This window comes from Pseudomonas sp. B15(2017), from assembly GCF_002113215.1.
In the GTDB taxonomy this organism is placed as follows: Bacteria; Pseudomonadota; Gammaproteobacteria; order Pseudomonadales; family Pseudomonadaceae; genus Aquipseudomonas.
In genome coordinates this window covers 1-57671 of the sequence record NZ_NEJZ01000011.1, presented here as the reverse complement: position 1 = coordinate 57671, position 57671 = coordinate 1, and the positions used below count along the sequence as shown (strand labels likewise).

The following is a 57671-nucleotide window of genomic DNA, read 5'->3' as shown; positions in this document are numbered from 1 at the left end:
AGTCGCGCAGTACGACTTCACGTAGTTGATCCCCCATGCGGTAACTGGCATCCGGATCGGCCAGGTGCATACGGATCGCTTGCAGCCACTCCTCGGTGGAATTGGTCTTGACCCGGGTGCACGGCAGGTAACCCTGATAGGCCTCGGTATCGGTGCAGACCACCGGGTAGCCGCATGCGCCGTACTCCAGCAGACGCAGGTTGCTCTTGCAGTCGTTGAAGATGTGGAACTCCAGCGGTGCCAGGGCCAGGTCAAGGTTGAGGCTGGCCAGTTTCGCCGGATACACATCCAGCGGGATCACGCCGTGGAACTCGTGCATGTACGGACGCAAGTCGTCCGGACACATGCCGAAAAACACCCAGTCGACCTCGTTCGCCAGTTCGCGAACCACATCGGCAATGACCGCCAGATCACCGTGGTGACTGGTGCCGCCACCCCAGCCAACGCGCGGCTTTTTCGAGGTGCGACGCTGGCTGCGCAGGTCGGTCCACAAATGCTGCGACAACATGTTCGGTACGACCCGGATGTCGTGGTGCATGTTCGACAGGACATTGGCCAGCGGCTGGGTAGACACCACCACACGATCGCAAAGACCGATTGCCCGCCGCACCAACCGCTCCATTTCGTGCTTGTTCGGCATGTTGCGGATATGCGCGTTGCGATGAGGGACATCGATGACATAGTCATCGAGCTCGTAGATCCGCCGGGCGTTGAAAAAGTTTTTCAACGGTGGAATTTCCTCGATGGCACCTTCCGAGTAGCGCCCTTGCAATACGATCACGTCGGGCGACTGGCGCTCGATATCGATGATCGAAGGCAAGCCGTAGCAGATCCGTCCTTCGGCACGATTGGCCGCCTCAAGCTCGATCATCGGCTGACTGATGCGGTAGTGACCGATGGCGGAAGCGTTGATCGGTACCGCCAGTACGTTTGGCAACTGCGTGCGCAAAAACGGGCTCCAACCGGTACGCAGGCCCGGCTCCAGACTGAAGCTGGAAGCGCCAACACCTTGCACCGCCAGATTGACGTTGAACGCAGGATCGCGCGCGATGAGCGGCAACCAGCGCTTGTAGAACGTCTCGTGCTCCTGAAACTGCTGTTGCTGCTCTTCTGCCGTAGCCTCGATCGTTGGCCGCGCACCCAGCGCCAGCTTGGCGTAAGGCGTCCAGACCACCAGATAACCTTCCCGCCCCACACGCAGACAAAGATCCGCCACATTGAGGGCCTGCGCCAGGTCCTGCTCGTCGAGCCCGTCGGCAGCCTCGAAAACGGCCTTGCGAATCATCAGGCAATCACCGCCGACAGCACTCAGGTCATGCACCGCCTGCAAGCGGAACATGTACCCGTCTGCCTGCAACGCTTGACCATAAAAGGGCAATCCCACGGCACCCTGCATGCCCAGAATCAGGCCGGCATGCAGCACGCAACCGTCCGGATTGTAGATCTTGGCGCCGACCACTCCGACTTCCGGGCGCTGCGCATGATTGAGCAGTTCGTCCAGCCAGTCGGACTGGGTGATGACTGCAAAGGAATTGAGCATCAGCACGTACTCACCGCGTGCCTGACCTACCGCAAAGTTGAGCGTGGCGGCTGCGTTGCCCTGCTGCGCAAAATTCAGCACGCGAACCCGATCGCTGCCCAACTGCGCCATGCCGTCCAGCCAGGCCAGCGCTTCGGCACTGGTGCTGCCGTTATCGACCAGCAACAGCTCGTATTCGGTGTAGGCGGTTTTTTCCAGCAGCGTCTCGACGCAGCGCTGCAAGGCGGCAGTCTGATCCTTGGTCACGATAATGACCGAGACCAGCGGACGCCGTGCGTGATGATAGTCGACGCGATTGAGCAGCTCGGAGCTGCCACTGCGAATGTCATGGGCCAGCCCGAGCCGTTGCAGATGCGCTTCGAGCACGCGCGGATTCTGTTCGATGACGCCTGGGTCCATGAGCCATTTGGACAGGTCGAAAGGCGACTCCAGCATGACCTCGGCGATGTGGCCGATAACCTGGGTGCCATCTTTCTCGACCAGTCGCCACAGCACATCGTGCGGCGCCAGCTGAGCGAATTCAGGAGCAAAACCACCGAGTGCCAGAAAACGCTCGCGCTCGAATGCCAGTGCCCGCCCGACATAGGGGTAGCTGCGCATCAGGTCGAGGTTGAAATCCGGTTTGAACGCAGGCTCTGCCGACTCCCCGTTACGCAAACTGCCCTCGTCGCTGTACAGGCACTTGAGCGACGGGAAATGTACGATGCGCTCGGCCATGATCAGCAACGCCGGGGCCACCGGACGATCGCCGGCCTGCAGCAGGTAGAACCAGTCGGCTCCCTCCAGTTGCGGCAGCAGCGTATTGATCTGCTCCATGCCGTCGTCTTGCAGGGGCATGCGAAACACTCGCCCGTCGAGTTCGGTATCGGTACACGAGGCAGACAGGACCAGAATCAGCTCTGGTGGATAATCCTGAGCGGCAAGCGACGCCAGCGTGCGTTCGACACCGTCACGGCTGCCCTGCCGGTCGATGACGATCGGCACGATCCGTGGCTGATGCGACCAGCCGGCGAGGGTTTCCGGCAGCAATGTGCGCTGACCTTCGGTCAGCACCCGGCAGCCGAGCCACTGCGCATAGAGCTCGGCAAAACTCCAGCTGTCGATGCCGACGCTCCACTCCTGACGGCTCTGCTTGGTGCCAAGGGTGCGACTCAGCGGCAACTCTTCCCACACCCGAGGCTGTTCGTCGGCCTTGGCCAGTGGAATGTAACGAACCCAGCCCGGTGCAGGTGCCGACTCGCCGCTGCGGGCCTTGAGCATCTGCGTCATCCACTCACGCTCGACTTCGAGGGCATCCTTCATCGGCTGTTGCGCACTCAGGCGCTCCGGGTATAACCGCTCGGCGCTGAGTACGTTGTTGGACACGGCAAGGTTGCCGCGCCGCAGCAGGCAGACATACAGGGCAAAATCCAGCGACGCGACAAAGCAGTGCCCGTCCTGAGTCAGGGCCGGCAACAGCTCTTCAACGTCGGAACGCCGGAACAACGCGTTGGTGAAGCCACCGAGGACGTTGACCGGGAACTTCTCGAAGATGCCCAGCAGATCGTCGCCCTTGAACAGCCCGCTATGTGGCGACAACGAGGTGTTTTCCAGGCGCGCGGGCAGGATGATGTCCTGCGCATCCCAGAACAGTCTCTGGGCCAGCACCAGGCTCACCTCCTCACGCATCATCTCCTGGGCCTGCTGCCGGATGCAGTCGGCATACAAGTGATCATCGTCGCACAGGAACTTGATGAACTCGCCCCGCGCCTGACTCAGGCATGCCTTGAGGTTGCCGATCATTCCCAGGGTGCGCGGATTGCGCACGTAGCGCACCTCGACGCCGGACTCCTTGATGACCGACGCAACGATACGTTCGATCTCGGACCCCCGGCTGTCATCGCAGACGATGATCTCCAGAGGGCTGTAAGTCTGGCTGACGGCACTGTTCAATGTCCGCTCGAAAAAGCGCGGGTTGAAGGAAGGAATGACCAGACTGACAAGGGGGAGTGAATTCACGGCGGACTCGCAAGCGGCGGGAACCCGCCCGGAACAGCGAGCCCTTTGAAACCGCAAAAAAAGACGATTGATACAGAGCGATCAGAGCAAGCGGGCGCTTGCGCGCCCGCTCTGGCTTCAGATCTTGTTGAACAGGCCCAACTGAGAGATTTTGCTGAACGCCAGTTGCGAGGCCTGCAGCATGGTCTGCTGCAAGGTCAGGCGGGTCATCACTTCGGCCGGATCCGAATCACGGATCGTGCCCTGAGTGGTGGAGTTTGCCAGCTGCAGGCTCTGGTTGGTGGTGCTCTGGTCATCCAGCGACTGCCCGCGGGCACCGATGGAGGTTACCGCGCTGCCGATCTGGTTGGCGGCGCTGTCGATGTTGCCGAGGCCGGCTTCCATGGCACCCTGGAATTTCTGCTTGGCCACCGGATCACCGTCGATCGGGGTGTTCAGTGCCGTGACCATCTGGCCCAAGGTGTCGAGCACGTTCTGGGTCTGGTGGTTGTTGGACTGGATCGAGAACTGGTCACCGGCCGCCGGCGTGCCACCGAGGGCGAAGGTCACACCCGCTGCCGTGGCGTTGCCGCCCGCTACGGTACCCGACGAAATCGGCTTGCTGTCGGCAGTGACAGGCGCCGCGTACAGGTCGAACGCGGTGGCGCTGGTGAACTTCAGGACTGCGCCGCCGCCCGACGGGAAGGCGGCGTCGTAGGCTGCCTGGTTGGTGACGCTGGAACCGGTGATGACCGCGGTCGACGGGTTGCCCGGGCTGCGCGAAGCGGTGAACGAGTCCGGCGAAGCCGACAGCTGGAAGCTGTGACCGGCAATGACCGCGTCCGGGTTGGTATCGCCGGCCTTGAGGTTGATGTTCAGCTTCATGTCGACGCCACGGAAGCTGACCGTCTGGTTGGCGCCGTTGCTGTTGCTGATCAGACCGTTCTGGCTGGCCTCGGAAGTCACGTCATTGCCCAGGGCATCGGTGATCTTGATTTGAGTGCTGCTGATGAAATCCACGGTGTACGGCTGGCCGGCGGTGAATTTCGCGTTGTAAGTCGCAGCGGTGCCGACGATCCCGTTGGTCAGCACCACACGACCGTCATCGACCGCCGGAGCCGTCATGGTGGTCTGGGTCCGGGCGGTATTGATCGTCTGCTGGAAAGCATCCCAACCGGTGGTGTTGGTGGCCACCGACAGGCCGTCGCCAATGCCCAGGTTGATCTGGGTCTGGTCACCGTTGTAGGCGTAGGTGCCATCGGCGTTCTGCGAGTACGGCGCGGTATCGGTCTTCGAACCGGAGAACAGGTAATTGCCGTTGGCATCCTTGGAGTTCATCAGGCCCAGCACTTGTTGCTGGATCTGGCTCAGTTCGGCGGCGTAAGCCTGGCGGTCCTTGTCGGTGGCAATGCCGTTGTTGGCTGCCAGTCCGATTTCCTTGGCGCGCTGCAAGGCATCGGTGATAGCCGTCAGCGTGGATTCCTGAACGGTCAGCGCGCTCTTGGTGGTATCGATGTTGCCTTTGTACTGATCGAGCATCGCGGCCTGCTGGCCGAGCTTCAGCAAGCGACCGGCACCGATCGGGTCGTCGGCGGCGGTGTTGATGCGCTGCAGGCTGCTGGCTTCGTTCGCGGTCGCGACAGCCTTGCTGTAGTTGCGCTGATATTGAGCAGCTTGCGTCGCGTAATACTGAGCGGTGGAAATGCGCATGAATTACGACTCCTTAAAGACTGTTGATCAGCGTGGCGAAGGTTTCCTGCGCAGCCTTGATGATCTGCGAAGACGCTGTGTAGTACTGCTGATACTTGACCAGGTTGCCGGTCTCTTCGTCCAGGTTGACCTGAGACAGCGAATCACGCGCGCCCTGCGCCTGATCCAGAATGGCTGTGGTGGCTTCGATGTCGGACTTGCTTTGCGCGGCCTTGGTACCGACGTTGGTCACCAGTTTGTTGTAGGCGTCGGTCAGGCTGATGCCCTTGCTGCCCGAACCGGTATCCACGGTCTGCTTGGTCTGCAGGCCGACCAGCGCCTGGGCGTTGCGGTTGTCCGAAGACGCCGCGCCGGTCAGGCTCATGGTGAAGGTTTCGCCGGCCTTCGGGGTTGCGCCCACGGTGGTCTGCACGGTGAAGGTTTTCTGCACGTTCGGCGTGACGCTGGTGTCCATCACCGGCGCGCCGGTGGAGTCGACCATGCCGATCTTCAGGTTCAGGGTGTTGGCCTGCCCCGGCACGATGGTCCCGGTGCCGATGGTGTTGCCCTTGGCGTCGACCATGTTGTACGACTGGCTGCCGCTGGCGACCGCGCCGAACACCAGCTTGACCGGGGTCGAATATTTGAGCGCGTTCTGCAACTCGGCCTGGGAGGTCGGGTTGTAGATGTCGATGGTGTCGGTGAGCGTCGGCTGGGTGTAGGTGCCGGAGTTATTGGCACTGGCCACGCCGGTCAACGGTGCCGCCGCCGCGATTTTTTTCGGGTCGGTGAGCACGGTCTGGATGCTCGAGGCCGCGCCACGGGTCGGGGTCACCTTGAAGGTGTCGCCGGCGCTCAGGGCACCGCCATTGAGGGCCAGGGTGAAGCCGTCGATGACCGGAGGCGGCGTGGTCGTGGTGCTGAACGAACCCATGTCGGTACCGTCCGAGCGCTTGACCGTGTAGTTGGTCGCGCTGGTGAAAGTGACCTGGTAATCGTTGGTGGTCAGCTTGCCGGTGTCGCTGATGGTGACGTCAAGGTTGCCCGAACCTGCGCTGTTGCTCGCCTGGGCAATGCTGCGTTGACTGATCAGCGCGGCACTGTTGATGTTGTTGAAAATCGCGGCGCCGAAGTCACCGTTCTTGTCGATGCCCTGGGCTTGCTGACGGTTGACCTGATCGGCGATCACCAGCGCCACGCGGCCCAGCTCGTTGAGCGACGGGTCGAGCACTTCCTTGCGATAGCTCAGCAGACCGCCGATTTCGCCACCGCTGATCACTGAAGTGATGTCGATGGTGCTCGAACCGCGGTCCATCTGGATGCCCATGCGCGACGGGTCATCCTTGCTCGGCACGGTGCTCAGGGTGTTGGTGGTGTTACCGACAACCAGCGGCTGACCGCTGCCGACGTAAACGTCGAAGCTGGTGCCGCGCTCGACGACCTGCGCGCCGACCAACTGTGAGAGCTGACGCACGGCTTCGTTGCGGGTGTCGAGCAGATCGTTCGGCTGGCCGCCGCTGGTGGAAATCTCGCCGATCTTCTGGTTGAGATTGGCAATCGAGGTGGCCAGTTTGTTGACCTGGGCCGCCATGTCGCCAAGGTTGCCGTTGATCGTGGTGTTCTGGTCGTTGAGCTGCTTGGCCAGTGCGTTGAAGCGGCTGGTCAGGGCTTGCGCGCCGGTCAACACCGATTGACGCGAAGTGTCGTCGGTGGCCGAGGTCGATACGCCCTGCATCGAGGTAAAGAACTTCTGCAGCACGCCGGTCAGGCCGGTGTTGGTGTCGGACAGCGAGCCGTCCAGTGCTGTCGCCTGCGCGCCATAGGCGTCGGCTTCGCTGCTCAGCGAGGTGGCGGTGTGCAGCTGCGATTCGAGGTAGGAGTTGTACACCCGGCGCACGTCGGCGAGGGTCGTACCGGTACCGATGAACACGTTGCCGTACTGAATCGAGGACTTGGTGCCCTGCACGGTTTGCTGACGCGAATAACCGGCGGTGTCGACGTTGGCAATGTTGTTACCTGTCACAGCCAGAGAAGACGAACTCGCGGCCAGCCCCGACATCCCGATATTGAGCAAACTCATGATTCAAACCTTACCTTGTGTTTATAAGGGCGTTGTTGAAACGCCGGCCGCAGCGTAGTTCTGATTGACCGTCATCTGCCTGGCAATCTGCGAAATCTTCGTCGCGTAGTTCGGGTCGGTCGCATAACCGGCCTTCTGCAATTCGCGTACAAACTGTTCTGGGTTATCGGCCGCCTTGAGCACATCTTGATAGCGATTATTGCTCTGCAGCAAAGTCACCAGATCGTGGAAGCTGTCCTTGTACGAGGCGTAGGAACGGAACTCGGCCGTCTCCTTGACCATCTGCCCATTGCGGAATTCGCTGGTGATCGCCCGGGCCGAATCGCCCTTCCAGTTGCTGCTGGCCTTGATGCCGAACAGGTTGTGACTGCTGCTGCCGTCCTGGGCGCGCATGACCGACTTGCCCCAACCGGTTTCCAGCGCAGCCTGAGCCACCAGATAACGCGGATCGACGCCAATGCGTGCGGCGGCTTCCTGCGCCATCGGCAGCATGGTGTTGACGAATTGGTCAGCGTTGCTGAACGCGCGTTTGGCCGGCGCCAGCGGAATCTGCGCCATGGCGCGACCGTAAATCTGCATCTGTCCGCCGGAGGCCTTGTCCGCCTCGGCGCGGGCCAGCCAGTCGCCGTTGTACAGCGGGCCGGAACCGGTGACAGCGGCAGTCGTGGTGCGTTGCGGCAATTGAGTGGCCGCTGCCGGCGTGGCCGACGGCACCAGGCCTGCGAGCAAGCGATCCGCCAGTTTCGGCGGCAACGCCAGACGACGCTGGTTGATCATTTCCATGTCGTTGCGATGGGTCAGTTCGGTGTTCGGCGCATGCACCGAACGCGACGCCCACAACGGACGCTCGCCATTGAGTCGCGACAACGGGCCATGGGTGGCCACGGTGCCAGCGGCAATCGGCGTTTCCACCGCAGCGGCCCTGGCCAGCGCTTCCTGCTGCTTGGCAGCGGACGCGGCCGCAGCCTCGCCCGGCGCCATCGGTTTGTTCTTCGACATCTGCTTTATCAGCACGTCGGCCAGGCCAATGCCACCGCCCTCGCGGGACATGGAGACCGCCAGTTGCTGGTCATACATTTCCTGGTATTGCTTGGCGGCCGGCGTGTTGAGCGGGTTGTCCTGGCCCAGCGCCTCGGTGGCCGAACGCATCGACTTGAGCATTTCACCGAGGAACAGCGATTCGAATTCCTGCGCGACCTTGCGCATGTTCGCATCGCTGTTCTTGTCGCCGACCTTCAGTTGATTCAAGCGATTGAGGTCGGAGTACGAGCCCGAATCGCTGCTGCTGACCAGACCGCTTTTGCGCATATCCATGGTCGCGGTCCTCAGATCACGATCAGGTCGGCTTGCAACGCGCCGGCCTGCTTCAGTGCTTCGAGGATCGCCATCAGGTCACCCGGCGCTGCGCCGACCTGGTTCACCGCCCGCACGATCTCGTCGAGGGTGGTGCCCGGGCCGAACTTGAACATCGGCTTGGCTTCCTGTTCGGCATTCACCCGCGAGCGCGGCACCACGGCGGTCTGGCCGTTGGACAGCGGACCCGGCTGGCTGACGATCGGGTCTTCGGTGATGGTCACGGTCAGGCTGCCGTGGGTCACGGCGGCTGGCGATACCTTCACGTTCTGGCCGATGACGATGGTGCCGGTACGCGAGTTGATGATGACTTTCGCCACCGCCTGACCCGGATCGACTTCGAGGTTTTCCAGGATCGACAGGTAGTCGACACGCTGGCTCGGATCGAGCGGCGCGGTCACACGAATGGAACCACCGTCGATGGCCTGGGCGACACCAGGGCCGAGCATGTCGTTGATCTTGTCGACGATGCGCTTGGCGGTGGTGAAGTCGGAACGGTTGAGGTTCAGCGTCAGGCTGTTGCCCTGGTTGAACCCGCTCGGCACCGAACGCTCGACCGACGCACCGCCAGGGATGCGACCGGCCGACGGAACATTGACGGTGATCTTCGAACCGTCACGACCTTCGGCATCGAAACCGCCGACCACCAGGTTGCCCTGGGCGATGGCGTAGACGTTGCCGTCGATACCCTTGAGCGGAGTCAGCAACAGAGTGCCGCCGCGCAGGCTCTTGGAGTTACCGATAGACGACACGGTGATGTCGACCTGTTGACCCGGTTTGGCGAACGCCGGCAGATCGGCACTGACCGACACCGCCGCGACGTTTTTCAGCTGCACGTTGCCCGATCCCGGCGGCACTTTGATACCGAACTGCGAGAGCATGTTGTTGAAGGTCTGCAGGGTGAACGGGGTCTGCGTGGTCTGGTCGCCGGTGCCGTTGAGGCCGACCACCAGGCCATAGCCGATCAACTGGTTGGAACGCACGCCGGAGATGCTGGCGATATCTTTCAGCCGCTCGGCGTGGGCACCAAAGGCTGCGGACATCAACGCCGCAGCGAGCATGAGGCTCTTGAAATTCAACGTAGCCACCTAGAAAGGGAACAGCGGGCTGAGGAAGAAACGGTCGAACCAGCCTGGCTGACTCGCATCGGCGAACGAACCGGTGCCCGAGTAGGTGATGCGCGCATCGGCAACCCGGGTCGACGACACGGTGTTGTCAGTGGCGATGTCATCGGCGCGCACGAGGCCGGCGATCCGCACCAGCTCGTCGCCGGTGTTGAGGGTCATCCACTTCTCGCCACGCACGGCGATGATGCCGTTGGGCAAGACATCGGCGACGGTCACGGTGATCGAGCCGGTCAGGGTGTTGCCCTGTGCGGCCTTGCTGTCGCCCTTGGTTGCGCGGTCGCCGCTGTAGCCGACGTCCAGGCTCAGATCGTTACCGCCCAACGGGTTGTTGGTGGTGCCACTGCCGCCGAACAGCGACGTCAGGCCGATGCCGGTCTTGCTGTTCTTGGCCACCTGCGAGTTGGCGTTTTTGCTGGCCTGGGTCTTCTCGTTCAGGGTGATGGTGATGATGTCACCGACCCGGAACGCCTTGCGGTCGCTGTACAGGTTCTGCTCGAAACCGGCCTGATAGATCGAGCCGTTGTTGGCGGCCGAAGGCAACGGTGTGCGCGGCAACACCGGGGCGTAGTAAGGATCATTGGGCTTGGGCGTCGGGGCGACGCAGCCCGCGAGCGAGACGACCCCACTCAATGCCACAACAGATACAAAGCGCTTCATGACCCTTACCTCACGGTGTTGCAGGCGACCTCATGGCCGCCTCATAGACTTGATTACAGATTCTGCGTTACGAACGAGAGCATCTGGTCGGCGGTGGAGATCACCTTGGAGTTCATCTCGTACGCACGCTGAGTGGTGATCATGTTGACCATCTCTTCCACGGTGCTGACGTTGGAGGTTTCCAGGGTGTTCTGCAGGGTCGTACCGAAACCGTTCAGGCCCGGAGTACCGACTTGCGGTGCACCGGAAGCGGCGGTTTCCAGGAACAGGTTGTTGCCCACCGCTTGCAGACCGGCCGGGTTGATGAAGTCGGCGGTTTGCAGGTTGCCGATCACTTGCGAAGCGGCGTTGCCGGCAACGGTGATCGACACAGTGCCGTCACGGCCCACAGTGAAGGTCTGGGCGTTGTTCGGGATGACAATCGCCGGCTCCAGGGCGAAACCACTGGCGTTGACGATCTGACCGTTGGAGTCGAGGTGGAAAGTACCGTCACGGGTATAGGAAGTGGTGCCGTCCGGCTGCAGGATCTGGAAGAAACCGCGACCGTCGATGGCCATGTCCAGCGGCTGCTCGGTGGTCTGCAGGCTACCGGCGGTGAAGTTTTTCTGGGTGCCGACGATGCGCACACCGGTACCCACCTGCAGACCCGACGGCAGTTCGCTGTCCTGGGTCGACTGGGCGCCTGGCTGACGCTTGATCTGGTACAGCAGGTCCTGGAATTCGGCGCGGTCACGTTTGAAACCCGTGGTCGACACGTTGGCCAGGTTGTTGGAAATGGTGGTCAGGTTGGTGTCCTGGGCGGACAGACCGGTTTTGGCAACCCATAGAGCCGGAAGCATTCGATTCTCCTCGTGCGCCTGTTTTACGGCGCGACGTTCTGATAATTAGCTGATCTGCAAGACCCGAGCCATGGCCTGGTCATCGTCTTTGGCGGTGTTCATCATCTTGACGTGCAATTCGAACTGCTTGGCCAGGGCCAGCACCGACGTCATTTCTTCCACGGCGTTGACGTTGCTCGACTCCAGGAAACCCGACACCAGTTTGACGTTGGCATCGGCCGGCGCAGGCTGGCCGTCCTTGGTGTAAATCGAACCGTCCAGGCCCTTGTTCATGTTCTTGATGTCCGGGTTGACCAGCTTGATCCGGTCGACTTCGGCCATGACGCGCGGACCTTCGCCCATCGCACGGATACTGATGGTGCCGTCTTCACCGACTTCCACCTGCTGTTCCGGCGGCACGGCGATCGGCCCGCCATTGCCCATGACCGGCATGCCGTTGCCGGCACGCAACACGCCGAGGGCATCGATATTGAGGCTGCCGGTGCGCACGTAGCTTTCCCCGCCATTAGGGTTCTGCACGGCGATCCAGCCGTTGCCCGACACGGCGACGTCGAGGTCGCGTCCGGTCTGCACCAGCGAGCCCGGCGTGAAGTCGGTGGCGGGCCGTTCGCTCATGGCAAACGCACGCGCCGGAAAGCTGTCACCAAACACCGGCATCGAACGCGCCTGCTCCAGGTCGCGCTGAAAACCATTGGTGGAGATGTTCGCCAGGTTGTTGGCATGAGCCTTTTGCGCCAGTGCGTTCTGGCTGGCGCCGGTCATTGCCACATAAAGGTACTTGTCCACACTCTTTCCTCTGCATGCCGGACGTTTGCCGCCCACCGCTGTACTGCTGAGCCATAAGCAATTTGCAGACCAACTTTTTTCTGGCGGCCAAGGGCCCGGTAAACAAAGGACTTGAGGGATTTTGCGGGAAGGAGGGAAATGTATCGAAGACGAAAAACCGGCGGTGTCATGCCGCCATGTGGCAAGGCATTACCTTTTCACTGCCTATAGCGCCGCCTTCGCGAGCAAGCTCGCTCCCACAAGGTCTGCCGCCAAATGAAGCTTTACTGTGGGAGCGAGCTTGCTCGCGAAGAGGCCATAACAGACATACATCTGCAGGCTATGACTCCGCCTTGCCGACTTCGTATTCACGCAGCTTGTTGGCAATCGTGGTGTGCGAAACCCCGAGCCGCTTACCCAGTTGCCGGCTGCTCGGGTGTTCGGAATACAGTCGCTCCAGCACCGCTTTCTCGAAGCGCCCGACAATCTCGTCCAGCCCGCCTTCGAGGGAGAAATCGCCAAGCGGCTGACGCACACCATAATCCGGCAGGCGAATATGCTCAGCCTTGACCGTGCCGCCGTCGCACAGCGAAACCGCCTGGAACAGCACGTTCTCCAGTTGCCGCACGTTGCCCGGCCAATGGTAGTGACTGAGCCGGTCCATCGCCGCCGGCGCCAGTTTCGGCAGCGGGCAACCGATCTGCCGGCTGGCCTGATCGAGAAAGTGCTCCACCAGCGGCGTCAAACCGTCGAGACATTCGCGCAGTGGCGGAATGTGCAGCGACAGCACGTTCAAGCGGTGATACAGATCCTGGCGAAACTCGCCGCGTGCGCACAGCTCCGACAAGTCGACCTGGGTTGCACAGATCACCCGCACATCCAGGTAAACCTCTTCATCACTTCCCACGCGACGGAAGCAGCCGTCCTGCAGGAAGCGCAGCAATTTCACCTGCAAGCGCGGGCTCATTTCGCCAACGCCATCGAGGAACAGCGTGCCGCCCGCCGTCAGTTCCAGTAGCCCGAGCTTGCCTTCGGCCCGCGCCCCTTCAAAGGCACCGGGGCCGTAGCCGAACAGCTCGGTCTCGGCCATCGACTCCGGCAGGCCCGCGCAGTTGAGCGCCATCAACGGCGACTGACCACGCGGACTCGCCAGGTGACAGGCCCGCGCCAGCAATTCCTTGCCGGTGCCGGTTTCACCTTCAATCAGCAGTGGCGCATCCAGCGGCGCCATGCGTCGTGCTTCGCGCACCACCGCCGCCATCACTTTCGAGCTCTGGAAGATGCTGTCGAAGCCACGCAACTCCTGCTTGCGCACGTTGTAGATGCGCTCGCCGACACGATCCGCCCGGTGCAAGGTCAGCACGGCACCGGCCATGGCCTCGCTGTCGTCGTGCTCCGACTGCAGCGGCGCAATGTCGGCCAGAAAGATGTCGCCCTTGACCTTGACCCGCATGCCATTGATTCGCGATTTATTGGCGCGCACCAGCTCCGGCAGGTCGAAATCTTCGGCGTAACGCGACAGTGCAATTCCCGGCACCTCGTCCACTCGCACCCCGAGCAACTGCGCCGCCGCCCGGTTGGCCGCGACGATGGAACCGCCCATGTCGATCGACAGCACCGGAAACTCGAGCGCGCCGAGCAGCGCATTCAACTCCATATGCCGCCGTTCGCTGGGCATCAGCCCTACCCGCTTGACGCCGAACACACCGGCGATGGCCTCGAACTTGGGTCGTAGCGCCTGGAACTGAATGTTGATCAGGTTCGGGCAATGCAGATAGATCGCGTTGCCGTGCTCACCGCCGACCTCGCCCCGGGCGACGTTGATCCCGTACTCCACCAGCAAGTTGAGGATGTCGCGCAGGATGCCGATGCGGTTCTGGCAGTGGACTTTGATACGCATATAAAGGCCCGACAAAGAAAGGATTGACACAATCCCTGCGAGAGCGAGCTTGCTCCAACAGGTTTTTGCCGCGCACCTTGGGCTCTTTTTCTGCCTGGGCGCGCAAATAGTCGTCAAGATTATGTGACAGCCATCGACCTTTTCAAACCCGGCAGTCGGCACAAACACGACGCATCGCCCGAAGCGTAACGAAAATTTTACGAATTATAGAGACTTTTCCTACTCGCCCGATCTTCAACCTGCTGCAACAACGAACGTTCCGGGGTATTTCTCAGTCCATCGAAGGACATAACAAGAACGAAATTCCCCTCGCAGGAGAGCAGTATGAAGCAGACGCAATACGTGGCCCGCGAGCCCGATGCGCAAGGTTTTATCGACTACCCCGCCGAAGAGCACGCGGTGTGGAACACGCTGATCACCCGCCAGATGAAAGTGATCGAGGGGCGTGCGTGCCAGGAATACCTGGACGGTATCGAAAAACTCGGTCTGCCCCACGACCGCATTCCGCAACTGGGCGAGATCAACAAGGTGCTCGGCGAGACCACCGGTTGGCAGGTCGCCCGCGTCCCCGCGCTGATCCCCTTCCAGACCTTCTTCGAATTGCTCGCCAGCAAGCAGTTTCCGGTGGCCACGTTTATTCGCACCCGTGAAGAACTGGACTACCTGCAAGAGCCGGACATTTTCCACGAGATCTTTGGCCACTGCCCGTTGCTGACCAACCCGTGGTTCGCCGAATTCACCCACACCTACGGCAAACTCGGCCTGCAGGCGACCAAGGAAGAACGCGTTTATCTGGCGCGCCTGTACTGGATGACCATCGAGTTCGGCCTTGTGGACACCCCGCAAGGCAAACGCATCTACGGCGGCGGAATCCTGTCCTCGCCAAAAGAAACTGTTTATTCGCTGTCGGACGAGCCCGAGCATCAGGCTTTCGATCCGCTGGAAGCCATGCGCACCCCATACCGCATCGACATCCTGCAGCCGCTGTATTTTGTCCTGCCGAACCTCAAGCGCCTGTTCGACCTGGCCCACGAAGACATCATGGCCATGGTCAAGCAAGGCATGCAGCTGGGTCTGCACGCACCTAAGTTTCCGCCAAAACCAAAAGCCGCGTGACCCGCGACTTTTGCTTACAAGTGAGTCTGTCAGTCGTCGCCACTTTGGTTTAGCGTGGCGACATTGACCGCCAATATAAAAAACACCTTCAGATTTCAGGAAGTCCACCATGTCCACTTTGAACCAAGCCCACTGCGAAGCCTGCCGTGCCGATGCCCCACAAGTCAGCGATGAAGAATTGCCGATCCTGATCAAGCAGATCCCTGACTGGAATATCGAAGTACGCGACAGCATCATGCAGCTGGAAAAAGTCTTCCTGTTCAAGAACTTCAAGCACGCCCTGGCGTTCACCAACGCCGTCGGCGAGATCTCCGAGGCCGAAGGTCATCACCCGGGCCTGCTGACCGAGTGGGGCAAAGTCACCGTGACCTGGTGGAGCCACTCGATCAAGGGCCTGCACCGCAACGACTTCATCATGGCCGCACGCACTGACGAAGTGGCCAAGACCGCAGAAGGACGCAAGTAATGCACTTCGACGCCATCGGCCGGGTGCCCGGCGACCCGATCCTCGGCCTGATGGAGGCCTACGCGCAGGATTCCAACCCGCGCAAGTTCGACCTCGGCGTGGGCGTCTACAAGGATGCCCAGGGCCTGACGCCGATCCCCGAGGCGGTGAAAATCGCCGAAGCGCGGCTGGTCGAAAGCCAGGACACCAAGACCTACATCGGTGGCCACGGCAATCCACTGTTCGGCAAAGTCATCAACGAGCTGGTGCTCGGTGCCGATTCGGCACTGATCGCCGAGCAACGTGCCGGCGCCACCCAGACCCCGGGCGGCACGGGCGCCCTGCGTCTGGCAGCGGACTTCATCGCGCAATGCCTGCCGGGCAAGGGCGTATGGCTGAGTAACCCGACCTGGCCGATCCACGAAACGATTTTCGCGGCCGCCGGCGTCAAGATCAGCCATTACCCGTACGTCGGCAGCGACAACCGCCTCGACGTCGAGGCAATGCTCGCCGTGCTCAACGAAGTGCCGAAGGGCGATGTGGTGCTGCTGCACGCGTGCTGTCACAACCCGACCGGCTTCGATCTGAATCACGAAGACTGGCAGCGGGTGCTGGAGGTGGTGCGCCGCCGCGATTTGCTGCCGCTGATCGACTTTGCCTACCAGGGCTTTGGCGACGGTCTGGAGCAGGATGCGTGGTCGACCCGACTGTTTGCGGCCGAGCTGCCCGAGCTGCTGATCACCAGTTCCTGCTCGAAGAACTTCGGCCTGTACCGCGACCGCACCGGTGCGTTGATCGTCAGTGCGAAAACCGCTGACAAGCTGATCGACATCCGCAGCCAGCTGGCGCACATTGCCCGCAACCTGTGGTCGACGCCACCGGATCACGGCGCAGCTGTCGTCGCCACGATCCTCGCCGACCCGGAGCTGAAACGCCGCTGGGCCGACGAAGTGGAAGCCATGCGCTTGCGCATCGCCCAGTTGCGCAGCGGCCTGGTGGAAGCGCTCGAGCCGCACGGTCTGCGCGAGCGCTTTGCGCACATTGGCGTGCAGCGCGGGATGTTCTCCTACACCGGCCTGTCGCCGGAACAGGTGAAAAACCTGCGCGAGCATCACAGCGTGTACATGGTCAGCTCGGGCCGGGCCAACGTCGCCGGGATTGATGCAACGCGTCTTGACCTGCTGGCCGAAGCGATCGCCAACGTCTGCAAATAACCCGCCCGCTGATCCTGCTCACTCCCACGTTGATCGTTCCCACGCTCAGCGTGGGAATGCCTCAATGGACGCTCCGCGTACGCTTTGGCAGGGGCGCGGAGTGTCCCGGCTGCATTCCCACGCTCTGCGTGGGAATGATCTGGCGCACTCATCGCGAGCAGGTTCGCCCCCACACTTGCCCTGCGTCACCCTGTCGCACTTGTCTAGACAATCCCGCCCGTCGAAACAGATGGATTTAAAAATCTGTTTGTCACTTTTCCTGCTGTATCCTGCGCAGGCTTTCTGAAAGCGCGGATCTACCAGATCTATCAACAGACTTAGCGAGGAGCGCAACCATGCACGAGATTCCGAATCTCCCCTTCCCAAGCCTGCACGTACCTGAGCAGACGACCACGCAACAAGCCGGTGCCCAACAGCCCGAGCCGAAAGAAGCCGCCGAGAGCCGTCCGGCCGACAGCGAAGAGTAAGCAACACCCGCCGTACAGACCGTGTGGAAAGCGCTAACATGCGCTTTCCACACTGCCTGAAACCTGAGCCTGCCATGACCGACGAAACCTTTAACGAACAACAGGCTGAAATCCTAATCGGCGCCACCGAGAAGATGATCGAGATCTGGAGCCGTCTCTCGCCCGAGAAACAGGCTGCACTGCTCGCCCGTTTCGGCAGCGAAGAAAACGCACTGGCCGCACTGGTCACCACGCAATTGGTCGCCCCGGCCAAATAGTTTTACTTTTCCCCGCCCCAGACGCGTCCGCATCGGTATCATGAGCAGCCTATCTATTCTGCTCTTCCCGTGGATCGTAATTCATGTCGTCCTCTATGCCAGAACCCCAGCGCCCGCTGGCAGTCACGTTGCAAGTCGTTTCCATCGTCCTGTTCACCTTCATCGGCTACCTGAACATCGGCATTCCGCTGGCGGTGCTGCCAGGTTATGTCCACAGTGACCTGGGCTTCGGCGCGGTCATCGCCGGGCTGGTGATCAGCGTGCAATACCTCGCCACCCTGCTCAGCCGTCCGTATGCCGGCAAGATCATCGACAACCAGGGCAGCAAACGGGCGGTGATGATTGGTCTGGCCGGTTGTGGCTTGAGCGGTGTGTTCATGCTGATTTCGGCATGGACGCCCAACCTGCCGTTGCTGAGCCTGATCAGCCTGTTTGCCGGCCGTCTGGTGCTGGGCAGTGCGGAAAGTCTTGTTGGCTCAGGCTCGATCGGTTGGGGCATCGGCCGCGTTGGTGCCGCCAACACCGCCAAGGTCATCTCGTGGAACGGCATTGCCAGTTACGGCGCACTGGCGGTCGGTGCGCCGCTGGGGGTATGGCTGGTCAGCCGTTTTGGTCTGTGGAGCATGGGCGTGAGCATTCTGCTGCTGGCCACGCTGGGGCTGTTGCTGGCCTGGCCGAAAACCGCCGCGCCGATCGTGGCCGGCGAGCGCCTGCCATTCATGCATGTGCTTGGGCGGGTATTCCCCCACGGCTGCGGACTGGCGCTGGGCTCGATCGGCTTCGGCACCATTGCCACCTTCATCACCCTGTATTACGCCACGCAGCACTGGGACAACGCCGTGCTGTGCCTGAGCCTGTTCGGCGCCAGCTTCATCGGTGCGCGACTGCTGTTCGGCAACCTGATCAACCGCCTCGGCGGCTTTCGCGTGGCGATTGCCTGCCTGTCGGTGGAAACCCTGGGCCTGTTGTTGCTGTGGCTGGCGCCGGACGCGCATTGGGCATTGGCCGGTGCGGCATTGAGCGGTTTCGGTTTCTCACTGGTGTTCCCGGCGCTGGGCGTGGAAGCGGTGAACCTGGTACCGGCCTCCAGCCGAGGCGCAGCGGTCGGGGCCTATTCGTTGTTCATCGACTTGTCGCTGGGTATCACCGGACCACTGGCGGGAGCGATTGCGGCGGGCTTCGGTTTTGCCTCGATCTTCCTGTTCGCCGCCCTCGCGGCGCTGAGCGGTCTGGCGCTGAGCGTCTATCTCTACCGCCACACGGCGAAATACCGCGAAGACTAGAAATCCACCTTGCCGCGCCCGGCCTTGATGCTGGCGCGCTTGGTCTTTGATTCAAGCCGACGTTTCTTTGAGCCCAGCGTCGGCTTGGTCGGCCGGCGCTTCTTCTCGACCTTGGTGGCGCTGAGAATCAGCTCGGTCAGACGCTCCAGCGCATCGGCGCGATTCTGTTCCTGCGTGCGGTACTGCTGGGCCTTGATGATCAGCACCCCGTCACTGGTAATGCGACTGTCGCGCAGCGCCAGCAGCCGTTCCTTGTAGAACTCGGGCAAGGACGAGGCGCGAATGTCGAAGCGCAGATGCACGGCGCTGGAGACCTTGTTGACGTTCTGCCCGCCCGCCCCTTGGGCACGGATGTACGTCAGTTCGATCTCGGCATCCGGCAGATGCACGTTGTTGGAAATCACCAGCATGGAAAAGCGTCCGTATTCAGAACCCGCAGGATACCGCGAAAGCACAAAAAACCCGGCACTTGGCCGGGTTTGTTGTTTTTGCAACGACGCTTACTTGGCAGCGTTCGTGGCGTGCAGCACCTGTTGTGCACCGCGCTTGTTCTTGATCACATAGCAGACCCACATGAACACCACCCACACCGGAATCGCGTACACCGAGACCTGAATGCCCGGGATCAGCAGCATCACGCCGAGGATGAACAGAACGAACGCCAGGCAGATGTAGTTGCCGTACGGGTACCACAGCGCCTTGAACAGCGGCTTCTGGTTGGTCTTGTTCATGTGCTGGCGGAACTTGAAGTGCGAGAAACTGATCATCGCCCAGTTGATCACCAGCGTCGCAACCACCAGCGACATCAGCAGTTCCAGCGCGTGCTGCGGGATCAGGTAGTTGAGCAGCACGGCCACCAGGGTCACGGCTGCCGACGCCAGGATCGAACGCACCGGCACGCCGCGCTTGTCGATCTTCGCCAGCGCTTTCGGCGCATCACCCTGCTCGGCCATGCCCAGCAGCATGCGGCTGTTGCAGTAGGTGCCGCTGTTGTAAACCGACAATGCGGCGGTCAGCACCACGAAGTTGAGGATATGCGCGGCCGTGTTGCTGCCGAGCATCGAGAACACCTGCACGAACGGGCTGCCGCTGTAGGAATCGCCCGAAGCGTTGAGGGTTTCCAGCAGGCTGTCCCATGGGGTCAACGACAGCAGGATCACCAGTGCGCCGATGTAGAAAATCAGGATCCGGTAGATCACCTGGTTGATCGCTTTCGGGATCACGGTTTTCGGTTTGTCGGCTTCGGCTGCGGTGAAACCAAGCATTTCCAGGCCGCCGAAGGAGAACATGATGATCGCCATGGCCATCACCAGACCGCTGACGCCGTTCGGGAAGAAGCCGCCGTGGGACCACAGGTTGCTCACCGCCGCCTGCTCGCCGCCATGGCCGCTGACCAGCAGGTAGCTGCCCAGGGCGATCATGCCGACGATCGCCACGACTTTGATGATCGCGAACCAGAATTCGGCTTCACCGAAGACTTTGACGTTGGCCAGGTTGATCGCGTTGATCAGCAGGAAGAATGCAGCCGCGGTGACCCAACTCGGGATCTCCGGCGCCCAGTAGTGGATGTATTTGCCGACCGCAGTCAGCTCCGACATGCCGACCAGGATGTACAGGATCCAGCAGTTCCAGCCCGACAGGAAGCCGGCGAAACCGCCCCAGTATTTGTGCGCAAAGTGGCTGAAGGAACCGGCCACCGGCTCTTCGACGATCATTTCACCGAGCTGGCGCATGATCATGAAGGCGATGAAGCCGCAGATGGCATAGCCGAGGATCATCGACGGACCGGCGGATTTCAGCACCCCGGCCGAGCCGAGGAACAATCCGGTACCGATCGCGCCACCGAGGGCGATCAGTTGAATATGGCGATTTTTCAGGCCGCGTTTCAGCTCGCCTGATTGCGAGTTTTGTCCACTCATGAAAAAGGTCTCACGCAAGGTTTGATGATGTTCAGTAGACGTTGCTGCAAGGTGGCGATTTCAGCCAACCTTGATCAAACCCCAGCGCAGGCACCAGGAATTCAGCTTTTTTACAACGGTCATGCGTCACCTGTTTGTTTTTATCTGTGACGAAATCGAACCCGACACGCTTGTGACGCGGCGGAGTGAACAAGGCGGATAAACCTTGAGGTTTGCGCGATTACGCAGAGGGTCACAGTTAAAACGCGGCGCATTGTACACCGCTAACCCCCTGCTGCCAGACCTCGCCGGATCAGCGTGTCGGTTGCCGGGATTGCATGTGTCCACCCCGGGAAGCCCGGGCGGCTGCAAAAATTGAGTCAGGCCTTTGCAGGCCATCGGCGTGGACGATGGAAAATCCGCCCCACGTGGAGAAGTGAAAATGGATAACGGCGTTCATTGCGCCTCCTTCTTGTTATGCACCTGCACGACAGGCATGCAGCGCATCTCACCCTCCAAACGACACTGAAACAAGCGCGCAAGAGCACCGCGCAACACCCGGCGGGGCTGGTTCCGGCAGATTTTCCTTACAGCTGGACACAAGCTCCCGAGTCACGGGGCGGCGACGGCTTTTTCGTAAATATTCTCTGACAGCGCGTAACGTAAAGTTTCCAATCCAGACCCATCCAAGCCGTGCCCGGCGACTGACGTTAGCTGGCTAACTATTTGAAAGGCGTCAGGTTTTTTTTGTTTTAAAACAAGAAAAAACACCTCAAAAAAAGAAATAAAAAAATCAAAAAAAACGCCAACTCCAAGAGTTGGCGTTTTCTGTTTCAGCTTGAAGCTTGCCGCTCGAAACTTGCAGCTGCCTTATTCCGGCTTCTTGCGACCGAAACCCGGACGCTGGCCGGAACCGGCCGGTGCACCACGGCGCTTGCCCGATGGCTTGTCATCGTCTGCCAGCTTGATGCCTGGACGTTTCGGCGCCGGCTTGGCCGGGCGCTTGGTGTCGGCTGGACGATCCGCCACCGGCGTACCGCGACCTTCGCCACGCTCGGTTCGGCCATTGGCCGGACGTGGAGTGCGTGGGCCGCGCTCGCCATCCGGACGTGCTGCCGGTTTGCGACCTGGACGCTCGCCTTCGATCTGCGGCTCCCGGGCCGGACGCGGACCGGCGCCAACCGGCGCACCGTTGGCCGGACGCAGCGTGCGTACGCGCTCGGTACGGGCCATCGGACGCGACGACTTGCGCTGCATGCGGTCGAGCTTGTCTTTGCTCTTGGCGTTCAGTTGCGGCATGGCCACCGGGGTCAGGCCGACTTCAGCGCTCAGCACGTCGACTTCGTACTGGCTCATTTCGCGCCAACGGCCCATCGGCAGGTCGGAGTTGAGGAACACCGGGCCGAAACGCACACGCTTCAGGCGGCTGACCACCAGGCCCTGGGATTCCCACAGGCGACGTACTTCACGGTTACGACCTTCCATCACCACGCAGTGATACCAGTGGTTGAAGCCTTCGCCGCCCGGCGCCTGTTGAATGTCGGTGAAACGCGCCGGGCCGTCTTCCAGTACCACGCCGGCCTTCAGGCGCTCGATCATCTCGTCGTCGACTTCGCCTCGTACACGTACCGCGTACTCACGATCCATCTCGTAGGACGGGTGCATCAGGCGGTTGGCCAATTCACCGTCGGTGGTGAACATCAGCAGACCGGTGGTGTTGATGTCGAGACGACCGATGTTGATCCAGCGACCTTCTTTCGGACGCGGCAGCTTGTCAAACACGGTCGGACGGCCTTCCGGGTCGTCACGGGTGCAGATCTCGCCATCGGGCTTGTTGTACATGATCACGCGGCGAACCGACTCGGCGGCTTCTTCGCGCTTGATGACCTTGCCATCGATGGTGATGGCGTCGTGCATGTCGACACGCAGGCCCAGGGTGGCGTCTTTGCCATTGACCTTGATCCGGCCCTGGCTGATCCAGGATTCAACATCGCGGCGCGAGCCAACGCCGATACGGGCGAGGACTTTCTGCAGCTTTTCGCCTGCTGGGCCGATTTCCTGGTCGTCTTTCTGCTTGATGTCACTCATCTGGGCACCTCCCGGTGTGGTCTGTTCAGCGGCGCTGAGAATTGAGCTGCTGAAGCGTTGAAATCTGGGTTTTCGGGCGAAGGGATCGCCGAAGGGTCGCGAATCATACGCGGATGTGGCCGCGCGCGCATCAGAGACTAGTCGATCAGGGCAAGGTTATTTCTTTTTCCGCCGACCGGTGGCCCCGAGCTTGATCAGACGCAGCGCGGCTTCGGCCAGTACGGTGCGCTTGTCGTCCTTGTCGAGTTTCTTCCAGGCCCGGATCTCGCGCTTGCTGCGGCCGCAACCGACGCAGATGTCGTCGCTGAACTTGCAGACGTTGATGCACGGGTCTTTGGTCAAGCTCATGCTCAATCCTCGAACTCGCGACGTTCGGCTTCGATGGCTTCGGCCAGGGCGCGGGCTTCGGCTTCCTCTTCGCTCAGTTCTGCCTCGGCGGCAGGTTCTGATGCTGGCTGTTCCAGACGGGCGACGGCAGCCAGCAGTTTTTCCCGGGCTTCGGCCACGCCGAGCACATCGTCTTGCTGCTCAGGCTCGGGCTCGGGCTCGGATTCGGATTCGGATTCGGGCTCATGCGCAAATTCAGGCTCAAATTCAGATTCAGGCTCACCCTCGTCCGGCGGCTCGACCGGATCGGATTCAAACCCCGTCGGCATGGATTCGGCGCCCGCGCCGTCACGCAGCAAGTCGTCGAAGTCGGTCTTGATCCCCTCCTCCATGCTGTCCAGCTCCAGCAGCAGGGTGTGGAAACTGGTTTCTTCCTTCGGTTCTTCCGGCTCGGCGCTGGCGTCGGCCAGTTCCTGCAAGCCCGGCGGCACCGGGGCGTCGTCGAAGTCGAGTACCGGATCGGCCTCCATTTCGCGCAGCTCGGCCAGTGGCGGCAGTTCGTCGAGGCTTTTCAGATTGAAGTGATCAAGAAACAGCTTGGTGGTGGCAAACATCGCCGGTTTGCCAGGCACGTCGCGGTAACCAACGATGCGGATCCACTCACGCTCCATCAGCGTCTTGACGATGTTGGTGTTGACCGCCACGCCCCGCACGTCCTCGATTTCGCCCCGGGTGATCGGCTGGCGATAGGCGATCAGCGCCATGGTTTCCAGTAGTGCCCGGGAATAGCGCTGCGGACGCTCCTCCCACAAGCGACCAACCCACGGCGCGAACTTCTCGCGGATTTGCAGGCGATAGCCGGAGGCGACTTCCTTGAGCTCGAACGCCCGGCCCTCGCAGGATTTGCCGAGCAGGGTCAGGGCTTTCTTGAAAACCGGCGGTTCCGGGCGTTCACCTTCTTCGAACAGTTCATACAGGCGCTCAAGGGATTGCGGCTTTCCCGAGGCCAACAGAAAGGCTTCAAGCAGGGACGCCAGCTCGCGGGGTTCAGTCAGATTCATATCGGGACTCGTTATTCGGCTCGGGCTCGCACGTGGATCGCGGCGAACGGCTCATTCTGCACCAGCTCGATCAGGGATTCCTTGACCAGCTCAAGGATCGCCATAAAGGTCACCACCACGCCGAGCTTGCCCTCCTCGGCGGTGAACAGCTCGACGAACGGCACAAATCCGCCGCCCTTGAGCCGCTCCAGCACGTCGCTCATGCGCTCGCGGGTGGACAGTGCCTCGCGGCTGACCTGATGGCTTTCGAACATGTCGCCACGGCGCAGCACCTCGGCCATGGACATCAGGATTTCTGCCAGTGCCACGTCCGGCAGCAGCTTGCGCGCGCGGGCTTCCGGAGCGTCGAGCTTGGGCACGATCACGTCGCGACCGACTCGGCTCAGGCCATCAATGCCTTCGGCAGCAGCCTTGAACCGCTCGTACTCCTGCAGGCGGCGGATCAGTTCGGCGCGCGGGTCTTCTTCTTCGTCTTCGACGGTTTCGGCCCGGGGCAGCAGCATCCGGGACTTGATCTCGGCCAGCATCGCGGCCATCACCAGATATTCGGCGGCCAGTTCCAGACGCACCGACTGCATCAGCTCGACATAACCCATGTATTGGCGGGTGATTTCCGCAACCGGGATGTCGAGGATGTTGATGTTCTGCTTGCGGATCAGGTACAGCAACAAGTCGAGCGGGCCTTCGAAGGCTTCGAGGAAGACTTCCAGGGCGTCCGGCGGGATGTACAGGTCCAGCGGCATTTCCGTGACCGCCTGGCCATAGACCATGGCAAACGGCAGTTCCTGCTGGGCACCGGCCTGGGGATCAACGGTTTCCACTGCGGACATTCAGGCCTCGACCATGAATGGCGCCGGATCGCCGCAACCGACGCGGATCACTTCCGGATCATCGCCCGTGAGGTCGATCACGGTGGAGGCCTTGATGCCGCCGGAACCGCCATCGATGATCAGGTCCACCTGATGCTCGAGCAACTGGCGCATTTCGTACGGATCGCTCAGCGGGTCTTCTTCGCCCGGCATGATCAGGGTCACGCTCATCAGCGGCTCGCCCAGTTCGGCCAGCAAAGCCAACGCGATGGGATGGCTCGGCACCCGCAGACCGATGGTCCGCTTCTTGGGATGCAGCAACAGACGCGGCACTTCGCGAGTGGCGTTGAGAATGAAGGTGTACGGTCCCGGCAGGTGGGCTTTGAGGATTCGAAAGGTCCCGGTGTCGATCTTGGCGTAATTGCCCAGTTGCGACAGGTCGCTGCAGATCAGCGCGAAGTTGTGCTTTTCGTCGAGTTGACGCAGGCGTCGAACGCGCTCGATGGCGTTCTTGTCGCCGATCTGGCAACCGATTGCGTAGGAAGAGTCCGTTGGATAGACCACCACCCCGCTTTTGCGGATGATCTCGACCGCCTGTTTGATCAGGCGCGCTTGCGGGTTTTCCGGATGAATCTGGAAAAATTGACTCACATTCTCTACCTGTTCAGACGGCGGCAATAACTGTGTCATGTTTGAACCGACACCACAGGGGTGGAAGGTCCTCCGGCACCGGCCGGTACTGGCCGATCTCCGACCAGCCACCAGGGCCATGGAAATCACTGCCGGCAGTGACCAGCAGACCGAACTCACGGGCAAGGATTGCAAGGCTGCCCACCTGTTCCGCAGGCTGGTGACCGTTGACCACTTCGATCGCATGCCCGCCCGCTTGAATATAGTCGGCAATCAGCTTTCGGCGCTTGCTGCGGGTGAAATCGTAATGCCACGGATGCGCCAGGCTGACCCAGGCGCCGGCGGCGCGCAGCGTGCCGACAGTGTCTTCGAGGGTCGGCCAGTGCTGTTTGACGTCCCCCAGCTTGCCGGCGCCGAGCCATTTGCGAAACGCCTCGGCGCGATCCTTTACAAAACCTTCACGCACCATCCAGTCGGCGAAATGCGGACGGGCCGGCGCATTGCCGCTATCGCCCAGTTCCTGCTGGATCTGCCGCGCGCCATCGAGCGCATTCGGCATGCCCTTGAGGGCGAGCTTGCGGCTTATTTCCTCAGACCGCAGCCAGCGGCCGTCGTGCAATTGCGCAATCGCCTCGACCAACGGTGCGGCGTTGACATCGAAACCGTAGCCGAGCACGTGAATGGTCGCCCCGCCCCAGGTGCAGGACAACTCGACGCCATTGACCAGTTGCATGCCCAGCGCCTCGGCGGCCGTGCGCGCTTCGGCGAGGCCTTCGAGGGTGTCATGATCGGTCAGGGCCAGGACTCGCACGCCGTTCTCGAACGCACGCGCAACCAGTGCCGAAGGCGCCAGGGCGCCATCGGAGGCCGTGCTGTGGCAGTGCAAATCAACATTCACGGGGATGAGTAACCTCAAATCAGCTGGCGCTATCGCGCGCCCATATGTTTGTTATTATGCCGCCACATCCAGCTTCTGGCTCTCACTGTGAAACAATTCATCGATTTCATCCCGCTTCTGCTGTTCTTCATCGTCTACAAACTCGATCCACGCACCGTCGACGTTGCCGGCCATGAACTGACGGTAGGCGGCATTTACAGTGCCACCGCCATGCTGATCATCAGCTCCCTGGTGGTGTACGGCGCGCTCTTCATCAAGCAGCGCAAGCTGGAGAAGAGCCAGTGGCTGACGTTGGTCGCCTGCCTTGTGTTCGGCAGCCTGACTCTGGCCTTTCACAGCGAAACCTTCCTGAAATGGAAAGCCCCGGTGGTCAACTGGCTGTTTGCCCTGGCCTTCATCGGCAGCCATTTCATCGGTGACCGCCTGCTGATCAAGCGCATCATGGGCCACGCGCTGACCCTGCCGGATCCGGTCTGGACCCGGCTGAACATCGCCTGGATCGCCTTTTTCCTGTTCTGCGGGGCCGCCAACCTGTTCGTCGCCTTCACCTTCCAGAGCATCTGGGTGGACTTCAAGGTGTTCGGCAGCCTGGGCATGACCGTGCTGTTCCTGGTCGGTCAGGGCATCTACCTGTCCCGTCACCTGCACGACGCCGATACCACAACGCCAAAAACCGAGGACTGACATGCTCTACGCCATCATTGCCACCGACGTCGCCAATTCCCTGGACGCCCGCCTCGCTGCGCGCCCGGCGCACCTTGAACGCCTGCAAGTGCTCAAGGGCGAAGGCCGCATTGTGCTGGCCGGCCCGCACCCGGCGATCGACAGCAATGATCCGGGCGCAGCAGGTTTCAGCGGCAGCCTGATCGTTGCCGAATTCGACTCCCTGAGCGCGGCGCAAGCCTGGGCCGATGCCGACCCGTACATCGCCGCCGGCGTCTACGCCAACGTGATCGTCAAGCCGTTCAAGCAAGTCCTGCCGTAACCTCCCCCGCCAATACCTCAACGCGATGAACCTTGTCGGCTCATCGCGTTCTCAATCGCTCATTATTCTCGTTTGCCGGCCGACAACCTGCCCAATATCCATTTGGAAACAGGAGTCGCGATGCGCAAGGGTCCGTTGTGTCTGATGTTGGTCACGTTGTCGATCGTGGCGCCCGCTCATGGTGAAGAAAGCACCGAAGACGGCAATTCCACGCCGCTTTCATTGAGCGCCGGCAGTCAGATCACTGAGTTGCAGCAGCGCCTGAAGGTCAGCGAGCAGCAACGGGAAGAACTGAGCAAACAACTGCAAAATGCCGACAACACCCGCGAAAGCGCCCAGCTTGCCCGGCTGCGCCAGGAGAACCAGCGTCTGAAGCTGCAACTCAAGGAAGCCCAGGCCAGCCCGCTGCCGCGTCTGCTGACCGAACAGCAGCAATGGTTCGTCACCGGGGCCGGGGTAGCGCTATTGGCGCTGCTCTGCGGTATCTTTGCCAGTGGAGCAAGCCGAAAACGTCGGCAATGGCTAAATTGAGTGAGTCATGAGCGAGCTGTTACTGATTGATGATGACCAGGAGTTGTGTGAACTCCTGAGTAGCTGGCTGAGCCAGGAAGGCTTTCAGGTCCGGGCCTGCCACGATGGTCAGAGCGCCCGCAAGGCGCTGGCCGAGACCGCGCCGGCGGCCGTGGTGCTGGACGTGATGCTGCCCGATGGCAGCGGCCTGGAACTGCTCAAGCAACTGCGCAGCGATCACGCCGACCTGCCGGTGTTGATGCTCTCGGCGCGGGGCGAACCGCTGGACCGGATCCTCGGCCTGGAACTGGGCGCCGACGATTACCTGGCCAAACCCTGCGATCCGCGCGAACTGACCGCCCGCCTGCGTGCCGTGCTGCGCCGCAGCCACCCGGCTGCCGTGTCGACCCAGCTCGAACTGGGCGACCTGAGCTTCAGCCCGGTGCGCGGCGTGGTCAGCATCGACGAAAAGGAATTCACCCTCACCGTCTCCGAAAGCCGCCTGCTCGAAGCCCTGCTCAAGCAACCGGGCGAGCCGCTGGACAAACAGGAACTGGCGCAGATCGCCCTCGGCCGCAAGCTGACCCTGTACGACCGCAGCCTCGACATGCACGTCAGCAACCTGCGCAAAAAGATCGGCCCGCACCCCGACGGCCGCCCACGCATCGTTGCCCTGCGCAGCCGTGGCTACTACTACAGCCTCTGATTGTCTGTAAGTTTTGTCAGGTCGGCGCGAAAACGTGTTTACCCAAGCTTTACACAGCGCTGACCGCCGCTGACCTTGATCTCCGTAATCTGTACTCATCCGGAACGTACCGGGAACGAGACAAAGGAGATTCACCATGCGCAAGACACTTATCGCTCTGATGTTTGCCGCTGCCCTGCCGACCGTCGCCATGGCCATGCCACAAGATGGCGGCCCGATGGGTGGCCCGCTGGACGGCCCGCGCCATGGCGGTCAGATGCACGGCATGCACGGCAAAGGCCCGTACAGCGAGCTGGACCTGTCCCGCGAACAGCGCGAGCAGATCCGCAAGATCATGGGCGAGCAGATGCACGAACGTAAGCAGACGGTCGAAAAATACCTGGAGAAACTCTCGCCAGCCGACCAGAAAGCCATGAAGGACGAGATGGCGGCCAACCACAAGAAAGCCGAGTCCGATGTCCGCGCCGTGTTGAAACCGGATCAACAGAAGAAATTCGACGAGATCCAGAAGAAACAGGCCGAGCGTCGCGCCGAATGGGCCGAGTTCAAAGCCTGGAAAGCGCAACAGCCGCAAAAAGCGCAATAATGTTCTGACCCGACGGTTCACGCCGTCGGGTCTTTGTTTATCCAGCCCAATGTGGGAGCGAGCTTGCTCGCGAATGCGAAGTGTCAGTCAGCATGTTCTTGTCTGATCCACCGCATTCGCGAGCAAGCTCGCTCCCACAAGGTTTTGCGTGTGTTCTGAGGAATAATTGTGCGTTCATTGTTCTGGCGTATCCTCGCCAGCTTCTGGCTGGCCATCGCTCTGGTTGCAGGGCTTTCCATTCTGCTGGGGCACATGCTCAACCAGGACGCATGGATCCTCAGCCGCCATCCGGGCCTCAACACCCTGGCCGCCGATTGGACGCAGACTTACGAAGCCCAGGGCGAAGACGCCGCACAGGACATCCTCGAACAGCGCAAACGCCAGTACCACATCGACGTTCAAGTGCTGAACGAAAGCGGCGACCCGCTGGTGCGCGGCACCTTCCCCCGGCGTGCGGCCGCCTTCGAGGCGCGGCAGCACAACGATGACCGACGCCTGCCATGGAGGCGTCTGACCGACGAATTCACCAGCGACAAAAGCGGCGACACCTACCTCTTCATCTACCGCATCCCGCACCCGGAACTCGATGCCTGGCACCGCGAAAGCCTGCTCTGGCCGTTGAGTGCGCTGGGCATTGCGTTGGTGGTGCTGACCCTCTTCAGCCTGCTGGTGACGTTTTCCATCACCCGCCCGCTCAGTCGCTTGCGCGGCGCAGTGCACGACCTCGGCCAGACCACCTATCAGCAGAACAGCCTGGCGCAACTGGCCAACCGTCGCGATGAATTCGGCGTGCTGGCCAACGACTTCAATCGCATGGGCGCCCGCCTGCAAAGCCTGATCGGCAGTCAGCGCCAGTTGCTGCGCGACGTATCCCACGAATTGCGCTCACCGCTGGCACGGCTGCGCATCGCCCTGGCACTGGCTGAACGGGCGAGCCCCGAAGAACGGGAAAAACTCTGGCCGCGACTGACCCGCGAATGCGACCGGCTGGAAGCGCTGATCAGTGAAATTCTGGTGCTGGCGCGGGTCGATGCCGACAACGCCAGCGCCGAAGACGTGGATCTGAATGCCTTGCTCGCCACCGTGCAAAAGGACGCGCAACTCGGCTCGCCGGAGCAGACGGTGCGACTGGAAGCCGAGCCGGCGCTCAATCTGACAGGCTGGCCGACCATGATCGAACGCGCCGTGGACAACCTGCTGCGCAATGCCCAGCGCTTCAACCCGGTCGGGCAGGCAATTGAAATGCAGGCGTCACGTCAGGGCGAGCGGATCGTGGTCAGCGTGCGTGATCATGGGCCGGGGGTGCAGGCAGAGCATCTGAGCCAGTTGGGCGAACCGTTTTATCGGGCGCCGGGGCAGACCGCTGCCGGGCATGGCCTGGGACTGGCGATTGCCCGACGGGCGGCGGAGCGGCATGGCGGGACGCTGGTGCTGGCCAATCATCCGCAGGGCGGTTTTGTGGCCAGTCTGGAGTTACCGCTGGAGCCGGGAGCTGTTGTACAGCCCTGATGGAGTCAAGCCTTTGCCGGCCAGGCGCTGACAAACTCCGCCAGATCAACCTTCTCGGCCACCCGCGGTTCTTTCTGCGGCGTGCCGAGGTACAGGAAGGCAATCACCTCTTCGTCATCCGTCAGGCCCAGGCCCTTGGCGACATGTTTCGAGTACGCCAGATCACCGGTACGCCACACCGCGCCAATCCCCTGCGCATAAGCCGCCAACAAAATCCCGTGCGCCGCACAGCCCGCCGCCAGCCGTTGCTCGGCCTTCGGGTATTTGACGTGATCCTGCAACCTGGCGATGACCACGACCACCAGCGGCGCGCGCAGCGGACCGTTGCGCGCCTTGTCGATCATCGCTTCAGTGACTTCGCCTTCCTGCATTTTTGCAGCTTCGGCCAGCAACTCGCCCATCTGCTCACGCGCCGCACCTTCGACGGTCAGGAAGCGATACGGCTGCAAATGGCCGTGATCCGGTGCGCGGGTCGCGGCGGCAAACAGCACTTCGCGCTGTTCGGCGGTAGGGGCCGGATCGATCAGTCGTGGAACGGAAACACGGTTGAGCAAAGCGTCGAGAGCCTGCATCGGCCACCTCCTGAAAAAAATGTCCGGCTATTCTAGCTGCAAGTGATCCAGACGCGTCGGTTTACATGCCTTGCACCGCAGGTAGAATGGCGCCCTTCCCACATCAGCCCGAGCGGACTTCATGGCGTTGCCGACCTTACGGATCATTGGTTTCATCATCGGCATCTTCCTGATCACCCTGGCCATCGCCATGGTCGTGCCGATGGCCACCCTGGTGATTTTCGAGCGCACCGGCGATCTGCCGTCGTTCCTCTGGGCGAGCATGATCACCTTCGTCGCCGGCCTCGCGCTGGTGATTCCGGGGCGTCCGGAACACATCCACCTGCGCCCCCGGGACATGTACCTGCTGACCGTCAGCAGCTGGCTGGTGGTGTGCATTTTCGCCGCACTGCCGTTTTTGCTGACCCAACACATCAGCTACACCGACTCGTTCTTCGAAAGCATGTCCGGCATCACGGCCACCGGGTCGACCGTGCTCAATCATCTGGACGACATGTCCCCCGGCATCCTGATGTGGCGCTCGCTGCTGCACTGGATCGGCGGCATCGGCTTCATCGGCATGGCGGTAGCGATCCTGCCGCTGCTGCGTATCGGTGGCATGCGCCTGTTCCAGACCGAATCCTCGGACCGCTCGGAAAAGGTCATGCCCCGCTCGCATATGGTGGCGCGGCTGATCGTGGCGGCCTACGTCGGCATCACGATTCTCGGCAGCCTGGCGTTCTGGTGGGCCGGGATGAGCCCGTTCGATGCGATCAACCACGCGATGTCGGCAATTTCCACCGGCGGGTTCTCGACTTCCGACCAGTCCCTGGCCAAGTGGACGCAACCGGCGGTGCACTGGGTGGCGGTGGTGGTGATGATCCTCGGCAGCCTGCCGTTCACCCTGTACGTGGCAACGCTGCGCGGCAACCGTCGGGCGCTGATCAAGGATCAACAGGTGCAGGGTTTGCTCGGCATGTTGCTGGTGACCTGGCTGGTGCTCGGCACCTGGTACTGGTGGACCACCAACCTGCATTGGCTGGATGCGCTGCGCCACGTGGCGCTGAACGTGACGTCGGTAGTCACTACCACGGGATTTGCATTGGGGGACTACAGCCTGTGGGGCAATTTCTCGCTGATGCTGTTCTTCTATCTAGGTTTCGTCGGTGGCTGTTCCGGATCGACGGCGGGTGGGATCAAGATCTTCCGCTTTCAGGTCGCCTACATCCTGCTCAAGGCCAACCTTAACCAGCTGATTCACCCACGGGCGGTGATCAAGCAGAAGTACAACGGTCACCGCCTCGACGAAGAAATCGTCCGTTCGATTCTGACCTTTTCGTTCTTCTTCGCCATCACTATCTGCGTGATCGCCCTGCTGCTGTCGCTATTGGGCGTGGACTGGATGACTGCGTTGACCGGCGCCGCCAGCACCGTGTCCGGCGTCGGTCCCGGCCTGGGCGAGACCATTGGCCCGGCCGGCAACTTCGCCAGTCTGCCGGATGCGGCCAAATGGATTCTGTCGTTCGGCATGCTGCTCGGCCGATTGGAGATCATTACGGTGTTTGTACTGTGTATTCCGGCGTTCTGGCGTCACTGATCGCGTTCGGCGCTTCCAGCAACCGCGCCCGGTAATCGCCGGGCGTGGTGTCGAACCAGCGACGGAAGGCGCGGAAGAAGTTGCTCGGATCGGCAAACCCCAGCAGATAGGCAATCTCCAGCAAGGTCATGCTCGGCTGCGCCAGGTATTGCTCGGCGAGTTCGCGGCGGGTGTCGTCGAGCAACTGCTGAAAACTGGTGCCCTCCTCCTGCAAGCGCCGTTGCAAGGTTCGCTGCGACAGATGCAGGGTCTGCGCTACCGTATCGCGCTTGGGCTCGCCCTGGGGCAGCAAACGACACAGGACCTGTCGTGCTTTGTGGGTCACGCGACTTTCCGAAAACCGCGCCAGATATTCCCCGGCAAACCGGTCGTGCAACAGCGCCATCGCTTCGTTGGCGGTGGGCAGTGGCGCTTCCATGTCGGCCCGTTCGAAGATCAGCGCGTCGTACGGCGCGTTGAACACCAGCGGTGCATGAAAGGCTTGTTTGTAGGGTTCAAGATCATCCGGCTCGTCGCCCTGCACCAGCACTTTGCGCGGGTGCAGCATGCGCCCGGTCAGCCAGCCGCACAGCGCCAGCGCGCAGGCCAGCGAGGCTTCGGCACTTTGCCGGGTCGGCGGCAGGTGATCGCCATGCACCGTCAGAATCAGCGCATAACCTTCGTCGAGCAGGCGAAAACTCAGGTCGGCACTTTCGGCGATGATTCGCTGATAACGCACCAGTCGCTGAAAACCTTCGGCCAGCGTATTACTGGACATCAGCGCATAACCCGCGACATGGAACGAAGCCGGCCGCACCACTTTGCCCATGTTCAGGCCGATGGCCGGATTGCCGGACAGCTCGACCGCCCGTTGCCAGAGTCGGGTCATGGAATCCTGTGGGAAGCGTGCATCCGGATCATCCAGCGCCGCGTAATCGAGCCCTAGCTGTTTGAACAGAACCCGGCAATCCAGGCCGTCCATTTCCAGTGCTTTGACAATCCCCATTGCCCAGCTTGCAGAAGTCGTTCGTTCGCTCATGGCGTTTGTTCTTGGATGACATGATGAGCCGCATTCTACGGCGGATTTTCCAAGGATAGTAAAGTGGCGCCGATTGTCACTGGCCGACGCCATTGATCACTCTAGACTCAAATAAGCTACCCGCCGAACAACTTGCAATCAGAACAACAACCACAGAGATCGCAGTCGTGGAAACCATCAGGCATTTCAACAGCTTCGCCGAGTTCTATCCGTATTACCTCAGCGAGCACAACAACAGCACCTGCCGTCGCCTGCATTTCATCGGTACGACGCTGGTGATTTTCATTCTTGCCCTGACCATCGCCAAGGGCGCCTGGCTGCTGTTGCTTGCGTTACCGCTGGCGGGCTACAGCTTTGCCTGGGTCGGCCATTTCTTTTTCGAGAAAAACCGCCCGGCCACCTTCCAGCACCCGTTCTACAGCCTGCTCGGCGACTTCGTCATGTACCGCGACATGATCCTGGGCCGCGTGCCGTTCTAGAAATTCCGACCAAGAGGATTGCCGATGAATGCCACTGCCCGTTTCACCCACATGAAGGACGGTACACAGGACGACTGGGCGATCATTGCGGCGGACTTCAGCGCCTACGCCCGCCAATTACCGGGCCGGATCATGGCCCACCTGAAACTGCTGGAAGGCGATTTCGGCGGTTTTCCGGTGGATCGCCTGACCCACTCGCTGCAAACCGCAACCCGCGCCTTTCGCGACGGGCGCGACGAGGAATACGTGGTCTGCGCCCTGCTCCACGACATCGGCGACACCCTCGGCTCCTACAATCACCCGGACATCGCCGCCGCCATCCTCAAGCCGTTCGTCAGCGCCGAAAACCTGTGGATGGTGGAAAAGCACGGGATCTTCCAGGGCTACTACTTTTTCCATCACCTTGGCATGGATCGGCACCTGCGCGAGCAATTCAGCGACCATCCGCAGTTTCTGGCGACCGCAGAGTTCTGCGCCAGATACGACGCGGCGGCGTTCGACCCCGAGTACGACACCTTGCCGTTGAGCTTCTTCGAACCGATGGTGGAAAGGCTGTTCGCCCAGCCGAAAAACTCGATCTATAAAGCGGCGATGGAAGAGCACACCCCCGCATAAAGACAATCCCGCTCCCACAGGGGCCGTCGCTCAGGCCAGCTCGGCAACCTTCGCGGCTTTCAATTCGGCTTCCCGCGCCTGTGCATCAGCCAGGCGATACAGTTCGATCGTGCCGTCCCAGTGTTCGATCAGCGCCGTGCACGACTCCACCCAGTCGCCACAATTGAGGTAATCCACCTCGCCGACCTTGCGGATCTCGGCGTGGTGAATGTGCCCGCAGACCACGCCGTGCAATTCGCGTTTCACACACTCGTGGGCGATGGCTTCCTCGAAGTCACTGATGAAGCTGACCGCAGTCTTCACCTTGTGCTTGAGATAAGCCGACAGCGACCAGTAGCCGTAACCGTGTTTCGCCCGCCAATGATTGAGCCAGCGGTTGAGGGTCAGGGTGAATTCGTAGGCCGAATCGCCGAGAAACGCGAGCCAGCGGTGATAGCGGGTGATCACGTCGAACTGGTCGCCGTGAATCACCAGCAGATGCCGGCCATCAGCCGTGACGTGCACCGCCTCGTCGACCAACTGGATATTGCCCAGAATCAGTTTTGAATAGCGGCGCAGGAATTCGTCGTGGTTACCGGTGACGTAAATCACCTCGGTGCCGCGTTTGCTCATGGTCAGCAAACGGCGGATCACATTGGTGTGCGCCTGCGGCCAGTACATGCCACCGCGCAGCTTCCAGCCGTCGATGATGTCACCCACCAGGTAGATCTTGTCGGCGTGATAGCCCTTGAGAAATTGCGACAGATGCTCGGCCTGGCAATCCCGCGTGCCCAGGTGCACGTCAGAGATCCACAGGGTGCGAACCCGTTGTTTACGGCTGGGTCTGGCGAGCTCGGCGCTGGTCATGGGCAACCCTCTGCGATGTTTTCGCCACTGTGCGCGCGCCCGGTTAATCGACCATGACAAGCATGCGTCAGTCGTGTGACAAACGCGCCGCCCCTGTGCCGGTGTAGACTGGCGGCTCGCCCGGAGACCACCATGCAACCGATCCTGACCCTGCGCCATTACAGCCACGACCTGATCGCCCACAGCCACAACCACGCGCAACTGGTGTTCGGCCTGTCCGGCGCGCTGGATTTCGAAGTCGCAGGGCGTGGCAGTCAGGTAATGCAGCAGAGCTTCGTGGTGATCCCCGCCGGTGCGCATCACGCGTGCGGCAGCCCCAAGGGCAGCCGCTGTCTGGTACTGGATGTGCCCGACGAACAATGGCTGACACGCTCACTGGGCGATCACGCCGATGCCAGCCGCCGACTGCTGGACAACGCCGCCCGTTTGTCGCTGGACGCGGGGCAAGGTCAATTGGTCAACTGGCTGGCGAACAGCCCGGTGGACGATCCGTTGATTGCGCAACAGGGCGCGGTGTTGCTGCTGGCAAGCCTGAGCCACGTGCCACCCACCGAGATCACCGCGCGCCGCCTGCCCTTTGCGGCACTCGATGCGCACATCGAGCAGTACGCGGCTTATCCGCTGCAAGTCGCGGATCTGGCGCGCGTCGCCGGGTTATCCAGCGCCCGGCTGCATGCGCGGTTCGTCGCCGAATGCGGGCAAACACCGATGGACTACATTCGCAGCCGACGCCTGCACAAAGCCGTCGCGCTGTTGCGCAACACCACGCTGCCCGTCGGTGAAGTGGCCTGCCGAGTCGGCTACAACTCGCAAAGTGCGTTTTCGGCCGCCGTCCTGCGTGAATTTGGTATCTCTCCTACACAATTGCGGCGCGAGGCTGACGACAAAAGTCGATAGCCTGCCGACAGACTTTCCCGTCGGGACACGCTTCAATGTGTGCCTGTAATGGTGTTTGAAAAAGGACTGCAATGACTCCCCGTACCGCCCTGGGCGCCCTGCATATCGGCGCACTGATGTTCGGCCTGACCGGCGTCTTCGGCAAACTCGCAGCCGCAACGCCCGCGGTCATCGTGTTCGGACGCGCCGCGTTCGCCGTGCTGGCCCTGGCCTTTTTCGCCCGTTTCGCCCAACAGGGCGGCTGGCAGAAATTGCAGGCCGTCGACTGGCGACGACTGGCCCTGAGCGGCGTGCTGCTGGCCGGCCATTGGGTAAGTTTCTTCATTGCGGTCAAGGTCGCGGGCGTCGCCATCGCGACCCTGGGTTTCGCCAGTTTCCCGGCCTTCACGGTGATCCTCGAAGGGCTGATCTTCCGCGAGCGCATCCGCGCCAATGAAATCATTCTGGTGGCGCTGGTCAGTGTCGGGCTGGTGCTGGTGACGCCGGCATTCGATCTGGCCAGCGGCGCGACTACCGGCCTGCTCTGGGCAATCCTGTCCGGCCTGCTGTTTTCCCTGCTGTCCCTGACCAACCGCGCCAGCTCCGGACGTATCCCGGCGGTGCAGGCGGCGTTGTGTCAGAACGTGGTGGTGGCGCTGTGTCTGCTGCCGGTCGCGGCGCCGCAACTGAGCCAAGTGCGCGCCATCGACTGGGTGTGGATCGGTCTGCTCGGGGTGTTCTGCACCGGCGTTGCCCACAGCCTGTTTGTCGCCAGCCTCGCGGTAATCAAGGCCCGCACGGCCGCGGTGGTGTTCGCCATGGAGCCGGTGTACGGAATTACCGTGGCCTGGCTGCTGTTCGATGAAAATCCGACCCTGCGCATGTTGATCGGCGGCGCGTTGATCATCGTTGCCATCGTGGTGTCGAGCCGGATGTCAGGCAGCAACGACAGGAAAACCGTCGCGGCCGAGGCGACCTCTCACTGAGTACGATCGTTGTGGCCCAAGTCGCGATCAGGGTCGATCTGGTCGCGCACCCGCTGCTTGAGCACCTTGGCCTCCGGGAAACCGCCGTCGGCCTTGCGTTCCCAGATCTGCACGTCGTTGCAGGTAATGTTGAATATCCCGCCGGTGCCCGGCACCAGCGACACTTTGCCGAGATCATCGCCAAAGGTGCTGAGCAGTTCTTGCGCCAGCCACGCGGCGCGCAACAGCCACTGGCATTGCGTGCAATAGGTGATGACGATTTCCGGTTTTGTGTCGGTCATGCGCTGAAACTCCTGAGCCAGAGGGGCGCCGCTATAATAGCCGGCTTTATCGCTCGCCCCGAGACTCACGATGCGTCGTCTTCTGATCTGCCTGCTGCTTGGTTTCCTTCCCCTGTTCGTTCATGCCAGTGAGGCAACACGCCCGAAAGTCGGCCTGGTGCTGTCCGGCGGCGCGGCCCGTGGCCTGGCGCACATCGGTGTGCTCAAGGCCCTGGAAGAACAAGGCATCAAGATCGATGCGATTGCCGGCACCAGCATGGGCGCGGTGGTCGGCGGCCTGTACGCCTCGGGCTACAAGATCGACGAACTGGAAAAACTCGCCCTGACCATCGACTGGCAGCAGGCACTGTCCGACGCCCCGCCCCGGGAAGACGTACCGTTCCGGCGCAAGCAGGATGACCGCGACTTTCTGGTGAAACAGAAACTGAGCTTTCGCGACGACGGCAGCCTCGGCCTGCCATTGGGCGTGATTCAGGGCCAGAACCTTGCGCTACTGCTGGAAAGCCTCTTGGCCCACACCAGCGACACCCGGGATTTCGACAAGCTGCCGATCCCGTTCCGCGCCGTGACCACCGACATCGCCAACGGCGAAAAAGTGGTGTTCCGCAAAGGTCACCTGCCCCAGGTGATCCGCGCCAGCATGTCGATCCCGGCGGTGTTCGCCCCGGTCGAACTCGACGGCCGCCTGCTGGTGGATGGCGGCATGACCGACAACATCCCCCTCGACGTGGCCCGGGAAATGGGCGTCGACGTGGCTATCGTGGTCGACATCGGTACCCCGCTGCGCAACCGCAAGCAACTGGTGACCGTGGTCGATGTGCTGAACCAGTCGATCACCCTGATGACCCGGCGCAACTCCGAAGAGCAACTGGCGACCCTGCATCCCGATGACGTGCTGATCCAGCCGCCGCTGGCCAGTTTCGGCGCCACCGACTTCGGTCGGGGCCAGGAGATGATCGACGCCGGCTACCGCGCGACCAAGGCTCTGGACGTACGCCTCGCCCGCCTCAAACCCGTGCAGTCGCAGGACGCCGAACTCAATGCCGCCCGCGCGCCGGGCCAGCGCACGCCGATCATTACCGCAATCAAGGTCGAGAACGACTCGAAAGTCGGCGACGACGTGATCCGCTACTACATCCGCCAGCACATCGGCGAGCCGTTGGACCTGGGTCGTCTGCAAACCGACATGGGCACGCTGTATGGCCTCGACTACTTCGAGCAGGTGCAATACCGCGTGGTCCACAAGGGCGCGGATCACACGCTGGTGATCAGCGCGCGGGGCAAACGTACCGGCACCGATTACCTGCGGGTCGGCCTCAACCTGTCGGATGACATGCGCGGCGACAGCGCCTTCAACCTCGGCGCCAGTTACCGAATGAACGGCATCAACCGCCTCGGCGCGGAATGGCTGACCCGAGCACAAATCGGCGATAAACAAGAGTTGTACAGCGAGTTCTATCAGCCGCTGGATGTGGGCTCTCGCTATTTCGTGGCACCTTATGCGTCGTTCGCCGCGCAAAACGTCGACTCGGTTCTGGACAACGATCCGATCGCCCAGTATCGCGTCGAGCGCTACGGCTTCGGCCTCAACGTTGGCCGGCAGATCGGCAACAGCGGCGAAGTGCGCTTCGGCGTCGGCGAGGCCTGGGGCAAGGCGGATGTGCGGATCGGCGATCAGGATCTGCCGAGCGAAAACTTCAACGAAGGGTTCTATGCGCTGAAGTACTCGTTCGACTCGCTGGACAACGTCTACTACCCCCACGAAGGCGAAGACATCGGCCTGACGCTGGTGCAGTTCGAACCGAGCCTGGGTTCCGACACACGCTACCGGCAGTGGGAGTTCAAACTGGACAAGGCCATGAGCAGCGGCCCGGACACGCTGATCCTGGGCGGTCGTTACGGTCGCACGCTGGACGATGCCAACGTGGTGACCTCCAGTTTCCTGCTCGGCGGCGCCCGGCAATTGTCGGGTTTCCGCGAGGATGCGATCTCCGGGCAAAACGTCAGTCTGATGCGCGCGGTGTATTACCGCCGCCTTACCCCGCGCTCATACCTGCCGCTGGACTTCCCGTTGTACGCCGGTGCGTCACTGGAAAGGGGCCGGGCGTGGAACAACGACAATGAATTCGACAGCGGCTACATCAACGCCGCCAGCGTGTTCATCGGTTTCGATACGCCGCTGGGGCCGCTGAATTTCAGCTATGGCCTGAACGATGCGGATGAGCAGGCGGTGTACCTGAACCTCGGGCAGACGTTCTGACCGTCGTCAGCGAATCCCGGCCAACAGCGTGCGCGCCGTTTGCTTGAGAGGTTCGTCAGCCTCTTTGAGCAGTTCGTTGAGCAAGGCAATGGCGCTATCGATATCGCCGTCATCGATGCAGGTCTGGGCCTGTTCGAGTTTGCCGGCGTTCTCGGCGTCCGAGGGTTCGGGTTCCGGGGCTTGCAGTTCCAGTGGCTCCAGGGAGAGCGCTGGGCCGGGATCGCCAAACTCGTTGAGAAAGTCCTCGTCCAGCGGCTGCGTTTCTGGTTCGACGATCCATTCCAGTTCAGCGGTTTCGGCATCGTCGGGCAGGGTTTCCGGCAGTTCGAAATCCTGTGGCAATACCTGCAGATCGGAGCCCAGCGTCGATGGAGCCTGCTCAGGTTCGGCGCTGGCCGGGCGAGCTTCCTCAAGATCCCAACTGGAGGCCATCGAGAGCTGGTCCAGATTCAGTTCGAAATTGTCTTCGACTACCGGTTCGACAGGCCCGGAGGATTCGATCGGCAGCTCGGCAATCACCGGGGCCGCCGCCACCAAAGGTGCGGCGCTGACCAGTTTCGGGTAGCGGGCGCGAATCTCCTGCAAGCGCTGATCCTCGACCCCGAGCTGACGCAGACGGGCTTCCTGCTCGTCATAGGCCGGCGAGTCGCCTTGCCGCCCCAGCACTTCGAGCAACTGCACGCCGAGGTCAATGCGCTCCGGCTCCCGCTGCAATGCATCACGCAATAAACCGGCAGCCTCGCTCAAGCGACCGTAGGCCAGATAAATGCCGACCGCTTCCAGCACATCGCCGTTGGCGTGGTCTTCGCGATGTTCGACCGCACTGTGCACGGCACTCGGCTGCATTGGTTCGGTGTCGTCGACCGGGAGTTCGTTTCGTACCGGCAGGAACGGCAACGGCGCAGCAGTCCCTTGCGCCTGCTGGCGTTGCCGGCGCACGTACAGCCCTGCCACCGATAATCCCAGGACCAGCAACAATCCGCCGAGCAGCGGCCAGTTGAGTAAATCCTCCTGAGACTCGACCGGGGCAATGACCGGCGCCGGCACAGGCACCACGGGTGTTGCGGGTGCCGGTGGTGCCTGTTGCACTTCAATCAGACGGGCCTGCAGCTCGCCGAGCTGTTTCTTGCCGTCAGCGATCAGCACTGCCTGGGCCTGAAGCTTCACGTTCAATTCATCGATGGTTTTTTGCAGTTGCTGGTTCTGCACAAGGCTCGCCGCCAATTGCTCGGCCTGCGCGTCAGCGACCGGGGCCGGTGGCTGCACGGGTGCAGCAGGTTTGGCCGGCGTCGTTGCGGAGGGAGACTCGGGGGTCGGGAATTCCGACGATTGCGCACGCGCAGTCGGCTCGTCGGTGGCCGGGACTATTCCCGGTGAACCCGGCGGGTCGATCAGCACGATGTATTCGCGCAGCAGGTGGCCATTGGGCTGATCGAGTTGCACCAGGAAATTCAGAAAGGGTTCATTGACCGGTTTACTGGAGGTCACCCGGATCATGTTGCGATTGCCGCGCAGAATCGGGGTGAACTTGAGGTCATTGAGAAAGAACACGCGTTCGATGCCGGCGCGGCCAAATTCGTCCGCCGAGGCCAGACGGATCGCCAGATCGCTTTCGCTGACGGCCCCGACATCCACCAGGGCGATGTCAGCCTTGAGTGGTTGATTGAGGGCCGAATGCACGGTGATGTCACCGAGCCCCAACGCCAATGATGCGGTGGACCAGGTGAGAACACCGGCCACCAACAGTGAGTTGGTGCAACGCAGTACCACGTGCCGACTTCCGAGCATGAGCATCCCTTAAATAAGCAAAACCGACTTCTATGCGTTCGCACATCCGGTACGAACACGATATTGCCCAGTAGTTCTTATAGTCCGCCCAGCGCGATCTCTCAAAAAAACGGCACGCGGTTATGCCTCAAGACTTTTCCAGGTTGGCCAGAATGTGCCCGTGAACCCGCATGCACACCTTCATGTCGGCCTCATCGATACCCTCGAACAATTCCTTGCGCAGTTGCGTGGCGATGGTTTCAATCTGTTCGATCAGCGGCAGGGCCGGTGAGCACAACACGATTTTCTTTGCCCGGCGGTCTTCCATTACAGACTGGCGTTGCACCAGTCCCTGGCTTTCCAGGCTGTCGAGCAGACGGGCCAGGGTCGGTCCTTCGACGCCGACGCTTTGCGCCAGCTCACGTTGGGTCGGCGCCTCTTCGAAACGCGCCAGATGCAGCAGCACCAGCCAGCGCGCCTGGGACAAACCCAGGCCGGCCAGCCGGCGATCCAGTTCGGCACGCCAGCCTCGGGACATCTGGGCCAATTGCATGCCAAAACGGTGTTGATCGGTTAACGGCATAAAACACTCATGATTAGACTGAACAAATAGAGAAAAACTAATTATTAGTCAGCTAAGCATGACATTTGCCTATAGGCAAGAGGCGCCCCGTACTGAATCGTTACAACCGCATGAGGGTTGGCACAAACGCCCTCTTACATTTCAAACTCCGATTGCAGCGCAGCCCGCACGCAGTACAGCACGCCTTCCGGTACACGACCGGCAAACAGCTCGGCCACTTCGGCGACGGACGGCAGTTCGCCTTCGCCGTCCAGGAATGCGTCCTGGACTTCACCCATCAGGTCTTCCGGCAAATCCAGCGCCTGTTCCAGCGACAACTGCTGCTTGCCGATGGCTTCGGCGAGCATGGCGTAGACGTTTTTTTCCGAGCACTGCAACTGACCGGAAATCTGCAACGGTGTCATGCCGGCGCGGGCCAGAGTGATCAGTTCGTGGCGCACGTCGGCCACGACTTTCGGTGCCTCGGCCTCGCCGCCGAGCACTTCGAGGAAAGCTTCGCCGTAACGCTCCAGCTTGCGCGCACCGACGCCGCTGACCCGGGCCATGTCGGCCAGCGAGGTCGGCTGGCTGCGGAGCATTTCCAGCAGGGTCGAGTCGGGGAAGATGACGTACGGCGGCACGCCGTGTTCTTCCGCCAGTTTGCGCCGCAGGGCACGCAACGCTTCCCACTGTTCGCGCTCTTCGCCCCGCACGAGCTGGCTGGCCTGGCTCTTGCTGCCGCTCTTGGCGGTGATTTGTGGCTTGAGGTCGCGGCGCAGCTCCAGGCTCACTTCGCCCTTGAGCAGCGGCCGGCAGGTGTCGCTCAAACGCAGCCCGCCGTAGCCTTCATGATCGACGTCCGCCAGGCCACGGGCGACCAATTGGCGGAACAGCGAACGCCATTCGCTCTCCCCCAGCGCCTTGCCCACGCCGAACACAGACAGGTGCTGATGGCCGAAGCTGCGAACCTTTTCGTTGTCTTTGCCCAGCAACACGTCCACCAGATGGCCGACGCCGTAACGCTGCCCGGTGCGGTAGATCGCCGACAGCGCCTGACGCGCAGGCTCGGTGGCGTCCCAGGTCTGCACGCCGTCGATGCAGTTGTCGCAGTGGCCACATGGCTCGGGCATGTCTTCGTCGAAATACGCCAGCAGTGCCTGACGGCGGCAGCGGGTTTCTTCGCAGAGCGAGAGCATGGCGTCGAGCTTGTGCTGCTCCAGACGCTTATGGCGTTCGTCGCCCTCGGAGTTCTGCAGCATCTGCTTGAGCATCACCACGTCTTGCAGACCGTAGGCCATCCACGCGTCCGCCGGCAGACCGTCACGGCCTCCGCGCCCGGTTTCCTGGTAATAGGCTTCAAGGGATTTAGGCAGATCAAGGTGAGCGACGAAGCGCACGTTAGGCTTGTCGATACCCATGCCGAACGCCACGGTGGCGACCATGATCAAGCCTTCCTCGTTGAGGAAGCGCTTCTGGTGATAGGCGCGCAGATCGTTGGGCAGACCGGCGTGGTACGGCAGCGCCGGGAAGCCCTGCTCGGTGAGAAACGCGGCCACCTCTTCGACCTTCTTGCGTGACAGGCAGTAGACGATGCCGGCATCGCTGCGCCGCTCGGCGAGGAACGCCAGCAACTGCTTGCGCGGCTGCTCCTTGGGCACGATGCGGTAGAAGATGTTCGGCCGGTCGAAGCTCGACAGGAAACGCTCGGCGTTCTGCAAATGCAGACGGGTGACGATTTCTTCCCGGGTACGCTTGTCGGCGGTGGCAGTCAGGGCGATGCGCGGCACGTCGGGGAACATTTCCGCCAGTTGCCCCAGTTGCAGGTATTCCGGGCGGAAGTCGTGGCCCCATTGCGACACGCAGTGCGCTTCGTCGATAGCGAACAGGGCGATGTTCAAGCCTTGCAGAAATGACAGCATCCGCGGCTGCACCAGACGCTCCGGCGCCAGATAGAGCATTTTCACTTCGCCACGCTTGATCCGGTTGGCGAGGTCGCGCTGTTGTTCAGCGCTTAATGTGGAGTTCAACGCGGCGGCGGCCACGCCCAGCTCTTCGAGGGTGGCGACCTGATCGTCCATCAGCGCGATCAGCGGCGACACCACCACCGCCAGGCCGTCGCGCAGCAGCGCCGGCACCTGGAAGCACAGCGACTTGCCGCCGCCGGTCGGCATCAGGACAAGGGCATCACCACCACTGGCCACGCGCTCAATGATTGCACCCTGACGGCCACGGAAACTGTCGTAGCCGAAGATGTCCTTGAGGACGCGTTGAGCCTGTTCGAGCATAAAAACTCCAAAAATCCACCGAAACATCCCTGCACAGGCTGGTTCAAGACAGCCGAGGCTGCTTTAAACAAAACGTAAGGGCGCATTGCATGACGCCGTACGGATTCAGCCGCGACACCGGCAGGGATCGCAAAGCGCGGCAGTATACCCGAGCCCTCCCCGGCAAAGGGCACCGCCGATAAGAAGCTTGTGCGGGCAAATCTGCCGTGCGGCTGGCTTGAGGGCTCAAGAAGGCCTAGAATTCCCGCATTGTTTATTCCCCAAGGTAGCCCTTTAATGTCCTTCGCCGAGCAACTAACCCGCCTGCAAGTCTTCCTCGACGCCGACGAGCTGCATGAAGAGGCGCTGGACTACGTGGCCGCACACGGTTACCTGACTGCTCTGTCGATCTGCGCCGATGTGGTGCCGGATCGTGAGTGGATCGACGCCCTGTTCGCCGAAGAGCCGCATTACAGCAGCGAAGCCCAGCGTGAAGAGATCGAAGCCACGCTGATCGGCCTGAAAGCTCACATCGCCCGCCAACTGGCGTCGGATGAAGAATTCGAGCTGCCATGCGAACTGGACCTGGGCGACGAGCCGGACGATTCCGAACTGCGCGGCTGGTGCATCGGCTTCATGGAAGGCGTGTTCCTGCGCGAAGCGGCCTGGTTCGAAACCGCCGAGGAAGAAGTCAGCGAAATGCTCCTGCCGATCATGGTCGGTTCGGGCCTGTTCGACGAACAGCCCGAGTTCGAAGATATCGCCAGGGACGCCAACCTGATGGACGACATGATCGTGCAGATTCCAGAAGCCCTGACCGCGCTGTACCTGCTGTGCCAGGCACCTGACGAAAAACCGGCGATCCTCAAGCCACGTCACCACTAAGATCCGGCCTATGGACAACCCCATAGGCAAGCGCTCCCTGATGTTGCGCTACATCCTGCTGGCCACCGGCTGGCTGAGCGTGGCATTGGGGGTGATCGGGATCTTCCTGCCTGTTCTCCCCACGACTCCCTTCCTGCTGCTGGCAGCTGCCTGCTTCGCCCGCAGCTCTCCGCGTTTCTATCAATGGCTGGTCGAGCATCCCCGGCTCGGGCCATGGATCCGCGACTACCTCAATGGCAACGGCATTCCGCTCAAGGGCAAGGTCTACGCGATCGGGCTGATGTGGGCGAGCATTCTGTTCTCATGCTACCTGGTGCCGCTGCCGTGGGCGCGCGGGTTCATGTTGACGAGTGCGGTGTTGGTGACGGTCTACATTCTGCGACAGAAAACCCTGCACAAACGCTGAGCGCTCAGCGACCGCTGGTCTAAAAAACCTGCGCACCTGTCAGATCTGACAGTACCTCTCCCTCCTCCCCTCAGGTTCAATAAAAAACCGTCTGCGATCCCATTGCGTGCTCGTTCAGGAGTTTCGTCATGCCCACCAAAAGCCTGCTTCTGTTTCCCGATCTCAATCAGCCCGTCACAAGGGCGCTTCGGCCCATGCAGATCAGCGGCGCAGTCGCGCCGGTCGTGGATGCCGATGGCGGGATCAATATTGCAGTGGTCGAGGAAAGCGCCAACGGCGTGCTGTGCGTAATTGTGGCGTACCTCGACATGCTGGAGGGTGATAAAAATGTCGTTTACTGGGATGACGTTCCGGTGCTCACCCGAATGGTTGAAGCGGGGGAAAAAGACAAGCACCTGTTCTTTTATCTGCCCAAAGCGCTGTTCTCTCCCGGTCTGCATGAATGCTTTTATGAGTTGACCCGGTTTGGCGAAACCGCGCCGGACGATCCCTCTGTGTTGTCACTGTTTCGGATCAAACTCACCAGCCCCGGTGGCCGAGACAGGGAACCCCATCTACCCGACGGGCACTCCGAACTGCACATCGCGCAACTGCCGCAGGAAATCATCGATCAGGGAGTGATCGACGCCGAGTGGGCGAAAAAAGGCATTCCGCTGACTGTTCGTGCCTACCCGGAAATCACACTGCGAGACACGATTCTGATGCGCTGGGGCAGCCATACCCTGGCGCCGCACCTTGTTACACAAGCTCAGGCAGAGGGCAAGGACCCCATCGTGATCGTCGCCAAACAGGAAGACATTCTGGCCGGTGGCGACAGCCCGACGCTGGAAATCAAGTACGACCCTCACGATGAAGTATGGAACTGGTCTTCCCGGCACTCCAAACGCACTCGGATTGCCGTCGACGCCGGCGCCTGGCGGCTGCAAGCCCCGATCATCAAGGAATCGGTTAATGGGATCATCACCATCATCAACTTGAATAAGGAGAACGTCACGGTCCAGGTCCCTATCGCGGGCTCAGATTTCGCGCTGAAAGATTCAATTGAAATGACCTGGATCGGCACCCCTTTTACTGGCAAGCCGTTGATTCACACCGAAACCAAACTGGTGGAAAGCATCCCGAGTGTCTTGCCATTCGAGGTGCCGTACGCGCAAGTCCGCGCCATCGCCATGGGCCGGGCTGATGCCTCCTACGTGCTGACGAAAGCGGACGGAAGTCCGCCGCTATCCTCCAAACGCGAATTTGCCGACGTGGTGGGTGACGTTTCAATGCCGGACGCACCGACGATTCTCGAGTTGCTGGGCGACATACTCGAGCCGCACAGGCCTTACGCCACGGTGCGAATCGGGTACGCAGCCATTGCCAATGGCGATCTGGTCGCCGGTCACTGGATAGGTGAAAAGTCCAACGGTCAGCCCTATGTCCATGAGTTCACTCATGCCGTCAGTGACAACGAGGCAAAAGAAGGCTTTTTCACTGTTGACGTCGGCGCAGAGCACATCAACGTGCTCGACAACGGCCGTCTCGATCTTTGGTATACCGTGTCCAATGACAAACCGGAGTTCTACGGCATCAGTGATTCAGAGCATCTGTTGGTCAGGGTACAAGGCGTCACCGCGACACTGCGCAGGCCCGAGGTGGAGGAAGCCGGCAAAAATCCAGATGTGCTCGACCCATCCAAAGTCTTCGATGTCGTCCACATATTCATCGAAAATCCGCCGACGCAAAAAGACGACATCGTGACCTGGTATTGGCAAGCGACCCATCCGTTCGGCAGCATCAGCGACTGGGTGCCCATCACCTCGCTGAGCGCCGGTAAACCGCTGCGTTTCAGGGTGCCTGCGGAATATGTCACTCGCAATATCGGGCAGTACGTCAAGGTGCGTTACTCGCTAAAGCACGCGACCACAGGTTTATACAGTCACTCCGCCGTACTCGACCTGCTGATCGGGTCGCTCGTAGGTGAATTGCCACCGCCACAAGTCAAACAGGCACCGAACGCCATACTAAAAGCAATGGATGGGCTGAATGGTGTTGATGTCAACGTCAGCTACGACACTATGGATCCGGCCCTCGATATCATTCCCCTACATTGGATCGGCACTCCAGGCGCTGGTACATCAACAGATCTTGAGCTGCCCGGGCACAGCAGTGGTAGCGTGAACTTTCACCTTCCCCTGACGATTATCGGTCCAAATATCAACAAAACTGTGGACGTGAAGTACTTCGTGCGCCGCTATGGCCACGAGACAGAATCAGAGTCGTTGGGCCTGAGAGTAACGGGATTCGACGACCCCGAGAACGATCTGCCTCGCCCACAAGTGCGTCAGTCAGCCAACCAGATTCTCGACCTGATGACGTTCAGTGGCGATGCCAACACGCTCGTATCCAAGTGGCATTACATCGCACTCAAGCAACGCATTTGGCTGAGGCTGGAAGGCAAGACAGCAGCGGGCAGCGACCACGTCATCCGGATGCTCGATGGCGTCGAGATCACGCCGGCGCAGGTCAGCAGCGGGCTGAATGAAGTGCTGCTCAGAAGCGAGTTGATGAAACTGGGGCATTCCACACCGGCAAACGTGATTTGCAAAGTCTCGTTTGATGGCACCAATCAGGAAGTCAATGCGATTGAGTTCCCGAAATTATCGCTGACGATCAGAACCCGGTACGACTGGCTGACGCCGAAGATCACCCATGTGACTGACGCCAATGGGGAGGTTACAGAGGGCGGCGAAACCTTCTTTGAGCAGGTCACCATCAAAGGCACCGCGACCCGGGATGAGAAGGTCGAGATTTTCGATGGCTCCACCTCGCACGGCAATGTTGACGTTGGGGTTGATGGCATCTGGAGCAAGACCCTGCTCAACCTCCAGATCAAGGATTATCACATTACAGCTCACGCTCTATATGCAGCGGACCCGGTTTCCAGCCTGATACGGGCCTTTACGGTGAAGGCGGCGGTGCCACCCACCATCACCAATGCCCAGGATTCCAAAGGCACCGTGATTCCAGATCGCGGCACCACCGTCGACACAACCGTGAAACTGACGGGCAGCGCCAGCGAGGGCGAGCAGGTGGAGATCTTCGACGGCGCCGCCAGCAAGGGCAACGCCACAGCGGACCCATCGACCGGCATCTGGACCAAGGACCTTACGGGCCTGAGCGTGGCAACGCACAGCTTCACCGCCAAAGCACTGTATGGCGCGGGTCAGACTTCGGGGGCACGGACACTGACCGTGACTGCGGTGGTGGCCCCCACCATCACCAATGCCCAGGATTCCAAAGGCACCGTGATTCCAGATCGCGGCACCACCGTCGACACAACCGTGAAACTGACGGGCAGCGCCAGCAAGGGCGAGCAGGTGGAGATCTTCGACGGCGCCGCCAGCAAGGGCAACGCCACAGCGGACCCATCGACCGGCATCTGGACCAAGGACCTTACGGGCCTGAGCGTGGCAGCGCACAGCTTCACCGCCAAAGCACTGTATGGCGCGGGTCAGACTTCGGGGGCACGGACACTGACCGTCGAAGTTCACACCGCTCCGTCGCTCGATTCAGTAAGAGACTCCCGTGGTGAACTGCAGAACAATGGAGCGACCACAGACACTTCAGTCGCGTTGCAAGGTCGGGTAACGCCTCTGCATCAGGTCCAGATCTACGATGGAGGCACGCCAAAACACAATACGACTGCTCTGAGCACCGGTATTTGGACCACTACGCTGGCAGTAGGACTGGGTGGACATACCATCACCGCACGGGCTGTAACGACCGGACAAACGTCAAACGCACGAACCTTCACCGTCAACTCGCCGATTCCACCACTGAATTTCAACACAAGCCCGGTGACGTTGAGCGGCAAGATCTACCTGATTCCCGGCAGCCCGCAGACCCTTCCAGCTTTCGGTCCGGGAACCTCCGTTCAACATCAAGCGTCTGGAGGCCAACCCAGTTATCGGTATTCCTCCGAAAACACCGCGGTGGCTCATGTTGATGGCGGCAACGGTCTGGTAACCGTCAGGGGACTAGGTACAACAAGGATTACAGTCACGGATGCCGCCAACCAGACAAAGAGCTATACCGTAACCGTGACAGGCGTCATCCAATGTATCGCGCTGGGTAGTAATTGGTGGTCGCACATTATGGACGCTGCTCGTAACCAGGGAGCAAGGGTGCCTTCGTTGGGCGAGTTACGGGAAATACACAGCGCTTATGGAGGCCGCTGGCCATTGGGTAACGGAATGTATTGGACGTGGGAGGAAAGGCCTGTGCCTATCAACCCCAACCCGTTTTATCACTGTAAAAATCTGGTAACCGGAGCGGAAAATCACCACATGGCTATCACAATCCAACTTGGAGTTGGCATCAAACCTTAAGCATCGTTCCTGGACACTCTTGCGCTAAGAGTGTCCAACGGCATCAGGCAAAACCAATTAACTGAAATGACAAGGCCGCTGCTCATCGACAGAGCAGCGGCCGTTAGGGTATCTCGCTGATTACGAAACACCTTCCCTTTACCAAACAGTAGTTAAAAGCTGTACCGCCCCCCAAGACTCACCCCAAACGGCTGCTCAATATGCTCCCCATTGGAATAGTCCAGATCGACATGCACCTGCCACTTCTCCGACAGGGCCACCGCCACCCCCGCACCAAACTCCGCCCGGGAACCTGACAAGTCATTGTTGAATACGTTGTTTTCGTTGACCTTGACCTTGTTGTTATTGGCGAACTCATGGGCAATGGCCGCGCGCGCATAAGGTTGCGCCACAGCACCGTTGCCGATATCAAAATTGCGCCCGAACGTGGCGCCAGCCTTGCCCAGGAATGAGCGAGTGCGATCGCCATCGGCCTGCATGTCGTTGTCCAGGCTGAAGCGTTTGCCCTGGATCTGCGCGGCTGAAAACTGCGCGAAAGGTTCGATGAAGTAATCGTTGCTCAACTTGATGTGACGACCAGCCTCAACCGATGCACTGAAACCCCAGTTATCGTAATCGCCCTTGGCACGCGTGCCGTCACTCATTCCAACCTTGGCCTCATTACGAAAGCGGTTGAATTTCAGCACGCCATCAACGTAGTAGCCGGTGTCGCGGTCCATCCACGTCACGTAAGGCCCGAAGTAGTAACTCTTGACCGTGCCTGAAGTACCGTGTTCAAGATTCAGGTCCGATTGACTGTAGCCCCCATCACGCCCACCAGAACATCGCTGTCATTCACCCGGGCATCAGCTCCGAGGGAAAGCCCTTGCTGGTTCTGCCTGTACGCCACACCGGAGCTTTCTGACACGTTGTACTGATTGCCATAGGTGCGTGCCCAGGCGCCCGGCTGGCCACCGTTGAAGCGCAACTCACCCATGCGGCTGCGCAGTGAACTGGCTTCTCCGTACAACAGGGTGATCGGAGAGTTGAACAGGGCCAGCACCGCACTGGCACCAGGGCTGATCACCTGGGTGGTCGGATCGAGGAACCATTCAGTGCCGCCGGTTCCAACCGGTCGCTGGGCCAGGTCATAGGACCAGGTGCCGAGATCCACTCGCCCGCCTGTCAAAGCAAATTGCGCATCGCCAGCGGCGGTGTGCACCAGGGTCAGTTGCTGTGGATTGACTGCGTCCAGACCGGACGCCGCCACCAGCAAACCGAACTGCCCGGTCGCCACACCGGTGACGTTGAGGAAGTCATGCTGCCCCGTGGCGAAGTTGCCCTTCATGGCGAAAGTGCTGGAACCATCGGGCGAGCCGGCCAGCGTACCGACGTTCAACTGGTAAAAGGTATTCGGCACATCCTGCGCACCAAAGCGAACCGTCCCGCCATTCATCGCGAGCGTTCCTACGGTGTCGTTGCCCGTCAGGGTCCAGATCGCACCACTGTTGACGGTCACGGCATTGACCTTGTCGAGACGGCCGGTGAACTGCGAACTGTTCTGCAGGGTGACGTTGGCGGTCGAACCGTTTTCGACCAGCACATCGCCGGTCATCCGGCCTTGATCGAAGGTCAGGTTGCCGGTGCTGTTGCCGGCGATGTTGATGTTGCCCTGCAACTCGCTGTTGGCGACGGTCATGGCGGCGGTGGAGGCACCCTGGACGTCGAGCAGATTATTGTTCCCGGCAAGCAGCCGGGCGCCGTTCGACAGGTTGATGGTTGCATTGGTCCCGCGATCAACCAGAACTGCAGATCCGTTGATGCCTTGAACAGTGGCGTTATCCAGCGAGAGCGTACGGGCGCCGACATTGGCCGTATCGTTGACCATGCGCACGCCTGTCGCCTGACCGGTGATGACCGTCCCGGCGGAGGCGTTCAACGCGCCGCCAAGAAGATTCGCACCAATGCCATTGCTGCCAGTACCGGTCACTTGCGTATTGGCCAGCGACAAAGTGCTGAGCCCCGTGACTTGCGCGCCGAAAACATCACCACGGATCTGACTGTTGGAAACATCCACAGTAGAGCCGCCAGCGGCAATCGAAGAACGGTTGACGGCCAGACCGATGTCGTCGCTGGTCACATTGGCCTGGTTGATGGTGCCCCGGCTGCTGGTGACCAGAATGCCTTCGACGCCAGGATTGCTGACGACCGTGGCGCCATTGATGGTCAGTGTCGATCCGGATCGAATGGTAATTGACTGGGTGGTGGCACCATTGACATTCAACACTGCGTTGTTACGCACCAGATAATCGATCGGCGTTGTCGTCGAATCGATATTCAGCGTCGTGTTATCGACAATGGTGGCTGCCAGTATGCCGCCGCTGGAAATGGAAATGGCTGGCATGACCATCAGAATACTCAACGCGTCTTTTACAGAAAGACGTTCAAGCCGCCCGCCAAATATTCTCATGACTTACCCACCTCTGATATACCCGTGCAAAAGTGCGAAATGCATTTTCGTAAAGAAATAGAGCGCGAAAACTAATCGGATTCCTCAAAAAAAAATGTAGGACAAGTCCGATAAACAAGGAAGAAAAATCCCTGACACTGATTTTATAAAAACGGGAGGCAACAGCCTCCCGTTTTTTTCTTTCAAATACTACAAGGTGTCGCATCACCATGCCTCATGAGCACCCTGACCAGGTGTCGCACTGACGGTGTAGGCCGCCCATCAATCACGGCTTCATAACTCACCGCCCCCCATGCATTTCCTGTATCAAGAAACTGCTGATACGGAAAGCGTATGGTAAAACCATTTTGCACATCCGAAGAATCCGGCTTATATGTAACCTTATCGTTATTACCCGGTATCTCAGTATTACCAGCGGAATCACTGTAGCCCTGATAAGTAAAAGTCAACGTCTGACCTTCCAGTTGCGGTTCTCCCCCCGGAATAAAAACCTCGATACATTTTATAAGCTCTGGATGGCTTTGCAATGAAGGGCAATTCAAATAACCAAAATCCGGATCGAGATGCTGGAAGGTTGCCTGAGGCACACTCCCCGGTCTGATGAACACATCTACATCCCGCGGCAGTGAGCGCTCTTCGTTATCGTTCACATCAGGATTGGTGACCTTATAAGTCACTGGAACTTCAGTGCCGTTCCCACCAGCATCTACAACTGACCAATCAATTGTCCAATCCAGGTCAGTCTCCGTACCATCCAACTGAAGAACACCGCCTTCAGCGTCTGTAACTTCAACTCCGTTCCAGATCAGAGTGGCAATATCCTTATCCTTGATACCCAGGTAAGCGGCCACTGTTACGTCAACATCCTGATCCTTGTCCAGCACCGTCAAAACGTTTATCGGATTGCCGCCCGCCCCTTGAACATCGACTGGAAGAAAATCGGGATTTGGGTCATCTGGACCTTCGCCGTCCCCTGGCCGGCGCAGATCGACTAGTACAGCGTCGTTTTTGGGGGGATTACTGGCAGGATGTCGAACCGTTCCACGTTTTATTTGATAGCTGACCTCAATGGTTTTTTCTCCGAGATCACCGTTATGCCAGTACGAATAAGGAATCTCTACATAAGTAGGGAAGCCAGCGATTTTTTGTGCTGGCACTACAACGCCATCGACGGTGACCTCAAGTTCATCACCCTCCACAAAATTGTCGTACTCAGCTTCGATCCCTACTCCAGGGCGCATCCGAGCGTCGGCGAGGTCGATCTTCTTCGGTGCCATGTCGTTATCAAACAGCGGAATACTTGGAGGTAGCAGATTTGCTGGAGGGTCCGTCAATGTTACGTTCACTCGTTTGAAAGGCGAATTTAGACTTCGGTTGCCTTTCCGATCCGTACGATAGTAAAAAATCGCTCTCTCACCCTCTTCATTTCCGACCATTGCGGTCGTCAGATTAAAGGTAACGGGATCAAGAGAATCGACAACAGTAAAATCTCCTACGTGTACCGGTGTCGGAAATGTCGAGCCAAAATAACATTCATACTTGTCCCCTATTTTTATATCGGCGACCCTTGGCATGGTAATCAGGACAAAACCGTTGGCATCCAGATAAGGCTTGGTAATCCCGTTGGCCTCCACCTCCGGAGGAAGAGAAACAAGACCGCTGACATCAGGTGGCGCAGTGTCGATATTGATGAGCAGATCCGGAATATCTTTAGTGTTCCCGCCATGATTGAGTACATAGCTCAACAAGTGCGGACCCGAGACATTCGTAAGCCCTGCTGGCAATACCATTGGAATTTCAAGAATTACAGGATCAAGAGGGGTTCGGTAGGTATACCGGGTGCCTTGCCGAGTGCCATTCCAAGTCAGATCTATAAACCCGTCAACGGGAGGATCATCGTCAGACCCGTCGAACCTGAGGACATTCACTTTCAATGCAAAACCCTGATACTGTTTGTGCAATTGATTCGGTTCATCGTCCATCTCATCAGGCAGCAGAGGATTATCATCATCCAGCTCAGGCGCTTCATAGCCCGCTTTCGGTGAATTTCGGAGAATACTCAAATAACGCTCACGACTTTGTACCGGGGTCAACTTAATGACATTTTTCATTTTGCTCATCCTTTCAATGACTTGATTAAATGACAAAGGGTATTGCATCCCCGTGCCAGAACACCTGGAACCAACCGCAAATCAAAAAACACTGCATTGGCACGACTGTGCGCATCAGCAGTTATTACACGCACAAACTTCCTGAAACACTTGCCCTTCGGGGAAATCACTCATTACAAAGATCCTTATCCGGTCCACAGACTTCCCCGCTGGGCATGGTTCTATTGATGATTACAAAATCCGGCCTCGACTCTCCCCGCCCACCATTGCTCTTTCTCAAAAAATAACGACAGAGCGCCGATCCGTTATTGACCATGGGCGCAATCAACTTTTGATAGTCCGTCACCAGCACGTCAAAACCATTGCGTGCCTCATCAATACTCAGCGTTTTCGGGAAAGAGTCTGCAGCGCCCGCAATAGGAGAAGTACCGTTGGGGCCCAGACACCCTTGCCAATGCAGCTCGACAACGTCGTTCTCGTCGAACGCGTCATTCCCTTTGACATGAACTTTTACATGCACCCACAACCGCGGGTTGGCGCAGCAATTGAGTAGCCCTTGTCGCCCGCCATCCGGGAAGGTCGGCTCGGGCAGATTCCTGATGATGATGATTGCCACGTTCACCAGGGTCGTCGGGGCCAACTGCTGATTCACACCGTTATCGGTGACGTAGCGCACGGGTAGTACGGGGTTTTCCTTGTCCAGGTCGATAAACGCCCAGGGGATGCTGAAGAAAATGATCTTCCCGGCCGTGTCCCCAGGCTGAACCTCGTACTCCGCGACGGGTGTGCTGATGGCTCCCCAATACAGAAAGACCTTTTCCCCCGGTACGGGATCGTCATGAAGCGCCAGTTGCCCTTCGGCAGGCAATTCGTAGTCATCGGGCAGCAGCTTGTTCAGCTCTTTTGAAACGGCGCCGTAAATCTCGACCTTTGCCAGCCTGGTGTTCAACAGTGCAGGTGCGTCGGGATGGTCTTGACCTGCGACTGTAAAGTTGTAGGGCACGGTTGTTTCAGGTGACGGCAGCGTCGGTATCCCGCCCCGGCTGACGCGGTAGTCGACATGCGCGTCCATGGGCCCGAGCCCGTCAGCCGTCAGCGTTGCCCAGGGCACGGTCGCGGTGAGTGGAAATGCCGCAGGATCGACATCAAGCGGTGCAAGATCATGACCGTTCCACCGGATCAGAAGTTCGTCGGAAGCATCCGGGTTGTCATAAGGGTCGATTTCGACCGTAACAGCCTTCTGGTTCGTGGCCCCTTCGCGGGCATGCTCGCGGTCGATCAATCCCCGGATCGACAAGGGCACACGAGGCGGCTTGAGGTTGCCGGGGCCGGGTCTCAGATCGACAAACACCGGCAACAGCGTGGCGCGCGGCCCGATGTTGCCGGCCCAGTCACGCAACTTGTAATAAAAATATCGTGGGCCGTGCCCTCTGGCCCGAATGTCCGCTTCATAAATCGTGATGATCAACTGTTTCTGATCGATGTCCGGCTGGCTGAACTCTTGCTCGCGAATTTCCTGCTCCGAATCCGGCGGATTGTCGCTGTCGGTCAGGAAATAGATCGCACGATCCCGTGCCTTGGCATCCACATAAAACGGGACTTGAAACCTGACCTCGCCAAAACGGGTGAGATAGTCGTCGGTAATGACGTCACCGGGAACGTTCAGCAATATCAGGGCTCCGGGGCTTTGCCCATCATCCGGAGGCAGCCGATCTACCGTCACTCGAGTATCAAAGGAATTTTTCTTGTTCCCACCGTAATTCAACTCGTAGGACAAGGCGTAAATGCCATGCGCCAGCTTGTCCCGCGGGACTTTCAAGACCTTCTCACCCGGCGTATCGAATGTATCTTTGTACACCGGAGTGAAAGAGCCGCCCTCCAGCACCCAACTGATGGTAATGATGTAAGGGATGGGATCAGCGAAGGGGGGCGGTATCCAGTCGGGGACAATCACCTGCAGATCATCGCTTAAAGCACTGCGCGGCAGCAGCCCATCAGGACTTTCATCGCCGTTCTCATCCTTGAGGATGATCGGAACCCTGGGTTTTTCCAGTTCGGGATCTACAGAGTCGATCTGGTTTGGAGTCATCGGCATTACGGACGCCCTCTCACGAAATGGCCACGCCTCTTGAACATCTGCACGTTATCTGCAGGTTCATGATTCGTTGCTCTGACGTGATTTAACGGCGTTGCACATTCGCCGGCTACTGTCAGAAATTACAGGTTTTACTACCGTTCGTCGGGGATTGGGCTTGCAGTCAATTCGGCAGAGCGGCATAAACAGAAATGTTTAACAAACATACTCAGTGGCTGACCGACTCAGGCTACCCAGCCTCGCGCCGATGCCTACGCATCCTCCAGAATCCGCCGGTTTAGCGATGAGGCGTGGCGGCTCCGTCCAATCACGGAGATTCGCCATGATCAAACCCACGCCAAACCCGCCGGAAGTCGATTCGATTCGCCCTACGAAACCCTCGATTCAAAGAAACTCCATGGGACGGCGGGTTTTATCATTTCAGCCTTCAGGTCAACCGTTCGTCTTAAACCCGCCCGCACCTGTAATTTCTGACAGTAGCCAGCCTCGGTTCAGCGCCATTCAATACCTCCATCGCCCCGCCATTCGATCGGA

General features: G+C 60.3%; 47 protein-coding genes and 2 pseudogenes (1 of these 49 running past the window's edge). 22 read left to right on the top strand and 27 right to left on the bottom strand.

Annotated features, from left to right (window positions below; genetic code table 11):
- The 9 genes from CAF73_RS17135 to CAF73_RS17095 form a co-directional block, all read right to left on the bottom strand.
- Positions 1-3538, bottom strand: the 5' portion of a protein-coding gene (locus tag CAF73_RS17135; RefSeq protein ID WP_085703331.1) for a glycosyltransferase. Its footprint begins 56 nt before the window's first position; the window shows 3538 of its 3594 coding nt (coding positions 1-3538); its start codon is at positions 3536-3538; its stop codon lies off the left edge, out of view.
- A 117-nt stretch (positions 3539-3655) separates the two neighbouring features.
- A complete protein-coding gene (locus CAF73_RS17130; RefSeq protein ID WP_085703330.1) occupies positions 3656-5227 on the bottom strand; it encodes a flagellar hook-associated protein 3 in 1572 nt (523 codons plus the stop codon).
- A gap of 13 nt (positions 5228-5240) precedes the next feature.
- Positions 5241-7286: a flagellar hook-associated protein FlgK gene (gene flgK, locus CAF73_RS17125; RefSeq protein WP_085699512.1), complete on the bottom strand. Its 2046-nt coding sequence runs from the start codon at positions 7284-7286 to the stop codon at positions 5241-5243.
- Positions 7287-7307: 21 nt separating this feature from the next.
- Complete coding sequence (flgJ, locus tag CAF73_RS17120) at positions 7308-8600, bottom strand: flagellar assembly peptidoglycan hydrolase FlgJ (protein ID WP_085703329.1); 1293 nt, start codon at positions 8598-8600, stop codon at positions 7308-7310.
- Positions 8601-8611: 11 nt separating this feature from the next.
- Positions 8612-9700, bottom strand: coding sequence for a flagellar basal body P-ring protein FlgI (locus CAF73_RS17115; RefSeq protein WP_011333019.1), 1089 nt, complete (start codon positions 9698-9700; stop codon positions 8612-8614).
- A 27-nt stretch (positions 9701-9727) separates the two neighbouring features.
- The gene (flgH, locus tag CAF73_RS17110; protein ID WP_085699519.1) at positions 9728-10423 is read right to left on the bottom strand and encodes a flagellar basal body L-ring protein FlgH; all 696 of its coding nucleotides are present in this window, start codon (positions 10421-10423) and stop codon (positions 9728-9730) included.
- Between the two features lie 53 nt (positions 10424-10476).
- On the bottom strand, positions 10477-11262 hold the full coding sequence (flgG, locus tag CAF73_RS17105; protein WP_007958342.1) for a flagellar basal-body rod protein FlgG: 786 nt from the start codon (positions 11260-11262) through the stop codon (positions 10477-10479).
- A gap of 45 nt (positions 11263-11307) precedes the next feature.
- Positions 11308-12048 carry a flagellar basal body rod protein FlgF gene (locus CAF73_RS17100; protein WP_007958343.1) on the bottom strand — a complete coding sequence of 247 codons (741 nt, stop codon included), beginning with the start codon at positions 12046-12048 and terminating at the stop codon, positions 11308-11310.
- A 319-nt stretch (positions 12049-12367) separates the two neighbouring features.
- Positions 12368-13927, bottom strand: a complete 1560-nt coding sequence (locus tag CAF73_RS17095; RefSeq protein ID WP_085699521.1) for a sigma-54-dependent transcriptional regulator — start codon at positions 13925-13927, stop codon at positions 12368-12370.
- A 324-nt stretch (positions 13928-14251) separates the two neighbouring features.
- On the opposite strand from CAF73_RS17095, the gene phhA reads away from it, so the two are divergent.
- From phhA to CAF73_RS17070, 6 genes are all read left to right on the top strand, one after another.
- Entirely contained in the window at positions 14252-15043 is a 792-nt protein-coding gene (gene phhA / locus CAF73_RS17090) for a phenylalanine 4-monooxygenase (RefSeq protein WP_039765515.1), read from the top strand.
- A 109-nt stretch (positions 15044-15152) separates the two neighbouring features.
- Entirely contained in the window at positions 15153-15509 is a 357-nt protein-coding gene (locus CAF73_RS17085) for a 4a-hydroxytetrahydrobiopterin dehydratase (protein ID WP_003222798.1), read from the top strand.
- Entirely contained in the window at positions 15509-16702 is a 1194-nt protein-coding gene (locus tag CAF73_RS17080; RefSeq protein WP_085703328.1) for an amino acid aminotransferase, read from the top strand. The genes CAF73_RS17085 and CAF73_RS17080 overlap by 1 nt, the downstream gene beginning before the upstream one ends.
- 335 nt (positions 16703-17037) lie before the next feature.
- A complete protein-coding gene (locus tag CAF73_RS30490; RefSeq protein ID WP_256574703.1) occupies positions 17038-17169 on the top strand; it encodes a hypothetical protein in 132 nt (43 codons plus the stop codon).
- A gap of 74 nt (positions 17170-17243) precedes the next feature.
- A complete protein-coding gene (locus tag CAF73_RS17075; RefSeq protein WP_085699525.1) occupies positions 17244-17426 on the top strand; it encodes a hypothetical protein in 183 nt (60 codons plus the stop codon).
- A gap of 95 nt (positions 17427-17521) precedes the next feature.
- Positions 17522-18709 (top strand): MFS transporter, encoded by a 1188-nt coding sequence (locus CAF73_RS17070; protein ID WP_176247745.1) that lies wholly within the window; start codon positions 17522-17524, stop codon positions 18707-18709.
- Here CAF73_RS17070 and arfB read toward each other — a convergent pair.
- The 8 genes from arfB to CAF73_RS17030 form a co-directional block, all read right to left on the bottom strand.
- Positions 18706-19119 (bottom strand): alternative ribosome rescue aminoacyl-tRNA hydrolase ArfB, encoded by a 414-nt coding sequence (gene arfB / locus CAF73_RS17065; protein ID WP_085703326.1) that lies wholly within the window; start codon positions 19117-19119, stop codon positions 18706-18708. The genes CAF73_RS17070 and arfB overlap by 4 nt on opposite strands.
- Positions 19120-19209: 90 nt before the next feature.
- Positions 19210-20628, bottom strand: a complete 1419-nt coding sequence (locus CAF73_RS17060; protein WP_085703325.1) for an amino acid permease — start codon at positions 20626-20628, stop codon at positions 19210-19212.
- An 849-nt stretch (positions 20629-21477) separates the two neighbouring features.
- Complete coding sequence (gene rluB, locus CAF73_RS17055) at positions 21478-22695, bottom strand: 23S rRNA pseudouridine(2605) synthase RluB (protein ID WP_085699533.1); 1218 nt, start codon at positions 22693-22695, stop codon at positions 21478-21480.
- A 156-nt stretch (positions 22696-22851) separates the two neighbouring features.
- The gene (locus tag CAF73_RS17050) at positions 22852-23043 is read right to left on the bottom strand and encodes a DUF1289 domain-containing protein (protein ID WP_085703324.1); all 192 of its coding nucleotides are present in this window, start codon (positions 23041-23043) and stop codon (positions 22852-22854) included.
- A 2-nt stretch (positions 23044-23045) separates the two neighbouring features.
- Positions 23046-24083: an SMC-Scp complex subunit ScpB gene (scpB, locus tag CAF73_RS17045; protein WP_085703323.1), complete on the bottom strand. Its 1038-nt coding sequence runs from the start codon at positions 24081-24083 to the stop codon at positions 23046-23048.
- Positions 24084-24094: 11 nt separating this feature from the next.
- Positions 24095-24793, bottom strand: coding sequence for a ScpA family protein (locus CAF73_RS17040; RefSeq protein ID WP_170929752.1), 699 nt, complete (start codon positions 24791-24793; stop codon positions 24095-24097).
- A 120-nt stretch (positions 24794-24913) separates the two neighbouring features.
- A complete protein-coding gene (locus CAF73_RS17035; RefSeq protein ID WP_139832613.1) occupies positions 24914-25543 on the bottom strand; it encodes an L-threonylcarbamoyladenylate synthase in 630 nt (209 codons plus the stop codon).
- 13 nt (positions 25544-25556) lie between these two features.
- On the bottom strand, positions 25557-26420 hold the full coding sequence (locus CAF73_RS17030; protein ID WP_085703322.1) for a PHP domain-containing protein: 864 nt from the start codon (positions 26418-26420) through the stop codon (positions 25557-25559).
- Positions 26421-26507: 87 nt separating this feature from the next.
- Between CAF73_RS17030 and CAF73_RS17025 the strand changes: the two genes are divergently transcribed.
- The 6 genes from CAF73_RS17025 (at position 26508) to CAF73_RS17000 (ending at position 30716) form a co-directional block, all read left to right on the top strand.
- Positions 26508-27104: a septation protein A gene (locus tag CAF73_RS17025; RefSeq protein WP_085699543.1), complete on the top strand. Its 597-nt coding sequence runs from the start codon at positions 26508-26510 to the stop codon at positions 27102-27104.
- A gap of 1 nt (position 27105) precedes the next feature.
- Entirely contained in the window at positions 27106-27405 is a 300-nt protein-coding gene (locus CAF73_RS17020; RefSeq protein ID WP_085699545.1) for a YciI family protein, read from the top strand.
- A 120-nt stretch (positions 27406-27525) separates the two neighbouring features.
- Positions 27526-27936, top strand: coding sequence for a translation initiation factor 2 (locus tag CAF73_RS17015; RefSeq protein ID WP_085699547.1), 411 nt, complete (start codon positions 27526-27528; stop codon positions 27934-27936).
- A gap of 7 nt (positions 27937-27943) precedes the next feature.
- A complete protein-coding gene (locus CAF73_RS17010) occupies positions 27944-28621 on the top strand; it encodes a response regulator transcription factor (RefSeq protein ID WP_007958370.1) in 678 nt (225 codons plus the stop codon).
- A gap of 136 nt (positions 28622-28757) precedes the next feature.
- Positions 28758-29207 carry a Spy/CpxP family protein refolding chaperone gene (locus CAF73_RS17005; RefSeq protein WP_085699549.1) on the top strand — a complete coding sequence of 150 codons (450 nt, stop codon included), beginning with the start codon at positions 28758-28760 and terminating at the stop codon, positions 29205-29207.
- Between the two features lie 168 nt (positions 29208-29375).
- Positions 29376-30716, top strand: a complete 1341-nt coding sequence (locus CAF73_RS17000; protein WP_085699551.1) for a HAMP domain-containing sensor histidine kinase — start codon at positions 29376-29378, stop codon at positions 30714-30716.
- Between the two features lie 5 nt (positions 30717-30721).
- Here CAF73_RS17000 and CAF73_RS16995 read toward each other — a convergent pair whose 3' ends face one another.
- On the bottom strand, positions 30722-31288 hold the full coding sequence (locus CAF73_RS16995; protein ID WP_085699553.1) for a nitroreductase family protein: 567 nt from the start codon (positions 31286-31288) through the stop codon (positions 30722-30724).
- A 121-nt stretch (positions 31289-31409) separates the two neighbouring features.
- Here CAF73_RS16995 and CAF73_RS16990 point away from each other — a divergent pair, with 121 nt between their 5' ends.
- Positions 31410-32864, top strand: a complete 1455-nt coding sequence (locus tag CAF73_RS16990) for a TrkH family potassium uptake protein (RefSeq protein ID WP_085699555.1) — start codon at positions 31410-31412, stop codon at positions 32862-32864.
- Here CAF73_RS16990 and CAF73_RS16985 read toward each other — a convergent pair.
- Positions 32821-33882, bottom strand: coding sequence for an AraC family transcriptional regulator (locus CAF73_RS16985; protein WP_218191829.1), 1062 nt, complete (start codon positions 33880-33882; stop codon positions 32821-32823). The genes CAF73_RS16990 and CAF73_RS16985 overlap by 44 nt on opposite strands.
- A 167-nt stretch (positions 33883-34049) precedes the next feature.
- Here CAF73_RS16985 and CAF73_RS16980 point away from each other — a divergent pair, with 167 nt between their 5' ends.
- Together CAF73_RS16980 and CAF73_RS16975 are read left to right on the top strand one after the other, a co-directional pair.
- On the top strand, positions 34050-34361 hold the full coding sequence (locus CAF73_RS16980) for a DUF962 domain-containing protein (protein ID WP_085699559.1): 312 nt from the start codon (positions 34050-34052) through the stop codon (positions 34359-34361).
- A 24-nt stretch (positions 34362-34385) separates the two neighbouring features.
- Positions 34386-34976: an HD domain-containing protein gene (locus CAF73_RS16975; protein ID WP_085703321.1), complete on the top strand. Its 591-nt coding sequence runs from the start codon at positions 34386-34388 to the stop codon at positions 34974-34976.
- Positions 34977-35006: 30 nt separating this feature from the next.
- Here CAF73_RS16975 and CAF73_RS16970 read toward each other — a convergent pair whose 3' ends face one another.
- Complete coding sequence (locus tag CAF73_RS16970; RefSeq protein ID WP_085703320.1) at positions 35007-35822, bottom strand: UDP-2,3-diacylglucosamine diphosphatase; 816 nt, start codon at positions 35820-35822, stop codon at positions 35007-35009.
- Positions 35823-35954: 132 nt separating this feature from the next.
- Here CAF73_RS16970 and CAF73_RS16965 point away from each other — a divergent pair, with 132 nt between their 5' ends.
- Complete coding sequence (locus tag CAF73_RS16965) at positions 35955-36719, top strand: AraC family transcriptional regulator (RefSeq protein ID WP_085703319.1); 765 nt, start codon at positions 35955-35957, stop codon at positions 36717-36719.
- Positions 36720-36790: 71 nt separating this feature from the next.
- Complete coding sequence (locus CAF73_RS16960) at positions 36791-37684, top strand: DMT family transporter (RefSeq protein WP_085703318.1); 894 nt, start codon at positions 36791-36793, stop codon at positions 37682-37684.
- Here CAF73_RS16960 and CAF73_RS16955 read toward each other — a convergent pair.
- Complete coding sequence (locus CAF73_RS16955) at positions 37678-37965, bottom strand: SelT/SelW/SelH family protein (RefSeq protein ID WP_085703317.1); 288 nt, start codon at positions 37963-37965, stop codon at positions 37678-37680. The two genes, CAF73_RS16960 and CAF73_RS16955, sit on opposite strands and share 7 nt — an antisense overlap.
- A 70-nt stretch (positions 37966-38035) precedes the next feature.
- Between CAF73_RS16955 and CAF73_RS16950 the strand changes: the two genes are divergently transcribed.
- Positions 38036-40225: a patatin-like phospholipase family protein gene (locus tag CAF73_RS16950; RefSeq protein ID WP_085703316.1), complete on the top strand. Its 2190-nt coding sequence runs from the start codon at positions 38036-38038 to the stop codon at positions 40223-40225.
- A 6-nt stretch (positions 40226-40231) separates the two neighbouring features.
- Here CAF73_RS16950 and CAF73_RS16945 read toward each other — a convergent pair whose 3' ends face one another.
- The 3 genes from CAF73_RS16945 to recQ form a co-directional block, all read right to left on the bottom strand.
- Entirely contained in the window at positions 40232-42013 is a 1782-nt protein-coding gene (locus tag CAF73_RS16945) for a FimV/HubP family polar landmark protein (RefSeq protein WP_085703394.1), read from the bottom strand.
- Between the two features lie 127 nt (positions 42014-42140).
- Positions 42141-42575, bottom strand: coding sequence for a MarR family transcriptional regulator (locus CAF73_RS16940; protein ID WP_085683049.1), 435 nt, complete (start codon positions 42573-42575; stop codon positions 42141-42143).
- A 134-nt stretch (positions 42576-42709) separates the two neighbouring features.
- A complete protein-coding gene (gene recQ, locus CAF73_RS16935; protein WP_085703315.1) occupies positions 42710-44839 on the bottom strand; it encodes a DNA helicase RecQ in 2130 nt (709 codons plus the stop codon).
- 276 nt (positions 44840-45115) lie between these two features.
- Here recQ and CAF73_RS16930 point away from each other — a divergent pair, with 276 nt between their 5' ends.
- The 3 genes from CAF73_RS16930 to CAF73_RS16920 all read left to right on the top strand — a co-directional run bounded on the left by CAF73_RS16930 (position 45116) and on the right by CAF73_RS16920 (position 50482).
- Positions 45116-45703 carry a YecA family protein gene (locus CAF73_RS16930; RefSeq protein ID WP_085699577.1) on the top strand — a complete coding sequence of 196 codons (588 nt, stop codon included), beginning with the start codon at positions 45116-45118 and terminating at the stop codon, positions 45701-45703.
- Between the two features lie 10 nt (positions 45704-45713).
- Entirely contained in the window at positions 45714-46109 is a 396-nt protein-coding gene (locus CAF73_RS16925; RefSeq protein ID WP_085699579.1) for a YbaN family protein, read from the top strand.
- Positions 46110-46237: 128 nt separating this feature from the next.
- Entirely contained in the window at positions 46238-50482 is a 4245-nt protein-coding gene (locus CAF73_RS16920) for a hypothetical protein (protein WP_085703314.1), read from the top strand.
- Positions 50483-50634: 152 nt separating this feature from the next.
- Here the strand turns inward: CAF73_RS16920 and CAF73_RS16915 are convergent.
- The 3 genes and pseudogenes from CAF73_RS16915 to CAF73_RS16905 all read right to left on the bottom strand — a co-directional run bounded on the left by CAF73_RS16915 (position 50635) and on the right by CAF73_RS16905 (position 57137).
- Positions 50635-52931, bottom strand: a pseudogene (locus CAF73_RS16915) (autotransporter outer membrane beta-barrel domain-containing protein).
- Between the two features lie 182 nt (positions 52932-53113).
- Positions 53114-55042: a hypothetical protein gene (locus CAF73_RS16910; protein WP_176247744.1), complete on the bottom strand. Its 1929-nt coding sequence runs from the start codon at positions 55040-55042 to the stop codon at positions 53114-53116.
- Positions 55043-55208: 166 nt separating this feature from the next.
- Positions 55209-57137, bottom strand: a complete 1929-nt coding sequence (locus CAF73_RS16905) for a hypothetical protein (RefSeq protein ID WP_227234797.1) — start codon at positions 57135-57137, stop codon at positions 55209-55211.
- Positions 57138-57459: 322 nt separating this feature from the next.
- Between CAF73_RS16905 and CAF73_RS30350 the strand changes: the two are divergent.
- Positions 57460-57671 (top strand): annotated as a pseudogene (locus tag CAF73_RS30350) (hypothetical protein); the annotation flags it as partial.

What these genes read in the sequence shown, in the direction of transcription:
- CAF73_RS30490 (WP_256574703.1), top strand. Translation starts at nt 17,038, where the DNA reads ATGCACGAGATTCCGAATCTCCCCTTCCCAAGCCTGCACGTACCTGAG.
- CAF73_RS16905 (WP_227234797.1), bottom strand. Translation starts at nt 57,137, where the DNA reads ATGCCGATGACTCCAAACCAGATCGACTCTGTAGATCCCGAACTGGAA.
- CAF73_RS17005 (WP_085699549.1), top strand. Translation starts at nt 28,758, where the DNA reads ATGCGCAAGACACTTATCGCTCTGATGTTTGCCGCTGCCCTGCCGACC.
- CAF73_RS17010 (WP_007958370.1), top strand. Translation starts at nt 27,944, where the DNA reads ATGAGCGAGCTGTTACTGATTGATGATGACCAGGAGTTGTGTGAACTC.
- CAF73_RS16945 (WP_085703394.1), bottom strand. Translation starts at nt 42,013, where the DNA reads ATGCTCGGAAGTCGGCACGTGGTACTGCGTTGCACCAACTCACTGTTG.
- CAF73_RS16985 (WP_218191829.1), bottom strand. Translation starts at nt 33,882, where the DNA reads ATGAGCGAACGAACGACTTCTGCAAGCTGGGCAATGGGGATTGTCAAA.
- CAF73_RS17075 (WP_085699525.1), top strand. Translation starts at nt 17,244, where the DNA reads ATGACCGACGAAACCTTTAACGAACAACAGGCTGAAATCCTAATCGGC.
- CAF73_RS17070 (WP_176247745.1), top strand. Translation starts at nt 17,522, where the DNA reads ATGCCAGAACCCCAGCGCCCGCTGGCAGTCACGTTGCAAGTCGTTTCC.
- CAF73_RS16960 (WP_085703318.1), top strand. Translation starts at nt 36,791, where the DNA reads ATGACTCCCCGTACCGCCCTGGGCGCCCTGCATATCGGCGCACTGATG.
- CAF73_RS17095 (WP_085699521.1), bottom strand. Translation starts at nt 13,927, where the DNA reads ATGCGTATCAAAGTCCACTGCCAGAACCGCATCGGCATCCTGCGCGAC.
- scpB (WP_085703323.1), bottom strand. Translation starts at nt 24,083, where the DNA reads ATGAATCTGACTGAACCCCGCGAGCTGGCGTCCCTGCTTGAAGCCTTT.
- CAF73_RS16940 (WP_085683049.1), bottom strand. Translation starts at nt 42,575, where the DNA reads ATGCCGTTAACCGATCAACACCGTTTTGGCATGCAATTGGCCCAGATG.
- CAF73_RS16925 (WP_085699579.1), top strand. Translation starts at nt 45,714, where the DNA reads ATGGACAACCCCATAGGCAAGCGCTCCCTGATGTTGCGCTACATCCTG.
- CAF73_RS17020 (WP_085699545.1), top strand. Translation starts at nt 27,106, where the DNA reads ATGCTCTACGCCATCATTGCCACCGACGTCGCCAATTCCCTGGACGCC.
- CAF73_RS16995 (WP_085699553.1), bottom strand. Translation starts at nt 31,288, where the DNA reads ATGCAGGCTCTCGACGCTTTGCTCAACCGTGTTTCCGTTCCACGACTG.
- CAF73_RS17115 (WP_011333019.1), bottom strand. Translation starts at nt 9,700, where the DNA reads ATGCTCGCTGCGGCGTTGATGTCCGCAGCCTTTGGTGCCCACGCCGAG.
- CAF73_RS17130 (WP_085703330.1), bottom strand. Translation starts at nt 5,227, where the DNA reads ATGCGCATTTCCACCGCTCAGTATTACGCGACGCAAGCTGCTCAATAT.
- phhA (WP_039765515.1), top strand. Translation starts at nt 14,252, where the DNA reads ATGAAGCAGACGCAATACGTGGCCCGCGAGCCCGATGCGCAAGGTTTT.
- CAF73_RS17080 (WP_085703328.1), top strand. Translation starts at nt 15,509, where the DNA reads ATGCACTTCGACGCCATCGGCCGGGTGCCCGGCGACCCGATCCTCGGC.
- CAF73_RS16920 (WP_085703314.1), top strand. Translation starts at nt 46,238, where the DNA reads ATGCCCACCAAAAGCCTGCTTCTGTTTCCCGATCTCAATCAGCCCGTC.
- CAF73_RS16970 (WP_085703320.1), bottom strand. Translation starts at nt 35,822, where the DNA reads ATGACCAGCGCCGAGCTCGCCAGACCCAGCCGTAAACAACGGGTTCGC.
- flgK (WP_085699512.1), bottom strand. Translation starts at nt 7,286, where the DNA reads ATGAGTTTGCTCAATATCGGGATGTCGGGGCTGGCCGCGAGTTCGTCT.
- CAF73_RS16965 (WP_085703319.1), top strand. Translation starts at nt 35,955, where the DNA reads ATGCAACCGATCCTGACCCTGCGCCATTACAGCCACGACCTGATCGCC.
- recQ (WP_085703315.1), bottom strand. Translation starts at nt 44,839, where the DNA reads ATGCTCGAACAGGCTCAACGCGTCCTCAAGGACATCTTCGGCTACGAC.
- CAF73_RS17060 (WP_085703325.1), bottom strand. Translation starts at nt 20,628, where the DNA reads ATGAGTGGACAAAACTCGCAATCAGGCGAGCTGAAACGCGGCCTGAAA.
- arfB (WP_085703326.1), bottom strand. Translation starts at nt 19,119, where the DNA reads ATGCTGGTGATTTCCAACAACGTGCATCTGCCGGATGCCGAGATCGAA.
- CAF73_RS16990 (WP_085699555.1), top strand. Translation starts at nt 31,410, where the DNA reads ATGGCGTTGCCGACCTTACGGATCATTGGTTTCATCATCGGCATCTTC.
- flgJ (WP_085703329.1), bottom strand. Translation starts at nt 8,600, where the DNA reads ATGGATATGCGCAAAAGCGGTCTGGTCAGCAGCAGCGATTCGGGCTCG.
- rluB (WP_085699533.1), bottom strand. Translation starts at nt 22,695, where the DNA reads ATGAGTGACATCAAGCAGAAAGACGACCAGGAAATCGGCCCAGCAGGC.
- CAF73_RS16930 (WP_085699577.1), top strand. Translation starts at nt 45,116, where the DNA reads ATGTCCTTCGCCGAGCAACTAACCCGCCTGCAAGTCTTCCTCGACGCC.
- CAF73_RS16975 (WP_085703321.1), top strand. Translation starts at nt 34,386, where the DNA reads ATGAATGCCACTGCCCGTTTCACCCACATGAAGGACGGTACACAGGAC.
- CAF73_RS16910 (WP_176247744.1), bottom strand. Translation starts at nt 55,042, where the DNA reads ATGAAAAATGTCATTAAGTTGACCCCGGTACAAAGTCGTGAGCGTTAT.
- flgG (WP_007958342.1), bottom strand. Translation starts at nt 11,262, where the DNA reads ATGCTTCCGGCTCTATGGGTTGCCAAAACCGGTCTGTCCGCCCAGGAC.
- CAF73_RS16955 (WP_085703317.1), bottom strand. Translation starts at nt 37,965, where the DNA reads ATGACCGACACAAAACCGGAAATCGTCATCACCTATTGCACGCAATGC.
- CAF73_RS17085 (WP_003222798.1), top strand. Translation starts at nt 15,153, where the DNA reads ATGTCCACTTTGAACCAAGCCCACTGCGAAGCCTGCCGTGCCGATGCC.
- CAF73_RS17015 (WP_085699547.1), top strand. Translation starts at nt 27,526, where the DNA reads ATGCGCAAGGGTCCGTTGTGTCTGATGTTGGTCACGTTGTCGATCGTG.
- flgH (WP_085699519.1), bottom strand. Translation starts at nt 10,423, where the DNA reads ATGAAGCGCTTTGTATCTGTTGTGGCATTGAGTGGGGTCGTCTCGCTC.
- CAF73_RS16950 (WP_085703316.1), top strand. Translation starts at nt 38,036, where the DNA reads ATGCGTCGTCTTCTGATCTGCCTGCTGCTTGGTTTCCTTCCCCTGTTC.
- CAF73_RS17050 (WP_085703324.1), bottom strand. Translation starts at nt 23,043, where the DNA reads ATGAGCTTGACCAAAGACCCGTGCATCAACGTCTGCAAGTTCAGCGAC.